At 55.2% G+C, this 43,673-nt stretch carries 34 protein-coding genes, 1 tRNA gene and 1 pseudogene; 26 read left to right on the forward strand and 10 right to left on the reverse strand.

Going from position 1 to position 43,673, the window contains the following annotated elements; translation table 11 throughout:
• Positions 1-403 (forward strand): annotated as a pseudogene (locus AUK29_07295) (hypothetical protein).
• Between the two features lie 184 nt (positions 404-587).
• On the opposite strand, the gene AUK29_07300 reads toward AUK29_07295, so the two are convergent.
• The 10 genes from AUK29_07300 to AUK29_07345 form a co-directional block, all read right to left on the reverse strand.
• A complete protein-coding gene (locus tag AUK29_07300) occupies positions 588-1,811 on the reverse strand; it encodes a sulfate adenylyltransferase (protein OIP62963.1) in 1,224 nt (407 codons plus the stop codon).
• Positions 1,812-1,957: 146 nt separating this feature from the next.
• A complete protein-coding gene (locus AUK29_07305) occupies positions 1,958-3,100 on the reverse strand; it encodes a hypothetical protein (GenBank protein OIP62964.1) in 1,143 nt (380 codons plus the stop codon).
• Between the two features lie 28 nt (positions 3,101-3,128).
• Positions 3,129-5,381 carry a heterodisulfide reductase subunit A gene (locus tag AUK29_07310; GenBank protein ID OIP62965.1) on the reverse strand — a complete coding sequence of 751 codons (2,253 nt, stop codon included), beginning with the start codon at positions 5,379-5,381 and terminating at the stop codon, positions 3,129-3,131.
• A gap of 4 nt (positions 5,382-5,385) precedes the next feature.
• Positions 5,386-6,636, reverse strand: a complete 1,251-nt coding sequence (locus AUK29_07315; protein ID OIP62966.1) for a heterodisulfide reductase subunit A — start codon at positions 6,634-6,636, stop codon at positions 5,386-5,388.
• Between the two features lie 45 nt (positions 6,637-6,681).
• The gene (locus AUK29_07320; protein ID OIP62967.1) at positions 6,682-7,482 is read right to left on the reverse strand and encodes a zinc/iron-chelating domain-containing protein; all 801 of its coding nucleotides are present in this window, start codon (positions 7,480-7,482) and stop codon (positions 6,682-6,684) included.
• 135 nt (positions 7,483-7,617) lie between these two features.
• Complete coding sequence (locus AUK29_07325; protein ID OIP62968.1) at positions 7,618-8,421, reverse strand: hypothetical protein; 804 nt, start codon at positions 8,419-8,421, stop codon at positions 7,618-7,620.
• 340 nt (positions 8,422-8,761) lie between these two features.
• On the reverse strand, positions 8,762-10,687 hold the full coding sequence (locus AUK29_07330) for an adenylyl-sulfate reductase subunit alpha (GenBank protein ID OIP62969.1): 1,926 nt from the start codon (positions 10,685-10,687) through the stop codon (positions 8,762-8,764).
• A gap of 19 nt (positions 10,688-10,706) precedes the next feature.
• Positions 10,707-11,150: an adenylyl-sulfate reductase subunit beta gene (locus AUK29_07335; protein ID OIP62970.1), complete on the reverse strand. Its 444-nt coding sequence runs from the start codon at positions 11,148-11,150 to the stop codon at positions 10,707-10,709.
• Positions 11,151-11,711: 561 nt separating this feature from the next.
• On the reverse strand, positions 11,712-12,056 hold the full coding sequence (locus tag AUK29_07340) for a histidine triad nucleotide-binding protein (protein OIP62971.1): 345 nt from the start codon (positions 12,054-12,056) through the stop codon (positions 11,712-11,714).
• Entirely contained in the window at positions 12,053-12,691 is a 639-nt protein-coding gene (locus AUK29_07345) for a hypothetical protein (protein OIP62972.1), read from the reverse strand. The genes AUK29_07340 and AUK29_07345 overlap by 4 nt, the downstream gene beginning before the upstream one ends.
• A 188-nt stretch (positions 12,692-12,879) precedes the next feature.
• On the opposite strand from AUK29_07345, the gene AUK29_07350 reads away from it, so the two are divergent.
• The 25 genes from AUK29_07350 (at position 12,880) to AUK29_07470 (ending at position 43,125) form a co-directional block, all read left to right on the forward strand.
• Positions 12,880-13,890 (forward strand): hypothetical protein, encoded by a 1,011-nt coding sequence (locus AUK29_07350; protein OIP62973.1) that lies wholly within the window; start codon positions 12,880-12,882, stop codon positions 13,888-13,890.
• A gap of 107 nt (positions 13,891-13,997) precedes the next feature.
• Positions 13,998-14,072, forward strand: a tRNA-Gly gene (locus tag AUK29_07355).
• Positions 14,073-14,351: 279 nt separating this feature from the next.
• Complete coding sequence (locus AUK29_07360) at positions 14,352-15,233, forward strand: hypothetical protein (protein ID OIP62974.1); 882 nt, start codon at positions 14,352-14,354, stop codon at positions 15,231-15,233.
• A 36-nt stretch (positions 15,234-15,269) separates the two neighbouring features.
• Positions 15,270-16,040, forward strand: a complete 771-nt coding sequence (locus AUK29_07365; protein ID OIP62992.1) for a hypothetical protein — start codon at positions 15,270-15,272, stop codon at positions 16,038-16,040.
• The gene (locus tag AUK29_07370; protein ID OIP62975.1) at positions 16,033-16,887 is read left to right on the forward strand and encodes an ABC transporter; all 855 of its coding nucleotides are present in this window, start codon (positions 16,033-16,035) and stop codon (positions 16,885-16,887) included. Before AUK29_07365 ends, AUK29_07370 begins: the two co-directional genes overlap by 8 nt.
• A gap of 522 nt (positions 16,888-17,409) precedes the next feature.
• Complete coding sequence (locus AUK29_07375) at positions 17,410-17,985, forward strand: GTP cyclohydrolase I FolE (GenBank protein OIP62976.1); 576 nt, start codon at positions 17,410-17,412, stop codon at positions 17,983-17,985.
• Between the two features lie 136 nt (positions 17,986-18,121).
• A complete protein-coding gene (locus tag AUK29_07380; GenBank protein ID OIP62977.1) occupies positions 18,122-18,832 on the forward strand; it encodes a hypothetical protein in 711 nt (236 codons plus the stop codon).
• A gap of 339 nt (positions 18,833-19,171) precedes the next feature.
• On the forward strand, positions 19,172-20,059 hold the full coding sequence (locus AUK29_07385) for a 5,10-methylenetetrahydrofolate reductase (GenBank protein OIP62978.1): 888 nt from the start codon (positions 19,172-19,174) through the stop codon (positions 20,057-20,059).
• A 207-nt stretch (positions 20,060-20,266) separates the two neighbouring features.
• A complete protein-coding gene (locus tag AUK29_07390) occupies positions 20,267-21,064 on the forward strand; it encodes a 3-methyl-2-oxobutanoate hydroxymethyltransferase (protein OIP62993.1) in 798 nt (265 codons plus the stop codon).
• Positions 21,065-21,117: 53 nt separating this feature from the next.
• Positions 21,118-21,852, forward strand: a complete 735-nt coding sequence (locus AUK29_07395; protein OIP62994.1) for an FAD-dependent thymidylate synthase — start codon at positions 21,118-21,120, stop codon at positions 21,850-21,852.
• 102 nt (positions 21,853-21,954) lie between these two features.
• Positions 21,955-22,713 (forward strand): carbon monoxide dehydrogenase, encoded by a 759-nt coding sequence (locus tag AUK29_07400; GenBank protein OIP62979.1) that lies wholly within the window; start codon positions 21,955-21,957, stop codon positions 22,711-22,713.
• An 87-nt stretch (positions 22,714-22,800) separates the two neighbouring features.
• Positions 22,801-23,676, forward strand: a complete 876-nt coding sequence (locus tag AUK29_07405) for a hypothetical protein (GenBank protein ID OIP62980.1) — start codon at positions 22,801-22,803, stop codon at positions 23,674-23,676.
• Between the two features lie 97 nt (positions 23,677-23,773).
• Positions 23,774-24,610, forward strand: a complete 837-nt coding sequence (locus AUK29_07410) for a hypothetical protein (GenBank protein ID OIP62981.1) — start codon at positions 23,774-23,776, stop codon at positions 24,608-24,610.
• 237 nt (positions 24,611-24,847) lie between these two features.
• Positions 24,848-25,792, forward strand: a complete 945-nt coding sequence (locus AUK29_07415; protein OIP62982.1) for an acetyl-CoA decarbonylase/synthase complex subunit delta — start codon at positions 24,848-24,850, stop codon at positions 25,790-25,792.
• Between the two features lie 164 nt (positions 25,793-25,956).
• Positions 25,957-27,297 (forward strand): hypothetical protein, encoded by a 1,341-nt coding sequence (locus tag AUK29_07420; GenBank protein OIP62983.1) that lies wholly within the window; start codon positions 25,957-25,959, stop codon positions 27,295-27,297.
• A 160-nt stretch (positions 27,298-27,457) separates the two neighbouring features.
• Positions 27,458-29,659: a CO dehydrogenase/CO-methylating acetyl-CoA synthase complex subunit beta gene (locus tag AUK29_07425; GenBank protein OIP62984.1), complete on the forward strand. Its 2,202-nt coding sequence runs from the start codon at positions 27,458-27,460 to the stop codon at positions 29,657-29,659.
• Between the two features lie 111 nt (positions 29,660-29,770).
• Positions 29,771-31,765 carry a carbon-monoxide dehydrogenase catalytic subunit gene (locus AUK29_07430; protein ID OIP62985.1) on the forward strand — a complete coding sequence of 665 codons (1,995 nt, stop codon included), beginning with the start codon at positions 29,771-29,773 and terminating at the stop codon, positions 31,763-31,765.
• A 62-nt stretch (positions 31,766-31,827) separates the two neighbouring features.
• Positions 31,828-32,313, forward strand: a complete 486-nt coding sequence (locus AUK29_07435; protein ID OIP62995.1) for an NAD(P)H-dependent oxidoreductase subunit E — start codon at positions 31,828-31,830, stop codon at positions 32,311-32,313.
• 215 nt (positions 32,314-32,528) lie between these two features.
• On the forward strand, positions 32,529-35,621 hold the full coding sequence (locus AUK29_07440) for a hydrogenase (protein ID OIP62996.1): 3,093 nt from the start codon (positions 32,529-32,531) through the stop codon (positions 35,619-35,621).
• 37 nt (positions 35,622-35,658) lie between these two features.
• Positions 35,659-36,708 carry an NADH dehydrogenase gene (locus AUK29_07445; GenBank protein ID OIP62986.1) on the forward strand — a complete coding sequence of 350 codons (1,050 nt, stop codon included), beginning with the start codon at positions 35,659-35,661 and terminating at the stop codon, positions 36,706-36,708.
• Positions 36,709-36,756: 48 nt separating this feature from the next.
• Positions 36,757-38,361, forward strand: coding sequence for a formate dehydrogenase (locus AUK29_07450; GenBank protein OIP62987.1), 1,605 nt, complete (start codon positions 36,757-36,759; stop codon positions 38,359-38,361).
• A gap of 15 nt (positions 38,362-38,376) precedes the next feature.
• Positions 38,377-38,835 (forward strand): hypothetical protein, encoded by a 459-nt coding sequence (locus AUK29_07455; protein ID OIP62988.1) that lies wholly within the window; start codon positions 38,377-38,379, stop codon positions 38,833-38,835.
• A 184-nt stretch (positions 38,836-39,019) separates the two neighbouring features.
• Positions 39,020-40,783: a formate--tetrahydrofolate ligase gene (locus tag AUK29_07460; GenBank protein OIP62989.1), complete on the forward strand. Its 1,764-nt coding sequence runs from the start codon at positions 39,020-39,022 to the stop codon at positions 40,781-40,783.
• A 70-nt stretch (positions 40,784-40,853) separates the two neighbouring features.
• Positions 40,854-41,132: a hypothetical protein gene (locus AUK29_07465; protein ID OIP62990.1), complete on the forward strand. Its 279-nt coding sequence runs from the start codon at positions 40,854-40,856 to the stop codon at positions 41,130-41,132.
• Positions 41,133-41,205: 73 nt separating this feature from the next.
• Positions 41,206-43,125, forward strand: coding sequence for a hypothetical protein (locus tag AUK29_07470; GenBank protein ID OIP62991.1), 1,920 nt, complete (start codon positions 41,206-41,208; stop codon positions 43,123-43,125).
• Positions 43,126-43,673: the final 548 nt, after the last annotated feature.

The following is a 43,673-nucleotide window of genomic DNA, read 5'->3' on the forward strand; positions in this document are numbered from 1 at the left end:
CTTTAACCGCATCATCGGGGACAGCCGGTTTGAACTGCTGTTCGCCCGCTTCCTGGAAGACTGCGCCGACGACGATGTGATTTCTTATGCCAAAAACTACCTGGCGGTGCATTTCAAGTTGGATTACGTGAACGCGGACGGCGACATTTCCAACTACTATCCGGATTTTATGGTCAAGCTGTCCGATAAGCGGCTTGTCATTGTCGAAACGAAGGGGCAGGAAGACCTGGATGTGCCGCTGAAGATGGCACGGCTGCGGCAATGGTGCGAGGACATCAACCGGGTGCAGTCGAATGTGACCTATGACTTTGTTTACGTGGACGAAGAGAGCTTTGAGAAATACAAACCCACCTCTTTCCGGCAATTGGTTGCCGGCTTCAGGGAATACAAAGAGAAAATATAACCAAACGGTTTATCTGACCCCCAACGAGTTGGGACGCCCAACAGTTTTGAAAAATACCTTTGAAGATATGAGGAAAGAACTTGAGCTATAAGATAGTCATCGCCGAGAATCCTATAGACTCCCCATTAAAAAAGGGATGCGGTAAGAACCGCATCCCTTTTTTATTCATTAAAACCAGGATTCGTTATTCGCCCGTGGCCGCCTTATGCAGCTTGATCTCGACCTTATCAGTCAGGCCGGCATAGTACTCTCGGAGGATTTTAAGAACCTCGGGCCGGCTGAAATGATCCGGGACCTCTTCACCTTCGGAAAGCATCTTCCGGAGCTTGGTGCCGGAAAGGAGCATGCGGTCTTCCTTGCCGTGGCAGCAGGTTCTCATGGAGGCCATGCCGTCGCACTTCTTGCAGTAGAAGGTCCAGTCGATTTTCAAGGGTTTGGTCTCCAGCGCATCCTTGGGGATCTCGTCAAAGATATGATGGGCATCGAAGGGGCCGTAGTAGTCGCCCACGCCGGCATGGTCACGTCCGACGATCAGGTGGCTGCATCCGTAATTCTGACGGAACAGGGCATGGAGAAGCGCCTCACGCGGCCCTGCATACCGCATATCCAGCGGATACCCGGCCTGGATGACCGTGTCCTTGACAAAATATTTTTCAATCAAGGTTCCGATGGCCTTGCTCCGGACATCGGCGGGAATATCACCGGCTTTCAGTTTGCCGAGCAGTTGATGGATGAGAACCCCGTCGCAGACTTCGATGGCGATCTTGGCCAGGTATTCGTGGGACCGGTGCATGGGATTCCGGGTCTGAAATGCCGCTACCGTGCTCCATCCCTTATCCTCGAAGATCTTTCGGGTCTCGGCCGGGGACATGTAGATGCCCGGATATTTTTTTGGGAATTCGCCTTCACTGAAGACCTTGACCGGGCCGGCCAGATTGACGTCTCCCTGTTCCATGACCTTGGCCACGCCCGGATGCTCCATGTCCGTGGTTTTAAAGACGTGCTTGCATTCGAACTCCTTGTCCTTCTTGGTCATCTCATATTTTTCTTTCACGACCATGGAGCCCATGAGTTCCCCGGACTCTTCATCCACCAGGGCGATCTCTTCTCCCTCTTTGATGGAATCGGCTTGACCTTTGTTGGTGGAAAGGGTGATGGGAATGGGCCAGAAGAGGCCGTTTGCCATCTTGTAATTTTCGCAGACCCCTTTCCAATCGGCCTTGGTCATGAATCCGTCGAGCGGGGTGAAGCCGCCGATGCCGAGCATGATGAGATCTCCGGTCTCCCGGGAGACCGTCCGGACCTGTGTCAGCGATTTGGCCTTTTTCTTGGCCTCATCGAGCTCTTTACCCTTGATCAGAAGGGGTTTTAAACCTTTCCCGCCATGCGGTTGAACCAATTTGGACATGTTTTACCTCCTCTAAGACGATGTGCTTTCAAAACACTCTTGGCCGCCGGATTGGTTCAGCCAACCCCGGCAGTCAGAATTTTGTTATCCAAAAGGCGGCCGTTATCTAAACGTCCGCCGGTTATCATCATTTTCCAAGGTGCCTGCTACCTGCCGCTCATCTTTGCAAAGACCAGCGCCGTGGTTCTGTAAAAGAGATGGGCGAACTTGGAATAAGGGGCATAGGCAAACAGATAAAACACGCAAACCAGATGAACAAAATAAACGGCCTTGGCCGGTAGATTCGGGTTGTGGATGTCGGCGCCCACGTAACGGAGAATCTGTGCCAGGAGTCCCGTGAGTCCGACCAGCAGTACGATGTTGAGAAACAACCAGTCGAAATAGCTCCCCCGTCCGGATTTCTCATCCTTGGCGCGGCGGTTCATGATCAGAAGCCCCGCTCCTGCAAGGAGGACGACAGCGCTGATGTTGCCGATGAATTTCATCATAATGAAGAGCATCCGGCCCGGGACCGATTCTTCCCCGGTAAAATACATGACGATGAAACCAATGGTGGTGGTGACGGCCAGGCCGATGAATGCGTAGAACGTGAGCATATGCGCTGTCGCCCGAGCTTTGTTGACCCCGCATTCTTTGAATTTGGAGTGTGCCAGGATTTCTTTGACCACAGCCGTGATGCCTGCCCCGATACTTCCTGCAGCGGGGGGCAAGGAACCGGCCTTCATGTCGGCCCACATGCCGGTGATCCCCTTGTAGGCGGACCAGACAGCGAAGAGCGCCGCGGAGGTGAAGGTCAGATCGACCAGCCAGGTGTTGATAAAGTTCCCAAAAGCCCCGACGTGCATGAGCGATTCGGGAAGGGCCCTGTTGAGGGCCGGAGTGATGAGCATGGCAACAGTTAGGATGACCACGGGGATGGCGAGGACCGTCAAAAGCGAATCCTTGTTGTTGACCGCTTTGGCGAGAAATTGCACCGGGGCATAATGCTGGATCGCCTGCTTGCGGATCGCGCCCAAAACCTCGCCGGGCTTGGCGCCTCGAGGGCAGTAGGAGGTGCAGTCTCCGCAGTGGTGGCAGAGCCAGATGTCGGGATCGGAGACGAGCCTGTCTTTGAGGCCCCACCCTGCCCAGATCATCTCTTTACGCGGGAAGGGTTTGTTGTCGGGTGATTGCGGACAGACCACCGAGCAGGTCGCGCACTGATAGCACTGCTTCAAGGTGTCACCGCCAGCCGCTTTAAGCTCCCTGATAAAACTCAGGTCCGGTTTGACCACGGTCGTATCTGCCATTGTCTTCGCGCCTCCTGATGTTATTCTTTTAGAATCCCTTGAAGGGATTGAATCCCACTTTGTCAATGGTCTCCATCATGGAGTTGACGATCTCCGGGATCTTGTCGTATTCATTGATGGAGAGCTGATGGACCTGGATCCTGTCGGATTCGAGATGAAGCCGGTCCAGCGTCTCCTGGACCTTCTCGAGCCTGTAATTCGCCAGCTCGCTCCCCTTGATGAAGTGGCATTGGTAGTCATCCCCGTGCTTGCAGCCGATCAGGATGATCCCGTCCATGCCTCTCGAAAGCGAATCCGCGATCCAGACCAGGTTGGTGCTCCCGAGGCACCGCAGAGGGATGAACCGGACCGAGGAATTGTACTGAAGCCTCTTCAGCCCGGCCATATCCACAGCCGGGAAGGCGTCGTTCTCGCAGATGAAGCAGAGGACGCGCGGCTTTTCATCATCCGGTTCCGGAACCTCGACGGCCTTGATCATGGAGGAGATGATATCCACACTATAGTCCTTGAAGGAGATGAGCCTCTCCGGGCAGGCCCCCATGCAAACGCCGCAGCGCCGGCAGCGGTACGGGTTGGGTTTGGGCGTTCCCTTTTCGTCCTCATCGAGGACGCCGAAGGGGCATTCTTCGGTACAGCGCTTGCACTGAGTGCAGCGCTGGAGGAAGAATTCGGGGAAGGTCTGATCTCCGGCTCTCGGGTGGACCGCCTTGCCCTGGGAGGTCAACTCCAGGCACTGGATGGCCTTGAGCACGGCGCCGGTTGCATCGGTCTGACAGGCCTCCGTGTCCAGCGGGGCGCGTACCGTTCCCGCCGCATAGATGCCGGTCCGTTGGGTCTCGTAGGGAAAACAAATATAGTGGGAATCCGGGAAGCCGTAAATCAGATGGGGGAGTTCTCCGCCGCGCCGATAGTTTAGATTCAGGATCGAAGGTTTCCCCACGTCCTCTTCCCGGAACGGCTTTCCCAGCGTGCCGGACTCCTGGGCCTTTTTCGCTTCCTGGACGGCCTGGGCCACCTCTTCCGGATTCATGGTTAGCGCCGTGGCGGGCTTCATCCCCGTGGCAAGCACCAGGAGGTCGGCCTCCACGGTGATCTTCCGGCCGAGCAGGGTATTGTCCACCTCGACGGTAAGATTCCCGCCCTGGCCGCTTCCGACCGAGACCACCTCTCCCTTGGTCAGGAAAATCCCGTCGTCGGCTTGGGCCTTTTTGTAGTAATGTTCGTACTGGCCCGGGGTCCGCATATCCTTGTAGAGGATCGTGGCCGTGGCATGGGGATCGCTCAGACGGACGTACTCGGCCTGTTTCAGGGAGGTCATGCAGCAGACCGAAGAGCAGTAGGGGAGATGATCGGGATCCCGGGATCCGGCGCATTGGATGAAAACCACGTTTCTGGCCGTCTTTCCGTCCGACGGCCGCAGGATCTTTCCGTTGTTCTTGGAAGCGATCTCCTCCATCTGGACGTTGGTGATGACGTTGGGGCTCAGACCGTAACCGAGGCGGCCGAGTTTTTCGGCCTCATACGGGCGGAAGCCCGCGGCTAGGATAATGGCCCCGATTTTCCTTTCCAAGGTTTCGCCGCTTTGTTTCTTAATGGCGGCCGTGTAGAGCCCGGGCTGCCCGGAGATGTTCTCCATGGTGGAGGAAAGGATCACCTCGATATTCTTATCCGCCTCTATCTGTTGAATCAGCGAGCTGTACTCCGGATCCTGAAGTTTGTCAAAGGCGCCGGATTTGGGGAACTGCTTGTACAGCTTTCTTGCGAAGCCGCCGAGACGCTCGGTCTTCTCCACGAGCACGACCTTATGGTTGGTCCATGAGGCCTCCAGGGCGGCCTTCATGCCGGTGATTCCGCCGCCGACGACCAGGATGGTCCGGTCAATGGGTTCGATGTGCGGCTCTGCAAGCTCCATCTTTTTGGCCTTGGCGATCCCCATCCGGATATAGTCCTCGGCCATCATCTGGGTATCTTCATGATTGGCCGGCTGAGACCAGACCACCTGTTCGCGAAGATTGACCCTCTCCTGAATCAGCCCCGGCCCGAAATCGAAGACATCGGTCATCATCCTGGGCGAGCAGGCCGCGATGACCACGGTGTTCACCCCTTCCTTCTCGATGTCATCCTTGATGATTTGCGCCCCTTCGTCGCTGCAGAATGCCGCGTGATTCCTGCATACCGGCGCCTTGTGCTCTTGGGTCGCGACCTTGTTCATCGCCTCGATATTGAGGGATGACCCGATCTCACAGCCGGTGCAGATGTAAACCCCAAGTTTCTTCTCCATCTCGTTATCTCCTTACGATGCTTTGAATCGCCTTGAGCGCGGCCCCGGTGGCGTCCTGTGTGCAGGAGGCCACGTCCGTGGGCTTCCTGGCGACGCCCGTAGAAATGATCCCCGTCCCGTTAGAGACGATAAAACCGCTTATGTCCTGTTCGACTGCAACGGGAAGTCTCCCTTCTCTTGCCGTCGGATCCATGCCCGTGGCGAGAACGACCAGGTCCACGGTCTGGTGCACCTTCTCCCCGGTCACGGCGTTCTCGGCCGTCACCGTAAGCTTGCCGGTTGCCGGGTCTTCTGTGATCTTTGCGACCTTGCCTTTGATCAGCGTGGTGTTCGGCTGGGCGGACACGGTCTGCACGAACTTTTCGTACTTTCCTTGGGCCCGAAGATCGATATAGAACATATAAGCCTGTGCGTTCGGATTGAGTTCGTGGAGGTAGGCGATATGCTTGAAGGTCGCGAGGCAGCAGATTGAAGAGCAGTGGGCCATGTGGTTCTCATCCCTGGAACCCGCGCACTGGACAAAGGCGATGGATTCGGGCGCTTTGCCGTCCGAAGGTCTCTGGATCTTGCCGCCGGTCGGACCGTTGGGAGCGGCCAGACGCTCCATCATCACGTTGGTGACGACGTTTTTGTATTTGCCGAATTCGAGATTGTCGATCTTCGCGGCATCATAAGGGTTCCATCCGGTGGCGAGGACCATGGCCCCGACATTCAGGTCCACGGTCTCGGGTTTCATCTCCAGGTCAATGGCGTTGTAGGCGCAGGCTGCGACGCATTTTGCGCAGGCCTTTCCCTTGCAAACGCTCATATCGATCACGTACCGCATGGGGAAGGCCATCTCGTGGGGGAGGTAGATCGCCTTGGTCTTGTCCATGCCGAGGTTGAAGTCGTTGAGACGCTCCACCGGGCAGGCCTCTACGCACTTGCCGCAGGCCGTGCACTTGGCGTTCACATAACGGGGCTGAACCTTGACGCTCACCTGATAGCTGCCGTCACCGCCGGTCACCTTGTCCACCTGTGCCAGCGTGTAATATCTGATGTTTCGATTGGGGCGGATCCGCCGGAAGTTGATCTCCATGCCGCAGTAAGGCGGGCAGAGCTTGGGGAAGTATTTGTTCATCTGGGCCACCCGTCCGCCCAGATAGGGGTTTTTCTCGACAATGACTGTCTTGTAGCCGGCTTCGGCCGCTTCAATGGCCGTGGTCATCCCGCTGATTCCTCCGCCCACGACCAGTATTCTTTTTTCCTCTGCCATACTACTCCTCCATCAATAATGATAGGTTCTTCTCCCCTTGAACCCTTATGATTTTACAAACTTTTTGGGAAATGATTCATTCTTTTTTACCTTTAATGTCTCCTCAAGCATCAGGATATATTTCAGGTATTTGAATCCGAATTTCATCAGCGCGATCTCGTCGGTTTTCATCTTCTCGACCTCTTCTTTATCCATATCAAAAGAATCGAGAAACCTGCTCTCAAAGATAAATTTCTTGAATCTGTCTATATCATAACTTGCCATGTAAAGCATGCCCTGTTTCTTCGAGTCGAGTTGGGGCTGCCCGGAGGCATTTCTCCTTAACTGGATCTCTTTCCATTCCCTGTTCATCTCATCATAGAGCTCAACCCCCTGGTCGATCCTCCAGGTCTCGATGGTCCACTCCTTTTCCTCCTGATAACCGAGGCAATTAGGGTCTCTTACAAAAAAGTAGAATTCTTCATTTGCCGGCCCTTCCTTTGAGCCGCTTATCATCATAAGCCCCTGGCCAACCGGATAATATCGGCAGTTGGAAGGACGGTCTTCATAGATACTACAGCCTTCATCCGTAACAAAGGGACATTTCCCTTCATCATCCGTCATCTTAAGCACTGCGTAAGGATGTGAGGTCTTTTCATCAGTATGGGTGTATGTGTATCTATCCAGGAACTCTCCTGATGAAATTCCCAATCTATTTTTCATCCTTACGATGTCATAAGGCGTAAGAAGCACATCCGCACGGCTGCAGCATTTGCTGAAACAGGCGATACTTTTATAACACCCGAATTTGAATTTGGAATTCAGTGTGCGCTTAATAGGTTCTACAAGCCTTCTACTCAAAAACATGGTTTAATCCTTTGTCCCGAAAATGTCATTCTCTGGCTTGACCAGAGAATCCAGTTCCGCTTTTTTCTGGATTCCCCGATCAAGCATGCCCTCGAATGTCTTAATCGGGGGTCGGGGAATGACAGATGTGCCGACTTATCGGCATGTGGGTTTTGACTTCAATAGCTTATCCATTTCCTTATCTTTGAGTTTAAAGATTTCCTCGTTAAACAGAGTAAATCTTACCCATCTATAACCAAAATTCAAGAGTTCTTCCTCATCTTCCTTGATCTTTTCGATAACCTCTTTCTCTACATCATATATATCAAAAAACCTGGTTCCAAAAAGGAATCTCTTGAATTCACCAAGGTCATAACAGGCCCTATAAAGCAGCTTTGCCTTTCCTGAATCAAGCTTATTATTCTGGAAATAATCATGAAAGGTAATCTCTCGATAGGCTTCATTCATTTTGTCATAGATGCCGATCCCCTGAGCCTTCTTCCACTCCCCTGCTGTCCATTGTCTTTCATCTTCTCCTCCAGAGGCTGAACTGCCTTTGGCGGAAAATCCAAGACATGAGGGCTTCTCCTCTATTAAAAATTCTTCTTCTTTAGAAGAAGCAGGGAAGACAGGATACATCCTGCAGGACCATGGCCTGTCCTGATAAATACTACAACCATCCTCGGTAACAAAAGGACAACTCTTATTCTCATCCTCCATCATCTTAAGCACAACAAGAGGCAGCCCCTCATCTCCTAAGAGCGCAACCGTATATCTTTTTAAGAATTCTCCAGAGGACAGCCAGACCATCTTTCTCATCCTCAGGACATCATAGGGTGTAAGAAAGATATTGACATCATTACAGCAGGTGTTAAAACAAGAAAGCCCTTTATGACATGAAAATTTGAATCTGTCATTTAGAGAGAGCTTTCGTTGATTTTCAGTATATTTTTTATTCATAAACTATTCTCTATAAATTAACGCCTTAAATAATGAGATGCTGAAACAAGTTCAGCATGACAAGACAAAAGGTGTCATTCCGAACTTGTTTCGGAATCTCAAGACCCTGAAGTCCAGGGTGACAATTATCTTATGTCATTCCCCGATTAAATCGGGGGACGGCGTCTGGATTGTCCGATCAAGTCGGACAATGACGGCATTGGAATTGATAATAATATACTTTCGTTTTCCTTATGTGCCGACTTATCGGCACGATTGTTCCGTTCTAAATTTTTGGAGGGGCGGCCTGAAAGGTCGCCCCTCCATACATCATCTCATGGTCTACTATTTAATTAAACGATTAAACGATAGGAATCATCGGTCTTTCGATGGTCTTCCATTCCTTTTTAGCTGCATCATACTTCACATTGATAAAGTGTTTCTTGCTTTCATCCAAGTCCGGGAAGTCCAACTTGTGGTAATATCCGGGCCATCTTGACTCTTTTCTGGCAAGCCTTGTTTTCACGCATGCCAGGCCGACATACATCCTGTGGACAGCCTCCCAGGCCCTCATCAGCTCATGATTGTTCTTCGCAGTATTAACACCAAGCTTCTCTACGTCTTCTTCCAGGAAACCCAATTTCCAGACGGCTGTCTCAAGCATCTTGTCGGTTGTCTCATAACTGGTCTCCCAGCTCCCTGCATATTCACCCATGATCTTCTGCAGCCTGAATAAGAAACTGTGCGCTGAGATATAGTTTGGATTCACTTCTGCGCTTGTTGTGTATCCCTTCTTCTCCTCATAGAGGGCAACCGGCTTAAATACGATTTCCTTGAGTTTCTTTATCGTGTCATCAGATACAGTAGGCGTGTAGCCCTTATGGTCATAGGCGTACTTCACTGCTGACTTTGCTGCAATCCTTCCCTGCGCATGTGAACCGCTTGAGAACTTATGCGCAGATGCGCCTACGCCGCAGCCTGCTGTAAATAGACCCTTGACCGTAGTCATTAGGTTATACTGCTCAGGGAATGCATCAGCGTATTCCTTGGGCATCAGGTCATCAGCGCCGCGGACCCAGGCGCCGCAAGAGGCGGCATGTGAACCGATAAAGCAGGGGTCTCCCAACTGAAGCTCCGAAGGTTTTTCCAATGGGTCAATATTCAGCGAAGCCCAGAGGGTTGCGCCTGCAATCGTCATATCCAGGAAGTCCTCCCAGGATTCCTGTTCATACTTTTTAAGCTCTTTTTTCTGCGCCTTCGGGTCTGTGACCTCCTTTTTTATCCTCTCCGTTACCTTTTCCGTATGCATGAGCAAGGGCGACTTACCGGCCTTGGTTGCGAGGATCATCTCATAGTTTCTCACAGGAGTCGGACAGGGCTTTACCTTTGAATATGGCGCCCACTTATCTGTCTCTGATTTGTATGCAAAAACATATGGATCCCCATAAACATCCGTTGCAGGCGTCTTAAAGAGAAGGAAGAAGGTCCCGACGGGTCCATAGGCATCCTTGAACCTTGGAGGGATAAACGGCACATCCATCTGTGTAAGCTCACCGCCTGCCTGTAAAATGAGTGAATAAGTTGAACCTCCAAGCCACGGCGGCATCCAGGACCTCCCGAAGCCTTCACCCTGAGACCTGGGCCTGAATACATGGACCGCGCCGCCCAAACCGCAGTAAACCGCTTTTGCCTTAAACACGTAGAATTTGTCTTCCCTGACGCTGAAGCCCACCGCGCCGCAGACCTTGTCGGTCTCTTTCTCATCATTAAGCAGGTGCGTAATATAGACCCTCTCAATGAGCTGACCCTTATCACCGAGGGCGCCTAATGCGTTCTTTGCCGCCTCTGCCACGATGATCTTGTAGCTCTCGCCTGATATTGCTATCTGCCATGCGCCTGATTTAGCATAATTCCCTGCCTCATCCTTCCATATGGGAAGACCCCATTTATCAAAACTCTTGACAGAGGAATCCACGTGCCTTGCGACATCATAGACGATGTCCTGCCTTGTTAACCCCATCTGGTCATTCGTCACATATTTCACAAAATCTTCGGGTGTGTGCTGATCATGTGTGACCTTTCCATCCAATCCCATATAGGTATTAATGGCAGAAAGTCCCATGGCAACAGGACCGCTCCTGTCCACAGCGGCCTTATCTACCCAGGTTACCTTTAACCCCGCTGCCTTCGCCCAGTAGGAAGCCTCTACTACAGCGCCGCAGCCTCCCATCCCTCCACCGAGTATCAATATATCGGTATTAACAACCTCTGTTGCAAATTCTTTCATGTTTTCTCTCCTTTTTTATTTATTTTTTTGTCGGGAGCTCTTTTACTCCCAGCATATCCGGCTCTGAAAACAGCAATTGACTGTTTAAGTCCGCCACCTTTGCCTCAGGATACCCCTCAAGCGCCTTTATGGAACCCTCTGGTGTAGTCCTTATCGGATACTTGAATCTCTTGATCCTTCCATCCCTGTAGGTGATCGTCCACATGATGTCCTCTGTCCCTCTCAGGGGAGTTGATGAGGCGCCGAGGGGCATAAAGTCTGCATAACCCCTTACATCCATAGCCTGCTGGGGACATATCTTTACACAACAGTAGCACTCCCAGCAATAAGTAGGCTCCTGATTGTAGGCCTTCATCCTTTCCTTGTCCAGGAACATCAGGTCATTCGGGCAAATATACATACATGCAGTCTTATCCTGCCCTTTACAACCGTCGCATTTTTCTGTCATTACGTAACTTGGCATCTTTAATCCCTCCTTAAAAACGTTAAATTAGGATGACTAAATCCTTTCCTTATTAAACATTAAACAGAAGCGTTCTCTTTCTCCTCTTTGTTTGTCGTTCCACCTCCCTTCACGGTTTGATCGGTCTGTTGCATAGTTGTGAGCCGTTCCTGTGCAGGAACAGAGTTTGAATGAGCGATTTGAGGTAAGCGAGAGCGTCATAAAAATCCGAAAGAGAAAAATAGTTTCTAAAATTAGAATATTAATATCTTCTAATAACTATAGAAAGTAAAATTAATAGTTCTTATCCAATCTTTAGAAAATATTATAGGGACCTCTCGTCTACCCGGAACGAGACAATTTTATAAGAGATCCCGGATAGGAATTAAAATACTAATACGATCAAAAACAGGAATCAAGATAAAACATTAAAACCATACATTTGTAATTCTTATAAACGTATTAAGATATATAATTATTAATAATCATTATTGAACAAACAAGAGTAGAACGCTGTTTGATGACTGCTTCAATGATGGAACCTTTGGGGGATGCGGCTTTTGATGACCGTCAATCTTCATATTACCCGGGCGGCCAATGCATGGGCCGCCCGCCCAGCAGATGGATATGAAGGTGGAACACGGTCTGCCCGCCGTGAGGGCCGGTGTTGATCACGAGCCGGTAGCCTTTCTGATCCAGCTTGAGCCGTTTGGCGATCTCATGTGCGGCCCTCATCAGGTGGTGTAACAGTCCATCCGGCGCAGCATCAATCTCGTTTAAGGATTTAAGATGGACCCTGGGAATGATCAGGAGATGTACGGGGGCCTGTGGATTGACGTCCCGAAAGGCCAGGCAATGCTCATCTTCATAAACACGTTCCGCCTGCCGGTTACCGGAGACGATTTCGCAAAAGAGGCAGCCGTTCATTCTTTTCCCCTGTTTTTCCCCGATCTGCCGGCCAGCTCTCGATTGAATTCGTTGATGTATTTCTGAAATTGTTTGAAGCCCCGGGGGCCGACCTCGTGTTCGATTTTCTCCATGAACTCCCTGGAACGCCGGCCGTAGGACTCTCCAAGCTCTCGGGTAAAACGCTTGACCACCGCATCCGTATCCCGTAACTCATGACGGTCTTCACCGGGGATGTAAAAGAGAAGATTGTCCACGTAGCAGACGATCCGTTCCTCCAAGGTATTGGGGATAAAATCCCGGTGCGGAAGACCCAGGGCCGCTGTTTCTTCCTTGGCGATGCCCACGCCTATATGGGTCTCGCCGATTCTGGCCGCGGCCTCGGGAAAGCCATGCTCACGGATGATCTCTCCGCTCTTGACTCCGTGCTCCACAATACGGGATGCCCGGCTCCGTCCCACGTCGTGGAGGATGGCGCCTAATGTTAGGATGTCGAAGTCCACATGGGCCGTCCCAGGGAAAAGACGGGCCAGGAACAAAGAGGCATCGTGGACGATTCTTGCGTGCTCCAGGATCCCATCCTTCCATTCGGGTTTGTATTCGGCGGCCGTCTTCTTTAGAAGATCCCAGGCCCTTTCGGCTTCCTTTTCTTTCATAGCATATTCCGTCCTCATGGATTCATCAATGGATGGATAATCTATTTACATAAAAATGGGGGCCGTTGTCAATCAAGAAGCAGCAGATGACATAAAAATGAGCAAGTGCTATACTCCGATAAAAAGAAAATCGTGACGTAAGAAGATTAGGTGGACAATCAGGCGTTTTCCTTATTTTGGAGCATCTTATGACCCCATCCGGATTCAACCCTGCGGAAAGAATCAAAGAGATCAGCACCGCCTACTGGAGATCCCAGGCCCTGTTTGTCGCCCTGCGGCTGAACGTGTTCAAGGAGATCGGAGATCGGACCGTTCCGCTGCAGGTTCTATGCCCCAGGCTGGGCGTGACTCCTGACGCACTGGAGCGGCTCCTGCTGCCGCTCATCGCACTCGGGCTGCTGAGAAAGACCGAACAGGGATACGCCGTTCCTGAAGCGTTCAGGCCCTGCCTGACTTCTGAAGGGGAGAAAGACCTGAGTGCATCCATAGCGCACATGGAACACCTTCAGGCCAAGTGGATGAGACTGGAAACGTCCGTGCGTACCGGGAAGCCCCTGGCGCCGGATTCCGATCTTACCGACGCAGAGATAAAAGAGAATACCGGGAATTTTATGGCGGCCATGGAGTCCCTGGCCTCGACCGTGGCCGAAGAACTGGTGAGGCGCTTTCCGCTGCAGGGGAATGAAGAGATCCTCGATCTCGGGTGCGGCCCCGGAACCTATTTCAGAAAATTTCTTCAAACCTATCCCGGCGTTCAGGCCACAGCCGTGGATGCAGAAGATGTCATTCCGATCACCCGGCGGCTTGCCGGGAAGCAGGGCCTTCTCGACCGGGTGACCTTCATCCCCGGAGATTTTCTTGAGCTCTCGTTCAAAAAGGATCATTACCATCCGGCGCTGCTTTCCAATGTCATCCATATCTATCCTCCGGAGGTCGTTTTAGATCTCTTAAGGAAGGTCTATGTCCTTCTCAGGCCCGGCGGGACCCTCCTCATCAACGATTTTTTCACGGATGAAACCGGCACGCATCCCCTTTGGGGAGCGCTCTTCTCCCTGAACATGCTGCTCAACACAGAGGGAGGGAGGAACTACCGTCTCGATCAAGGGGAGGCCTTTCTCAAGGAAGCAGGCTTTTCGGGTATCCGTGCCCAAACCCTCTGTATGGATTCCACGCTCCTGATCGGGAAGAAATCGGTGTGAGGAATGGGTATCGATCCGGACTTCCGCCGATCTGAAAGATCATGTAGACCGGTGAGAAATCGCTTGACTTTGCCATGAGGGTCAATACAATATAACAAAATATAAGAGCGGGAATAACTCAGTGGTAGAGTGTCAGCTTCCCAAGCTGAAGGTCGCGGGTTCGAATCCCGTTTCCCGCTCCAGGATGATCAGGAGCTGGTGAACGTCCATTCACCACTCCTTTTTTATTTTTTCTCAGAGCTCCCCTTGGTTGGTGAAAAGTATTTTATTTTCAGGTGGAATTGTGTACACTGATCCCCCATGGATGGAGGTTGCCTTGATCAACTCGTTCCGGAGCCGCTTTCCCGCGGCGGCAGCCGGCCGCCTTGCCGTCCATGATGCATTGCTCTTTTCCAGACGGACACGGCCGGGGAGAGACAGCCATGAATAGATCTCTGAATATCCGATCCATGCTTTGTAGTTTGGCGCTGATCTCCCTCTGCCTGACCGGATGTGAGGAACCCGATAGGGTCTCCGGCCCCCATGACCGGATCAAGGTGGTGGCCAGCATTTTTCCCCTCTCGGATTTCGTCCGGAACGTGGGCGGAGAGAGGGTCGAGGTCCTGACCCTTCTCCCTCCGGCTGCAAGCCCTCATGTCTATTCCCCGGCGCCCAGAGACCTTGCCCGGCTGCAGGATGCCCGGCTCTTCGTCAAGATCGGTCTCGGGTTTGAGTTCTGGGCAGGTAACCTGGCTCATGCCGGCGCCGCCCCCGGCCTTGCCGAGGTTGATACATCCCAAGGAATGGAGGTCATTGAGGAGACCGAAACCGGGCATGGGCGCCCGGCCGGGAATCCTCATATCTGGCTGGACCCGGTTCTGGCCATGGAACAGGTGAAAAGGATCAAAGAGGCCCTGGTGAAGATAGATCCGGCGCACCAGGCCGAATATGAAAAAAATACTGAAACCTATCTCAATCAGCTCAAGGTCCTCAATCTTGAGATCAGGAACCGGGTCAAAAGCTTCAGGGTCAATGCCTTCATTTCCTTCCACCCCTCCTGGACCTACTTTGCAAAACGGTATGGCCTGGTCGAGGCCGGCGTGATCGAAACCTCCCCGGGGAGGGAGCCGGCGCCCGGCGAACTCATGAAGATCGTGCAGGGTGTCAAGGCGTCAGGCGTGAAGGTGATATTCGCCGAACCGCAGTTGAACCCCAAGACGGCTGATGTGGTCGCCTCCGAGGTCGGGGGCCGGGTCTTTCTGCTGGATCCGATCGGATCCCCTGAACACGAGGACCGGTCCACCTATCTCAAGCTGATGCGCTATAACCTTGCAATCATGCAGCAGGCTTTCGGGGGGCCGTGATTGGAGGATTTTTTAATGGGAACAGACCGGCAGGTCATGGTAGAGACCCGGAACCTGGATGTGGAGATCAATGGTTACCCGGTGCTTCAGGGGGTGAACCTGAAGGTCGAGGAGCAGTCCTTCACCGGACTGATCGGGCCCAACGGCGGGGGAAAGACCACGCTCTTGAGGGCGATCCTCGGACTCATCCGTCCGGATCGGGGAGAGGTCTTGATCCAGGGGGTCCCTCTCGGGACCGGAGAAAGCCGCTCCTGGATCATGGGGTATGTCCCCCAGCAGATCAACATAGACAGGCGTTTTCCGGTCTCGGTCCTGGACACGGTGATCATGGGGAGGTACGGGAAGATCGGGATCGGGCGCCGTCCGAAAAAATATGACCGTGACATGGCCATGGCCTGCCTCGATAAGGTAGGGATGATTCATCTATCAGGCCAGCAGATCGGGAGCCTTTCCGGAGGGGAGAAACAGCGTGTCTTTATCGCGCGGTCGCTTTGCGCCGAACCCAGGGTCCTGATCCTGGACGAGCCTGTGGCCGCGGTTGATCTCGCCGCACAGGACAGTTTCTACCGGCTTCTGCAGCAGCTCCGCAAGGAGTACGCCCTGACCGTCATCATGACTACCCACGATATCGGGGTGGTCCCCATCCACTGCGATGCCGTGGCCTGCCTGAACCGGACGTTGCATCTCCACGGAAGGCCGGAGGATATCCTGAAAAGCGAGGTATTCAAGAAGCTCTACGGGACTGAGGTCGAAGCGGTCATGCACGGCAGGATCCCCCACCGGATGATCGGAGGGCATCGTGACTGAAATCCTTGCCTACGGTTTCATGCAGAAGGCTCTCGCAGCCGGGATCCTGGTCAGCATCACCTGCTCGGTGATCTCCTTTTTTGTCCTGGTCAACCGGCTCTCCTTCATCGGCGTGGGGATCTCGCATGCAGCCTTCGGGGGCGTGGCCATCGGGATCCTCTTCGGCATCGACCCGACCCTTTCGGCCGTGATCTTCTCCGTGCTGACCGCTTGGATGATCGGGATCGTGAGCCGCAGGGGGAGGCTTAACGAGGATACGACCATCGGAATCTTTTATGCCGCGGCCATGGCATTGGGGATCGTGATCATCGGGCTTTCCAGAGGGTATACCGTAGACCTTTTCGGCTATCTCTTCGGGAATATCCTCGCGGTCACCTCAACGGACCTCTGGATCGTGGCGGCCCTCAGCCTGTTTGTCCTCGGGACCGTATTTTACTTCTTCAAAGAACTGCTGTACATCAGTTTTGACGAAGAATCGGCACAGGTGAACGGTGTGCCGGTGGCCTTCCTCTATTATTATCTCCTCACGCTCATGGCCGTGACCATCGTGATCTCCATGAAGGTGGTCGGCATCATCCTGGTTTCGGCCCTTCTGGTGATCCCGGCCGCGGCGGCCTACGAGGTGAGTTCCCATTACAAGTCGGTTCTCATCGTCTCAGTCATCGTCGGGCTTGTCTCGGCCCTGGGCGGGCTCCTTGTCTCCTACCGGTTCAATACCGCCTCCGGGGCCACCATTGTCCTTCTGGCGGCTGCGGTTTTTCTCCTCCTCTTTACCATCCGCTCACTGAGGACCGGTCCTAAGAAGGACCGGGTTCCGGTCCATGGCCCTTCGGATCCCCAGGGTTAAATCCCACCTTAGTGGTCCTGTTCGTAAATAGGGTGACGTACCGAGAGGGTTGTAGGGCGGGCGCATCAAGGCACGCGACTCAGCGCGTACCCCTCTGGTACACCGCAAGGTGCGGAACTTTGACTCGACCGCCCTACGGCACTCGAATGCCACCGTATTTACGAATAGGGCCACTTAGTCTGTCACGGCCTTTCCTCTGATGCGCCGGAACTATCGAAGTCTGGGGCAGGGGTTGGGTAGGGGCATTGTTTCTTAATTATTTATGGAGTTATAAGATTTATATATTCGCAATTGAATATTTATTTTCTTGACAAGGATGGCCTGAATTGATACTTTTAATTGCTCATAGGTTGAAAGAATAAAACAGTGTTTTACTGAAATTGTCCTGCACGAAACAGCCAACGGCGAGATCTTCTCGGCATACTGAAAAGATCCATCGTCAGGATCGTTTTAAATAAATTTGTATTCAGAAACCATGGATCTGCCGGGTAGGATCAATCCCTCGGTGACGATCAGCCATGGGTGAGCGGGATGGATAAGGCGAAGATCTCAAAAGGGGTAAGGCTGATTCTCGAAGGCGTGGGCGAGGACCCGGACCGTCCCGGTTTGAAGGATACGCCGAGGCGGGTGGCTGATCTGTACGAAGAGATCCTGGAAGGGCTCTCGGCGGATCTTTCCAAGATCATCAGGCCTATTGACGGTGAGGCGCACAAGGAGATGGTGATGATCAAGGATATCCCGTTTTATTCGATCTGTGAGCACCATCTTCTCCCATTTTACGGCAAGGCCCATATCGCCTATATCCCCGGAGAGGGGAAGATCGTGGGCTTTTCGGCCTTGGCCCGGGCGCTTGAACTCCTGGCCCGGAGACTCCAGATGCAGGAGAGGCTGACCACCCAGCTTGCGGATCTGATTGTGGAGAGCCTGGAACCCAGAGGGGCCATGGTGGTGATTGAGGCGGAACAGCTCTGTGTCTCCATGAGGGGGGTGAAGAAGGCCGGGGCAAAGACCGTGACCTCGGCGGTCCGAGGGATTTTTGAGGCCAATGAGCGAACCCGGGTGGAGATGCTGGAACTGATGAAGAGCGGCAATCTATAAGAAGAAAAAACCCCCGTTAGAGAACATGGTGTTCCCTAACAACCGGTGATGGTGATTTTCTACCACCATCTTCAAGGGATGGTGTAGACTCCGTTTGAGATACGGTTTCTCTAACGGGGCAAAGGAGCAGCGGCTTATGATAGTACAAGAGACAAAATCCAAAGAGCTCATTCTTGAAATGCTCAAGGGGATAAAGAAAATCTTCCTCGTCGGATGCGGGGACTGTGCGACGGTCTGCGAAGCCGGCGGGGAGATTGACCTGAACCGTATGAAGGAGATGCTGGCGGCCGAGGGGATTGAGGTGACGGGTATGACGATTCCGGACACGAGCTGTCACATCCCGGATATGAAAAGCCATTTGAAAGAGCACGCCAAGGAGATCGAGGAAGCGGACGGAATCGGCGTTATGTCCTGCGGGGCCGGCGTCCAGTCCGTGGGAACGGTCTATGAAGACAAGATCGTATTCCCCCTGAACAATTCCCTGTTTCTGGGTAATACCGAGCGGTTCGGCCAGCACGTGGAGTTTTGCTCCGCCTGCGGCGAGTGCCGCATCGACAAGTTCGGGGCCGTCTGCCCGATCACACGCTGCTATAAGGGGATCCTGAACGGGCCCTGCGGCGGGGTGAACAACGGCATGTGCGAGATCGGAAACGACACGCCATGCGCCTGGGTTCTGGCCTATGAGCGGCTCGAAAAACAGAACCGTCTGGATAACCTGAAAGAACCGTTGAAGGCCAAGAAGTGGTCGGCGCACCTGAAGCCGATGACACACCTGAACCCCACGAATAAGAAAAAGATGGAAGAGAAAGAGGCCAAACGCAAGGCCAAAGAAGAGGCGAAGGGATAATTTGTGGATAAGTTTCTATCCCTGGAAATGAGAGGCTGAAACAAAATCTGGTTCATCTCCAAAAGAGTGGGTGAAAACATCAGGGGTCAAGGGGTCAAGGATTCCAGGGGTCAAGTGAAGTGATTTTCAAGACTTGAGGGTCCGAGGGGCCAAGGATTCAAGGGGTCGAGTGAAGTGCTAAAAACATCATGGGTCAAGGGTTCCAGTGTTTTCCTCTGGAGATTTTGCTTGCATTTAAGTATTTCACTTGAATCCTTGAACCCTGGAATCCTCGAACCCTTTTTACCCACTATATGGGAGAAGAACCCAAAATATTAATATTATAGAGGAGGAGAGCCATTGGGCAAGAAGAAAACCGTCAGAGCGGCGTTCGAAGCTGGAGAGTTTGTCGTGACCGGTGAATGCGGCCCCCCAAAAGGCACGGACATCTCCGAGATGCTTCATCATGCCGAGGGCATGCTCGGCTATGTCAACGGCATCAACGTCACCGACAACCAGAGTTCAGTCATGCGGATCGGGTCCCTTCCGGTCTGCAAGCTCCTGGTCGACATGGGGCACGATCCGGTTTTCCAAATTACGGGCCGTGATCGGAACCGCCTGGCCATCCAAAGCGATCTCCTGGGCGCCCATATCCTCGGCATCCGGAACGTCCTCTGCCTGACCGGTGACGGGGTCCAGGCCGGGGACCACAAGGACGCCAAACCGGTTTTCGATCTGGAGTCCGTGCAGATTCTTCAGGCCGTGGAGGCCCTGAATAACGGAAAGGACATGGCGGGCAATGACCTGAAAGGCGCAACGTCATTGTTTCCCGGAGCGGTGGTCACCCCCGAGTCCAGACCCATTGAGCCGCAGCTTATGAAGTTTGAAAAAAAGATACGGGCCGGGGCGAAATTCTTTCAGACCCAGGCGGTCTACGATATCGAGAACTTTCTTGACTTCATGAAGTTCGCACGGCAATTCGACACCAAGATCATGGCCGGGTTGGTGCTTCTGACCTCCGCCGGGATGGCCAATTACATGAACAAGTTTGTGCCCGGCGTTTCCGTGCCTCAGAACCTGATCGACCGGATGAAGGCGGCCGGCAAGGAAAAGGCCATCGATACCGGGATCGACATCATGTGCGAATTCATCAAGGCAGTGAGGGACCAGTGCGACGGCGTCCATATCATGGCCATCGGCAAGGAACATCTCGTGCCGGAGATCGTGAAGAGGGCGGGGCTGGCATAGGAATAAATCAAAAATTAAGGTTCATCTCCAAAAGAGTGGGTGAAAACATCAGGGGTCAAGGGGTCAAGGATTCCAGGGGTCAAGTGAAGTGCTGAAACACTACATTGATAAAATCACTGAAAAACAAACACTTGACCCCTTGAACCCTGGAATCCTCGAACCCTTTTTACCCACTATATGGGAGAAGAACCAAAATTAAATAAAGGAATGAATAGGATGCCTCGAATCACCATCACGGATCTCAAAAAGAAGAAGGCCGAGGGGAAGAAAATCACCATGCTGACGGCCTATGACTTCCCCTTTGCCGCTCTGGTGGACCAGGCCGGGATCGACATGATCCTGGTCGGTGATTCCCTGGGCGTGGTGGTGCAGGGCAAAGAGAACACCCTGCCCGTGACCATGGACCAGATGGTCTACCATACGGAGATGGTCGTCCGGGCGACCCGGAATGCATTGGTGGTGGGGGACATGCCGTTTATGTCCTATCAGGTGAGCTGTGAGGAAGCGGTTTCCAATGCGGGCCGGTTTCTCAAGGAGGCGGGGGCGCAGGCCGTGAAACTTGAAGGAGGCGCCTCGGTCCGGAAGACCATCGAGGCCATTTCAGCCGCGGATATACCGGTCATGGCCCATATCGGGCTGACCCCGCAGTCCGTGCACAAAATGGGCGGGTTCAAGGTTCAAAAAGAGATGGACCGGCTCTTGAAAGACGCAGCATCCGTGGAAGAAGCCGGAGCTTTTTCCGTGGTCCTGGAGTGTATCCCCGGTGAGATTGCAAAAAAGATTACCCAGGAGATTTCCATTCCGACCATTGGGATCGGCGCAGGGGTCCACTGTGACGGACAGGTGCTTGTCCTGCATGACCTTCTCGGACTCTTTGAGCGTTTTGTACCCAAGTTCATCAAGCGGTATGCCCATCTCGGAGAGGAAGCCTTGTCGGCCATCCGGCAGTACAAGGAGGAAGTGGAGAGCGGGGGGTTCCCCGGAGAGGAACATACGTTTAAATGATTCCGCCGCAAATACCCCATCTGCGGTGTTTCAAAATTATTTTCGAGGGAAACATGGCCCAGACCAGATTGCATGTTGAGTTGCTGCGATATACCCCAAGACCCGAAGAGGTCGTGGCCATGGGCGCCAAGCTCTGTTATTCCCCTTCCAACATTGATGATCTGAAACAGGGGATCGAGAGCAAGGACCAGGCGGGGTTTGTGGACAAGCTGGTGACCATGGGGCATATGTCCCCTGTGGAGCATGTCTCGTTCACCTTCGGTGTGGAAGGGATATCCAGGGCCTGCTCCCATCAGATCGTGCGCCATCGAGTGGCCTCGTATTCACAGCAGAGTCAGCGGTATGTGGGCGAGCAGACGGAGAAACATCAAGGGAAGGTTTTCGACTATGTGGTCCCCCCGTCCGTGGCGGCTGCCGGCAAGTCCGCATGGTTCGAAGAGAAGATGAAGATCATCCAGGGCTGGTACGACGAACTCAACGCCGCTCTGGGGAACAGGGGGGAAAAATCCCAGGAGGATGCCCGGTTCATCCTGCCCAATGCCGCGGAGACCAAGATCATCATCACCATGAATGCCAGGGAGCTTCTCCATTTCTTCCGTGTGCGGTGCTGCAACCGGGCCCAGTGGGAGATCAGGGACATGGCCGATGAGATGCTGAGGAAGGTCAAGGAGGCGGCGCCCAAACTTTTCAAGGAAGCCGGCCCGGGGTGCCTCAAGGGAAAATGTCCCGAAGGGAAGATGACCTGCGGCAAGACCGAAGAGGTCAGAGAAAAGTTTAAGAACATGTAAAAAGAAAAGATTTACCGCAGAGCACGCAGAGTAAATACTATAGATAATAAAAAGCTTTTCTCTGCGATCTCCGCGTCCTCTGCGGTGAGGAATGGGTCTTATATGTCGTTTAATATCGCCCTATCCGGGAAGGGCGGAACCGGCAAAACCAGTCTGGCCGGGCTTCTCATCCGGTATCTGATCCGTCATGGGAAGAGCCCGATTATGGTTATCGATGCCGATGCCAATGCCAACCTTAACGAGGTCCTCGGCGTAAAAGTCGAAAACACCATCGGCGAACTCAGGGAAGGGCTCCTGGGGCGTGAGGGTCAGCAGCCGGGAGGCATGTCCAAGGATGCGTATTTCGAGATGATGCTCCACCAGGTGGTCGCGGAGCATGAAGGGTTTGATCTTCTGGTCATGGGCCGGCCCGAAGGACCGGGCTGTTATTGTTTTGTCAACAACCTGATTCGGAAATATTCGGACGAGTTGTCTGAGAAGTATCCCTATATTGTGACGGACAATGAGGCGGGTCTGGAGCACCTGAGCCGTAGGACGACTCAGAATACGGATCTTCTCCTGGTGATCAGCGACCCGTCACAGCGCGGGATCAGGACCGCAAAGAGGGTCTTGGATCTGGCGGATGAGCTCAAGCTCAATATCAAGAGGACGGCCCTGATCGTCAATCGGGTGGCGGGAGAGCTTGATCCCGCTTTGTCGGATCTGATTGAAGAGCAAGGGATGAAACTTGCCGGCTGGGTGCCGACCGATCAGAATATTACAGAATACGATCTCCGGGGTGAGGCAATGATCAATCTGCCGGACGACTCCCGGGCCGTGATCGCCTTTGAAAAAATTCTGGACGGCATGGAGATTGCCTGAAGGTTTTCTCGAGTCCTTATGATTTTCTTCGTGCCTTCGTCTCTTTGTGGCGGATGGGTTCCGGCTTGTCCGGGTTAGGAAGCAACCATGAAGAAGTCCAGGGTTGTCATCATCGGGGCCGGTGTGGTGGGAACGGCGGTCGGCGCGCTCCTTCATCAGGAGAGCTATGAGATTGCGGCCGTGGCTTCCCGGAGCATGGGATCGGCTGAGCGGGCGGTCCAATATATCGGCGCAGGAGCTGCCACAACCGATGTCGTGAAGGCCGCCAGGCAGGGTGATCTGATCTTCATCACCACGCCGGACGGGGCCATCGCTTCGGTCTGCGAGAAGATCGCGAAGAAAAAAGGGTTTCCCCCGGAGAGTACGGTCATCCATTGTTGCGGGGCCCTTTCGGCTGAGATCCTATCTCCGGCGCGTGCCTGCGGGGCGCGGATCCTTTCGATCCACCCCTTGCAGACTCTGGCGGACACGGATCAGGCCGTGGCCAATCTTCCCGGCTCCTTTTTCGCCCTGGACGGCGGCCCGGATGCGATCAAGACCGGCAAGGAGATCATCCGGGATCTGGGGGGGACCGTGATGGTGATCCCCTCCGAGGGGAAGATGCTCTACCATGCGGCCGCGGTGGTGGCGTGCAATTATTTCGTAGCCCTTGTGTTTCAGGCGCTCCGCATGCTGGAGGCCGTGGGGATCCCCAGGACGTCGGGACTTCCGGCGCTGATGCCGCTGATCAAGGGGACGGTCGGGAATCTGGAGAAGGTAGGAATCCCCAAGGCATTGACCGGACCGATCGCCCGGGGGGATCTCAAGACCATCGAAGGGCATCTTGCGGCCTTCGATCGGCTGATGCCCGAAGCAAAGAGAATCTACTGCGAAATGGGGAGGGTCGCTGCCGATGCGGCCGAGGCCAAGGGGAGTATAAATGAGGAAACCCGGAGAAAGTTGTTGGAACTGTTTTCCGCGTAGCGGCGTCCTCGGGCAGCCTGCCCGGGTCGTGCTGCTGAATTTGAGATTTGAAATTTGAAATTTCCAATTTCAAATCTTTTTGCTGAGGAGGCAGATCATGTTACTGATCGGCGAGCGTATCAATGTCATTACCAAGGTGCAGCGGGAGGCCATGAAGAACCGGGACCCCAAACCGATTCAGGAGATGGCCAAGGCCCAGGTTGCGGCCGGGGCCAACGTGCTCGACGTGAACATCGGTCCTGCCGAGGACGACGGGCCCGAACTCATGGACTGGATTGTGAAGACCGTCCAGAAGGCGGCGCAGGTCCCGATCTGCCTCGATACCACGAATCTCAACGCGATCAAGGCAGGCCTCAAGGCCCACAACAATACCTGGGGCCGGCCCATGATCAATTCCACCTCGGGTGAGACCCAACGGCTGAACACGTTTATGCCTGTAGCCGCGGAGTTTCAGTGCGATATCATCGGGCTCTGCCTTTCGGGATCCGGGCTTCCCGCCGATGCCAACGACCGCTGTGCCATTGCCGTGGACATCATGGCCAAGGCCGATGAGGTGGGGCTTCCCCTGGACCATATCTATCTGGATCCCCTGGTCCTGATGCTGAACGGGAACCAGGAGCATGCCCTGCACTGCATTCAATCTGTGGAGATGTTCCAGACCTTAAACGATCCGCCCATGAAGTCCGTGGTGGGGCTTTCAAATATCGCTAACACGGCGCCGGCCTCCATGAAGGGGATCCTGACCGCGGTCTTTTTCCAGATGCTGAGAGACGCGGGCCTGACCGCCGCCATCATTGATCCTTTGGAGAAGGAATTCATGCAAGTGGTTAAGAGCGGGAACCCGAGAGCAGTCTATCCGGCGCATCAAGTGGACAAGACCGAGAAGGTCATGCGCGGGGAGATCCTGTATGCCCATTCATTTTTGGAGGTATAGGATTAGGTAAAACACAGGGGCCAAGGGGTCCAGGGGCCGAGGGTTCAAGTGAAGTGCTGGAAAACAAAAGGGGTCAAGGGATCGAGGGTTACGCTCCGCGTGCCCCGCTTTTCTTTGATCTTTGCCGTCTGCGACGGCTACTACACTAAGGCATCTTGGGGTCAAGTGTTTGAGCATTTCACTTGAATCCTGGAACCCTGGAACCCTTGAACCCTTCTTGAAGAAGAGGAGAATGCGATGGCAGTTGAGATCCTGAAAGAGAAGTATACAGGCAAAGTGAATACCGTCACCATCGGGACCGGCGACAAGGCCGTGACCGTGGGCGGGGCGACCGCGCTTCCCTTTCATCTCTTTGAAGGAGAGGCCGGGAACCGTCCTTTAATCGCCTATGAGGTGCTGGATCTGCCGCCTGAGGACGCGCCTTTAGCCCAGAAAGAGGCATGGGGTGCGTTATGGAGCGATCCGGTTCAGTGGGCCAGGTACTGTCAGAATGAACTCTCGGCAAGGGCCGTGGCCTTGCGGCTGATCAGCACGGACCCGGACGGCAAGAACGCCGGTCCCGAAGAAGCGGCTGATACCGTCAAGAAGGTTCTGGCCGCCATTGATATCCCGCTCATCATCCTCGGCTCTTTCAAGGAGGCCAAGGACGGCCAGGTTCTGAAGGTGGTCGCCGACGCGGCCAGAGGGCGGAACTGCCTGATCGGTAAGGCCCAGGAGGAGAACTACAAGACCATCGCCGCTGCGGCCATCTCCAACGGCCATAAACTGATCGCCTTCTCCAATCTGGACTTCAACCTGTCCAAACAGATTAATATCCTTCTGACCCAGACCGGGTTCAACATCAACGATATCGTCATTGACCCCACGGCCAGCGCCCTCGGGTATGGTCTGGAATACACCTATTCCGTGATCGAAAGGATCCGGGCCTCCGCCCTCATACAGAACGATGCGATGATGCAGCCTCCCATGCTCTTGGATCTGGCCTCCGTGGTCTGGAAGGTCAAAGAGGTGAAGGCCGGCGAGGACCAGATGCCGGGATGGGGGGATGTCGGGGAGCGGGGAACGCACTGGGAGGCTTCCACGGCTGTCAGCATGCTCATGGCCGGTACGGAGATCCTGGTTATGTCATCACCCAAGGCGGTTCAGACCGTGGAGAAGACGATTGATCAGTTGATGGCGTAAAATCTAAGGGTTCGAGGGTTCCAGGGGTCGAGGGGTCGAGTGTTTGTTTCCGATGAAATTCTCTTTGCACTTCACTTTGCCCCTTGAACCCTGGACCCCTTTTGGTCACAAAATGAGAAGGATCTGAAAAGGATAATATTAAAAGATAATATTAGGAGACAACAATGGCCCTGACCGGTATAGAAATCTTCAAACACCTGCCCAAGACCAACTGTAAGGACTGCGGGTTCCCGACCTGCCTGGCCTTTGCCATGAAGCTTGCGGCCAAGCAGGTCTCATTGGATGCCTGCCCGCATGCATCAGAAGAAGCCAAGGCCTTTTTGGGCGCGGCGTCGGCGCCTCCTGTGCGCAAGGTCGTGATCGGCGCCGGAGATGCGGCCTGGCCCCTCGGGGAGGAGACCGTCCTCTTCAGGCATGAAAAGAAATTCGTCAATCCCTGCGCGTACGCCGTCCAGGTCGGAGACAACGATCCGGAACTTGCGGCCAAGATCAAACAGATCGCGGACTTCAAGGTCGACCGGGTGGGGGTGAACTACGGTGTGAACATGATCGCGGTTCAGGACAGATCCGGCGGCGGGGCGGCCTTTTCAGCGGCCGTGAAAAAGGTTGTGGATGCAGCGCCCGGCCTGGGGGTCCTCCTCATGAGCCGGGACGCTCAAAGAATCGGTGCGGCCCTTTCGTCATGTGAAGGGAAGAAGCCGCTGGTCTACGGAGCGGACAAAGAGAATCTGGAGCAGCTCCTCCCCCTGGTCAAAGGCAAGGCATCCCTGGTTCTCAGCGCCGGGAATCTGGACGAACTCTCGGCCATGGCCGAAAAAGCCGCCGGCGCCGGCGTGGAAGACCTGATCCTGGACCCCATGCCGGGGAACGCCAGGGAGGCCCTGGAGAGATTCACGATGATGCGCCGCCTTGCCGTCAAGAAGAACTACAAACCCTTCGGGTATCCTCTTTTCATGAACGCCGTTCATGAGGATGCCCAGGTTGAGGGGGCGCTGGCCGCCCTCGGGACCATGAAATACGCCTCGGTCATCCTGCTCGGGGCGCTCCGGTCGTGGGAGATGCTGGGCCTTCTCACGGGCAGGCTCAACATCTATACGGACCCGCAGAAACCCATGCAGGTTGATCAGAAGATTTATGAAATGGGGACGGTCAACGGGAACTCTCCTTTGATTGTGACCACGAACTTCGCCCTGACTTATTTCATTGTGGCCGGTGAGATCGAGAACAGCAAGGTGCCGGCCAGGCTTGCCGTTCAGGACGTGGAAGGGTTATCCGTGCTCACGGCCTGGGCCGCCGGCAAGTTTACGGCAGGTTCCATTGCGAATTTTATCAAGGAATCCGGTGTGGAAAATCAGCTCGCGAAAAAGGAAGTCATCCTTCCTGGCTATGTCGCAGTCCTCTCCGGGTCACTGGAAGACAAACTGGGCAACGGCTGGAAGGTGGTGGTCGGCCCCCGGGAAGCGAATCAAATCCCGCAATTCCTGAAAGCCCGGGCAAATGGATGAGATCCTTGATCCGTTTGCGTATTTCCTGAAGGATCGTGTAAAATGGCAGATGAAAGGACCCCTGTTTCTGAACAGAGGCCTGAAAAGGATTTTCTTTGCGCAAAAAGTCATAAGAAGAGAAGATTTTTTATATGAATTGTGAAGTGAGGAGATATGGATTATGTCAAAGCTGATTGCCTCGGCGGCCATACGCGCCTCTCATGAGATTCTTGAGAAAGTGGACAGCCTGTTGACGGAGGTTACGGCCGAGAAGGGCGAGGATTTCCAGTTTGAATTCATGGACACGGGATATTTTCTGCCCCAGATCTATGCCATGACCGGTTTTGCCGTCAAAACGCTCAAGGATATGCGCACGGCCCTTGAGGCCTATGCCCGCCCCCTTCTGAAACCGGTTCCCGAAGAAAAGGTCTATAAGCCTTATCTGGGTGAGGCCCTGGATGCAGGGATGGCCACCCTCTTTGCCCAGGAGATCCTGATGGCCCTGCGGTATATCAAGGGTCTGGAGCCGGTCACGGATCCGGAGATGAATCTGACCTACAATGGATTCATTACCGATTCGATCCTCCGGGACCTGGGTTTCCAGTTGGTGGACGGGTCCATGCCGGGCTACGTAGTCATCCTCGGCGCGGCCGAGAGCGACGAGCGGGCCGAGCAGATCGTGCGGGATCTCCAGCAGAAAAACATCCTGATCTTCCTGGCCGGCCATGTCAAGGGGAACAGTGTGACCAAGCAGCTTCACCGGAGAGGCGTGGAAATGGGCTGGCCGACCCGGATTGTCCCCCTGGGTCCGGATACCGAGCATACGATCTATGCCTTGGACTGGGCGGCGCGGGCCGGGCTCACCTTCGGCGGGCTCAAGGCCGGGGATTATGCGCTCAATCTGAAATATTCCCTGAACCGGGTCTTTGCCTTTGCCATGGTCCTGGGGGATCTGGACGATATGAAATGGGCGACCGGCGCCGGGGCCATCAATCAGGGATTCCCTGCGGTTTGCGACACCGATGTCCCGGAGATCCGGCCGAGAGGCGTGTGCACCTACGAGCACGTGGTCCGCGAACTGGATCAGGACAAGATCGTCCAGACCGCGATCGAGACCCGGGGCCTCAAGATCATCGTGGAAAAGCCGCCCATCCCCGTGGCGTATGGTCCGGCCTTCGAAGGAGAGCGGATCCGCAAGGAGGATACCTTCCTGGAGTTCGGGGGGAACCAGTCTCCTTCCTTCGAGCTGGTGAGGATGCTGAATCTGGATGAGGTTGAGGACGGCAAGGTTGAGCTCATCGGCACCGAAAACGTGGAGAAGTACGAAGCCGGCGGGGTCGTTCCCCTCGGGGTGGTGATTGAAGTGGCCGGCCGGAAGATGCAGAAGGATTTCGAGCCGGTCCTCGAGAGGAAGACCCATGACTTCGTCAACATGGCCCAGGGGGTCTGGCACATGGGACAGCGGGACATCTGCTGGTCCAGGATCAGCAAAAGCGCCTTCAGCGAGGGTTTTCGGATTCACCACTTCGGAGAGATTCACGTGGCCATGATGAAGTCCAAGTTTCCGGCCATCGTGGACAAGGTTCAGGTCAAGATCTACACGGACGAGAAAGACGTGGTTCGGCTCAGGGACGAGGCGCGGAAGGTCTACCATGAACGCGATATCCGTGTCGCCAACATGACCGACGAGTCCGTAGATACCTATTATTCCTGCCTCCTCTGCCAGTCCTTCGCGCCCAACCACGTCTGCGTGGTTTCACCCGAGAGACTCGGCCTCTGCGGCGCAGTCAACTGGATGGACGCCAAAGCCGCCTTCGAGATCAACCCCACAGGCGGGAACCAGCCCGTGAAGAAGGGAGAGACCCTCGATGCGGTCAAGGGCCGTTGGACGGGTGTGGAAGAATACGTGAAGAAGGAGTCCCACGGCGCGCTCGATGGGTTCTCGGCCTATTCCCTGATGGATGCGCCCATGACCTCCTGCGGATGCTTTGAGGCCATTGTGTCCGTGGTCCCTGAGGCCAACGGAATCATGATCGTGGACAGGGGATATCCGGGCATGACGCCGATCGGGATGAAGTTCTCCACCCTGGCGGGCACCGTGGGCGGAGGGACCCAGACGCCGGGTTTTACGGGAATCGGAAAGTATTTCATCACGAGCAGAAAGTTTTTAACGGCGGATGGAGGATTCAAGCGGATCGTCTGGCTCACGACGAGTATCAAAAATCAGTTGGGCGAGGCGCTGAAGAAGCGGGCCGAGGAGATCGGGGAACCGGATCTCCTAAACAAGATCGCCGACGAGACCGTGGCGGTCGACGCCGAGCAGCTGGTCGCTTTTCTGACCGAGAAGGGGCATCCGGCCCTGACCATGGAGTCTATGTTCTGATCACAGGCCTCCGGAGGATAATCCCTCGGTTCCTTTTTCGGGTATACGGAGCCGGCGAATATCAAAAGGAAAATTTCAACCTGCAGAGGGGGAAGTAAAGGAGCAGCCCTGATGAGCAAAGAAATCAGTACGCAAGATCTGATCAACATGACCATTGACGAGACGGCCAAGGATCTCCTGAAGGTGGCGGAAAGAGAGGGGATCTCCACCGCCTTCAAGCGAGCGATTGAGGTCAAGCCCTGCCCCATCGGCAGGGATGGGATGTGCTGCAAGCACTGCTTCATGGGCCCCTGCCGGATCACGCCCAAAACGCCGAACGGCGTTTGCGGGGCCGATGTGGATACGATCGCAGCCCGGAACTTCGGACGGATGGTCGCCGCGGGCGCGGCAGCCCATGCCGACCACGGGAGAGACATGGCCTTCATCCTCCTCGCCGCTTCCCGGGGAGAGACCGAGGGAATCAAGATCAAGGACGTAAAAAAGCTCCATGCCGTGGCCGGGCATCTGAAGATCGATATCCAGGGAAAGACCACGGAGAAGATCGGTGAGGAAGCGGCGCTGAAGTTCCTCGAAGACTTCGGGCGCCAGAAGGGGGATATCAACTATATCCGGAGGGCGCCGAAGAAAAGGCAGGAACTCTGGAAGCAGAAGAATCTCCTCCCGAGGGGGCTCGACCGTGAGATTGTGGAGATGATGCACCGGACCCACATGGGCGTGGACCAGGACCCCAAGAGCCTGCTCCACCATACGCTTAGGACCTCTCTGACCGACGGCTGGGGCGGGGCCATGATAGCCACGGACGTGTCCGACATCCTGTACGGGACACCCACGCCGGTTAAGGCCAAGATGAGCGTCGGCCTCCTCAAGGAGGACGAGGTGAACATCATCGTGCACGGCCATGAGCCGTCTTTGTCCGAGATGATGGTCGTGGCATCGCAGGAGCCGGAGATGCTCACATACGCCAAGAGCAAAGGGGCCAACGGGATCAACCTGGCAGGCATCTGCTGCACCGCGAACGAGGTGCTCATGCGCCAGGGGATCGGCTCCGCCGGGAACTTCCTGAACCAGGAGCTCACGATCCTCACCGGCGCCGTGGAGGCCATGGTCGTGGATGTGCAGTGCATCATGGAATCCCTGGCAGACGTGGCTAAGCATTATCACACCAAGCTGATCACGAGTTCACCCAAGGCCCATATTCCCGGGGCCATTCATATCGAATTCGACGAGGAGCATGCCATGACCGTGGCCCGCAAGGTCCTGAGGACGGCCATTGATAATTTCCCCAACCGCAAGAAGGGCGCCATCACCCTTCCGGACTACGTGAGCGAGGCCATCGGCGGTTTCTCTCATGAGTATATCAAATATATGCAGGGCGGGACCTACCGGGGTTCGTTCAGACCTTTAAATGACGCCATCATGGACGGACGGATCCAGGGCGTGGTCGGGATCGTGGGATGCAACAACCCGCGCAACGTTCATGACTCCGAAATCGTGGAGCTGGCCAAGGAGTTCATCAGCCGGGATATCCTGGTGGTGACCACGGGGTGCGGCGGGATCGCCTGCGGGAAGCAGGGGATGCTCGCTCCCGAGACCATGGCGGCCGCCGGCCCGGGTCTCAGAGAGGTCTGTGAGGCCATCGGGATCTCTCCGGTCCTCCATGTGGGATCCTGCGTGGACAACACCCGGATTCTCACCATCGCGACCGACATGGTCAAGGAAGGCGGCCTGGGAGACGATATCAGCGATCTTCCCGCGGTCGGTCTCTGTCCGGAATGGATGTCGGAGAAGGCCCTGGCCATCGGCTGTTACTTCGTAGCCTCCGGGGTCTATACGATCTTCGGCGTAGGCTCTCCGGTCTCGGGGAGCGAAAACGTCACCCGGATGATGAGCGAAGGCTGGGAGCAGGAGGTCGGCGGCAGGCTCGAATTTATCCCCGATCGGCAGAAGGTCATCGAGAAGACCATTGAGCACATCACCAGGAAGAGAAAGGCCCTCGGGATCACCGAATATGCGAAAGGGAAGTTCGGGGCGCAGAAGGTCCTGATGGATATGACAGACCGCCGGAAACTCGAAGACGAACAGAAGAAAGCGATGGCAGGCAAATGAAGAAGAAGAGTCAACCTTCCTCTGTAAAAAAGGGTGAGGAAGAAAAGAAACGGGCAAGAAAAATGCCGAAGGACAAGACGGTCGTGGATGAAGGGATTGATCTGACTCCTGTGGACGAAATCGTCGCGCGTTTTCATGGGGTAAAAGGCGCTCTGATCCCTGTGCTCCAGGAGGTTCAAGGTCATTACGGCTACATCCCCGAGGAGGCGGTCAAATTGATCGCAGAGGGGCTGCGCCTCTTTGCAAGCAGTATTTATGGGGTGATGACCTTTTACACCCAGTTTCACCTCAAGCCCCGCGGCAAGAACATTATCCGGGTCTGCTGCGGCACGGCCTGCCACGTCAGGGGCGGAGAGAGGGTGAGAAGCAAGTTCCAGGAGATCCTCAAGGTTTCCATGGGAGAAACCACCGATGACCGTCTCTTCACCCTGGAGCAGGTGGCCTGTATCGGCGCCTGTTCCCTGGCGCCGTCCATGATGGTCAACGATGAGGTGCACGGCCACGTCACCCCCGATGAGGCAGTGAAGATCCTGGATCAGTATAAATAACCGTTCAAGCCGTTCAAATGGTTTAAACGGCTTGAATCATTTGAATCGATTGAACCGGACAGCTATTTAAGGTAATACCCATGGCCACACAGAAGAAGAAAAGCGCCTCCAAAACCAAGCCGGAGAAGACCTCGGCGCCCAAGGGCAAGAGTGCGGGGAGGGAAGGCGTATCCAAGACCCGGACGTCGAACCGGAAGACCCGCATCCTGGTGGGGATGGGGACATGCGGCCGGGCGGCTGGGGCGCTGAAGGTCTATGATCTCCTGTCGGATCTGATCAAACGGAACAAGGTGGATGCCGAGGTGACACAGACGGGCTGCATCGGGATGTGTTCTCAGGAAGTTCTGATAGACGTGCAGCTCCAGGGCAGGACGCGTGTTCTCTACGGGAACCTCAGCCCGGTCAAGGATGGGTATCGTCAGGTCATAGAGAAGATTGTGGAAGATCATCTCATGAACGGCCGGGTCTGCAAAGAGCACGCCTTCGCTCAGATCAAGCCGGTCAACGGGGAGCAGCCTTATGATGGGATCCCCTTTTATGAGGATCTATCGTTTAATTCCGCTCAGGAACGGATCGTCCTTAGAAATTGCGGATCCATGGACCCGGAGAGCATTGATGAGTATATCACTCGAGACGGATACCGGGCATTGACCCGCGTCCTGAAAGAGATGACTCCCGAAGGGGTGGTGGATGAGGTCAAACGTTCCGGGCTTCGGGGCAGAGGCGGCGCCGGATTTCCCACGGGCTTGAAATGGGGTTTCGCCGCTATGGCCAAAGGCGACGTGAAGTACATGATCTGTAATGCCGATGAGGGAGACCCCGGCGCCTTCATGGACCGATCGGTCCTGGAGGGGGATCCCCATTCCGTACTGGAAGGGATGGTGATCGGCGGATACGCGATGGGCGCCCATACCGGGTATATTTACGTCCGCGCCGAATATCCCCTGGCCGTGAAACGCCTGAAGATCGCCATTGCCCAGGCCGAGGAGCGGGGCTTCCTCGGCAGGAATATCCTGGGGTCCGGATTTGACTTTGAGATCCATATCAAGCAGGGGGCCGGCGCCTTTGTCTGCGGTGAGGAGACGGCCCTGATCGCCTCCATCGAAGGGAAGAGGGGGATGCCCCGGCCCAAGCCGCCCTTTCCTGCCAACCAGGGTCTCTGGGGGAAACCTACCAATATCAACAATGTGGAGACCCTGGCCAACATCGCCCCCATTATCCTCCGCGGCGGAGAGTGGTATGCGGGATTCGGCGCCGAGAAGAGCAAGGGGACCAAGGTCTTCGCCCTGGCCGGCAAGATCAATAAGCCGGGCCTGATCGAGGTCCCTATGGGGACGTCTCTACGCAGCATCATCTACGATATCGGCGGCGGATGCCCCCAGGGGAAAAAATTCAAGGCCGTGCAGACCGGCGGGCCTTCGGGCGGGTGTATCCCCGCCTCCCTGATTGATACGTCGGTCGATTACGAATCTCTGGTCAAGCTGGGAACCATTATGGGATCCGGCGGCATGGTGATCATGGATGAGGGGACCTGCATGGTGGAGATGGCGCGGTATTTCCTGCACTTCACCCAGGATGAATCCTGCGGCAAGTGCGTCCCCTGCCGCATCGGGACCAAGAGGATGCTGGAGATCCTGGAGAGGATCGTCAACGGCAAGGGGGAGGCGGGCGACGTGGATCTCCTGAAGGACCTGGGAGAAGATATCAAGGCGGCTTCCCTCTGCGGTCTCGGCCGGACTGCGCCCAACCCCGTTCTCAGCACCATCCGGTATTTTCAGGATGAGTATGAAGCTCACATCAAGTATAAACGATGTCCTTCATTCGTCTGCAAGGAAATCATATCTTCCGCCTGCCAGCATACCTGCCCGATCGGCACAGAGGCATCGGTCTATACGGCCTTAATCGCCCATGGACGTTTTGAGGAGGCCGTTCAGATCATCAGGAAAGACAATCCGTTGGCGAGCGTCTGTGCGAGGGTTTGCCATCATCCTTGTGAACTCACGTGCAAGGCGGGTGAAGGAGGAGGAAAACCCATCGCCATCAGGGCCTTGAAACGCTTTGCCATGGACTATGCCCGCAAAAAAAAGATAAAAGCCCAAATTCCAAGGAAGGAATTAAAGAATCAGAAGGCTGCCGTGATCGGCTCCGGGCCGGCCGGGTTGACGGCGGGTTACTTCCTTGCCCTGAAAGGCTATGACGTCACGATTTTTGAGGCCAAGACTGTTGTGGGCGGCATGCTCAGAATTGCCATACCTGAATACCGCTTGCCCAAAGAAGTTTTTGGCCTCGATCTTGCTTTCATGGAAGATGCGGGGGTAAAATTCAAAACGGGCGCCGCATTGGGAAAAGATATTTCTATTGACAGCCTCTTTGAGGAAGGCTATAAGGCGATATTTATTGCGATCGGTTCCCACCAGTCGATGAAACTGGGTATTCCCGGCGAAGAGACCCAGGGCATGATTCCTTCCCTGAGGTTTCTTGAAGCAGCCAATACCGGCCGGAAGATCGAGATCGGGAAGAGGGTCGTGGTTCTCGGCGGCGGCAACTCCGCTGTGGATTCGGCCAGGACTGCACACCGCATCAAAGGGACAGAGAAGATCGCCCTCCTTTACAGAAGGACAAGGTCGGAGATGCCTGCCTATACCGAGGAGATAGAGGCGGCCCTGGAAGAAGGCGTTGAAATGCAATTTCTGACCGCACCGGTCAAGGCGCTCAGTCGGAACGGAAAGGTATGCGGTTTGGAATGCGTCCGCATGAAATTGGGGGAGCTTGATAAAAGCGGAAGGGCAAGGCCTGTTCCTATTGAAGGTTCTGAGTTCGTGGTTGATGCGGACACCGTGATCGTGGCGATCGGTGAACAACCCGACACGTCCTCCATTCATGAAAGGGACGGGCTTGAGGTCTCTCAAAGGAACACGCTCGTGGCGGATCCGGAGACCCTGGCGACGTCACGGGAAGGTGTTTTTGCCGGCGGAGACGTGGTGACAGGTTCCAATACCGTCATCCATGCCATGCAGGCCGGCAGGAAGGCGGCTGAATCCATGGATCAATATCTCAAAGGTGAGAGTCTGGAAAAAAGATATGATGTGACCAGGCCCTCTCGATATATCGAACCGGTCTCGCTTACCGTTGAGGAAATCATGGAAGCAGACCGTCCTCCGATGCCCCTGCTCCCGGTTGAGAAGAGGAAGAACAATTTCAGAGAAGTGGAGCTTGGGTTTGCCGAAGAAACGGCGGTTAAAGAGGCCAAGCGATGTCTCAGGTGCGAATTGAGCACGCTGGACGGGCAAAAGCCGTTCAGGAAATAGCCGTGAGGAAAAGAAACCATTCATAAGAAGGTTTGAGATGGATAGAATGAATTTAACCATCAACAATAAAAAAATAGCCGTACCCGCAGGGAGCACCATCCTGGAGGCGGCGCAGAGCGCCGGAATTCATATCCCCACGCTCTGTTATTATAAGCGGCTTTCCCCTTACGGAGGGTGCCGGGTTTGTATTGTCCAAGTCGAGGGGATCCCGAGGCTCGTGGCATCCTGTACCACGCCTGCGTCCGAAGGGATGGTGGTCCGCACGGATTCCGAGCAGATTCGGAAGATCCGCAAGACCGTGGTGGAACTGATGCTCTCCAATCATCCGAACGAATGTATGCTCTGTGAGCAGAACGGCCGCTGCGAGCTGCAGGATCTGGCCTATGAGTTCGGTCTCAAGGAGATCCGTTTCCAGGGAGAGAGGAGCCGTTACGAGATCGAAAACCGGAACCCCATGATCGAGCGGGACTACAACAAGTGCATCCTCTGCGGCCGGTGCGTGCGCGTGTGCGACGAGGTCCAGGCGGTCGGCGCCGTAGACTTTTCCAAGCGCGGCTTTCATGCCAAGATCGCCTCGGAGTTCGACGGGGTGCTGAATTGCGAATTCTGCGGGAATTGTGTGGAGGCCTGTCCGGTAGGCGCGCTGACGGGCAAGATCTCCCGCTTCAAAGGGAGACCCTGGGAGGCCAAAAAGGTCAAAACCGTCTGCAACTACTGCGGGTGCGGCTGCAGCCTGATCCTGCATGCCCAGGAAGGGAAGGTCATCCGGGTCACCCACGCGGAGGGCGAGTGCGTCAATGAAGGGTTCATGTGCGTCAAGGGGAAGTTCGGGTTCGAGTATATCAGCCATCAAGACCGTCTCAAGACGCCTTTGATCAAAAAGAACGGGAGCTTCGTGGAGGCAAGCTGGGACGAGGCCCTGAAGACCGTGGCGGATAACCTGTCGAGGGTCAAGAAGGAGTACGGCAATAACAGCATCGGCGGTCTCTGTTCGGCCAAATGCACCAACGAGGAGAACTACCTCTTCCAAAAATTTATGCGCACGGCGATCGGCACCAACAATGTCGATCACTGCGCACGGTATTGACACAGCTCCACGGTCACCGGTCTGGTGACCTCCTTCGGAAGCGGGGCCATGACCAACTCGATCTCCGAGTTTGAGCATTCCGATGCGTACTTCGTCATCGGGTCCAACATGACCGAGGCCCATCCGATCATTGCGCTGAAGCTGAAACGAGGCGCCCGGTACAACGGGGCCAAGCTCATTGTAGCCGATCCTCGGGAGATCACCCTTACGAAATATGCCGCCCTTTGGCTCCGGCATAAGCCGGGCACCGATGCCGCGCTGATCAACGGCCTCATGCACGTGATCCTTGATGAGGGCCTGGAGGATAAGGAGTTCATCGAGGCCAGGACGGAGAACATCACGGCCTTGAAAAAGGTCTTGAAAAAATACACCCCGGCTTTCACCGAGAAGGTCACCGGCGTGCCCCAGGAGAAGATCATCGAGGCGGCCCGGATCATCGGGGAGAGCGGCACGGTCGCCTTTTTCTATGCCATGGGGATCACCCAGCATATCATGGGGACCGAGAACGTGATGTCCGTGGCCAACCTCGCCATGCTCACGGGAAATGTGGGGAGACCCGGAACAGGCGTGAACCCCCTTCGCGGCCAGAGCAATGTTCAAGGCGCCTGTGACATGGGCGGGCTTTTCGATTATTATCCCGGGTACCAGCGGGTGGACCTGGAAGAGAACCGGAAGAAGTTCTCTGAGGCCTGGGAGTGTAATACGCTGAGCCGTGATGCCGGTCTTCCGGCCACGGCCATGATCAACGCGGCCGTGGAGGGAAAGCTCAAGGCCCTCTATGTCATGGGGGAAAACCCCCTGCTTTCGGATCCGGATATCGGGCATACGGAGAAGGGATTCAAGAACCTCGACTTTCTGGTGGTCCAGGATATCTTCATGACCGAGACCGCGGCCATGGCCGATGTGGTCCTCCCTGCCGCAAGTTATGCGGAAAAGGACGGGACCTTCACCAATACGGAACGCAGGGTGCAGCTCCTGCGCCAGGTCATCGAGCCGATCGGGGGGAGCCGGATCGACTGGAAGATCATCATGGAGATCTCCACCCGGATGGGAAGGCCCATGACCTATAAGAACACGGCGGAGATCATGGACGAGATCGCCTCGCTCACTCCCATCTACGGCGGGATTTCCCACGAACGCCTGCAGAAGGGAGGGCTCCAGTGGCCCTGCCCGGACAAGAATCATCCGGGGACGCCTTATCTGCACAAGGATAAATTCAGCCGGGGCAAGGGCTTCTTCTACCCCGTGGATTATCACCCCCCATCCGAACTTCCGGACCCGGAGTATCCCTTCCTGCTGACCACGGGCCGGATGCTTTCGCACTACCATACCGGGAGCATGACCCGCAGGGTCAAAGGGCTGAACGAGATCTGCCCCGAGGGGTTTATGGAAATCCACCCCAAGGACGCGCGCAGTCTGGATATCGCCGACGGGGAAATGGTCCGTGTCTCTTCCCGAAGGGGGGCCATCACGGTCCGGGCCAAGGTGACCCGGAAAGTTCCGCCCCAGGTGGTCTATATGAATTTCCATTTTTCGGAATCGCCGGCCAACCGGCTGACCATCGCGGCCCTGGATCCCATGTCCGGGATCGCCGAGGCCAAGGTCTGCGCCGTCCGGATTGAGAAGCGGAAGCTTCAAGAGACGGCGGTGTAACAAAAGGAGGGCGCCATGCTGCAGAAAGATATACTCCGAGTCAATCCGCTTTTCGAGGATCTGACCGATGACGACCTGGACAAGGTCATTGAGGTGATCCAGCAAAAGGAGTTTTCCGCCGGATGCGAGATCTTTGACGAATCCATGCCGGGACGGGAACTCTATATCATTCTCAAAGGAAAAGTCCGCATCATGAAGGCGACGCGGGAAGGAGAACGCCAGACCCTGAGTGTACTGAAGCCCGGGAATTTCTTTGGCGAGCTCTCCCTGCTGGACGGCCGCAAACATTCTGCGATGGCAGAGGCCGATGAAGCATCCACACTTCTCGTGATCACGAGGCAGGCCCTGGCCCAGATCGAGAAAAACCATCCCGCGGTGGCCCTGAAGGTGATCAAGAACATGGCCTTGAAGATCAGCGGCATCCTCCGCGAGATGAACGAAAAGTTTATGGAGATGGTGAATTATATGTGGTAGAGGGCGTGAGGAAGGGTCCAAGGGGCCGAGGGTTCAAGGGGTCAAGTGAACCACTCGAACCACTTGAACCCTTGAACCCTGGACCCCTCGACCCCTTGAATCCTTTTTAAGGGTTGTTAATGCTCTGTAACGGGCTTTGTAGTCTATAGGATTTCATCAACATAATATTGAGGAGGAAATATTTATGGCATTGGATCCCAAGAAGCACGCGGACTGGCAGATCGCCGAGGATGCGGAAACAAGAATGAAGACGGTCTATCAGCTGGCGGATGAGCTGGGCCTGGAGAAGGAGGAACTGCTTCCCCATGGCCACTATGTGGCCAAGGTGGATTTTTCAAAGTTATTAAAGCGGATTGCCGACCGGCCGGACGGCAAATATATCGATGTCACGGCCATTACGCCGACACCGCTGGGGGAAGGGAAGTCCACCTCGACCATGGGGTTGACCCAGGGACTCGGCATGAGGGGAAAGAAGGTCACGGCGGCGATCCGGCAGCCATCGGGCGGTCCGACCATGAACATCAAGGGATCGGCCGCGGGCGGCGGTCTCTCCCAGTGTATCCCGCTCACCCCCTTCTCCCTGGGTCTGACAGGCGACATCAATGCCATCATGAATGCCCACAACCTGGCCATGGTCGCCCTCACCTCGAGGATGCAGCATGAGTTCAACTACGGCGACAAGGAACTGACCAAGCGTAAGCTGACGCGTCTGAACATCGATCCGAACAACGTGGAGATGGGATGGATCATGGATTTCTGCGCCCAGTCCCTCCGCAATATCATCATCGGGATCGGCGGCAAGATGGACGGCTTCATGATGCGCTCCAAGTTCGGGATCGCCGTCTCGTCCGAGATCATGGCGATCCTGGCCGTGTCCACGGATCTCAAGGACATGCGGGAGAGGATGGGCCGGATCGTGGTCGCCTACAACAAGAAGGGAGATCCCGTGACCACGACGGACCTGGAGGTGGCCGGCGCCATGACCGCCTGGATGGTGGAAGCGCTGAATCCTAACCTGCTTCAGACCATCGAAGGGCAGCCCGTTTTCGTTCATGCCGGGCCCTTTGCCAACATCGCCATCGGTCAGTCCTCGATCATTGCCGACCGGATCGGTCTGAAACTGAGTGAATACCACGTGACGGAATCGGGTTTCGGCGCCGACATCGGTTTCGAGAAGTTCTGGAACCTCAAGTGCCGCTTCTCCGGACTCAAACCCCACACGGCCGTGATCGTGGCCACCATCCGGGCCCTGAAATGCCACGGCGGCGCGCCCATCCCCGTGCCCGGGAGGCCCATGCCGGAGGAATATAAAGGGGAAAACGTGGAATGGGTGGAGAAAGGGTGCGAAAATCTCATTCATCATATTAAAACCGTGAAGAAGGCGGGGATCAACCCCGTGGTCTGCATCAACGCCTTCAAGACCGATACCAAGAACGAGATCAAGGTCGTCCGCCGCCTGGCCGAATCAGCCGGCGCCCGAGTGGCCGTCTCCAATCATTGGGAGAAGGGGGGCGAGGGCGCCCTTGAGTTTGCGGATGCGGTGATTGATGCCTGCAATGAACCGAACAAGTTCAAATATCTCTATGAGCTCAAGACCCCGCTCCGCAGCCGAATCGAGATGATTGCGGAACAGGTCTACGGCGCAGACGGTGTCGAGTATTCCCAGGAGGCTCTGGACAAGGCCAAGCGGATTGAAGAGGACAAGGAGCTTTCAAAGCTTGGGACCTGCATGGTCAAGACGCACCTCAGCCTGGCGGATAATCCCATGATCAAAGGGGTTCCCAAGGCATGGAAGCTCCGTATCCGGGACATTCTCATGTATAAGGGGGCCGGCTTTGTGGTCCCCGTAGCCGGGACCATCAGCCTGATGCCGGGCACGGCCTCGGATCCGGCGTTCCGCCGTGTGGACGTGGACGTCAAGACAGGAAAGGTCAAAGGCGTATTCTAAGGGACTCATGAGGCCCGCTGTTTCCGATGCCGTCAAGCTTGATGGTCGTGGGCGCTTTAGGAGATGACGCATGTTCGATATGAACCGTGGATCCCGGCATACCCTTCTCCCCATCGGATTGATGATCCTGGCCGGTATCCTGGGGAACCTCATGGCAAGCGGACTTGCCCTGGTCGTTCCACGCGGGCCCGCACACGAAATCCTGACCTTCGGCTATGGTTTCGGGATCAATCCGCCGTGGGTCCTGGACCTTTCGGTGATGACGCTGACGTTCGGCTTCAGCCTGAAGGTGACCATCGTGGGCGCGCTCTTCATGATTGTTGTTCTGCTTCTGTACAAAAAAATCTGAGAGGAGAGGGAACCGCCCTGCGATCTTCAAATGCCGTCCTATTCATGAATAGGACCACTAAGTCATAGCCGCTATGAAACTTTGCAAGGTAACCTTTCTGCCTGAGACCCGAAGCGTGTCGGTTCATAGCGGGTCCACGCTCCTCAAAGCGGCCTCCATGGCCGGGGTGCATATCAATGCCTCCTGCGGGGGGGCGGGAACCTGCGGGAAATGCCGGGCCGTGGTGCAGGGCGGGAATTTCCGGACCGAGCCGAGCATCCACCTCACGCCATCGGAGATGAAGAAGGGGTATGTGCTCTCCTGCCTGACCGTGGTCCAGGGCGACCTTACGGTCGAAATCCCCAAGGAAGCGCGGAAAGGAGTCGGCGTCCGGATCGACACAGGGAGACGGCCCGGCGGTGATCTCCTGAAGATCGGGGACCGGAAGATCCGTCCCCGCACCAAAAAGGTCCACCTCCAAATCCCTCCCCCCACGTTGAGCGACAATATTTCGGATCTGGACCGCATCAAGAGGGAATTGAAAAAGGCCGGCTATAAGGATTTGGACATCACCTGCAGCCTTCCTGTGCTCCAAAAACTGGGACGGACACTTCGGGAAAGCCACTGGGACGTGACCGTCACCGTCTTCTGGAACCGGTGTGAGATCGAGATCATGGACATCGAGCCCGGCGACGTGACCCTCTCCCGGTACGGGCTGGCCGTGGACGTGGGGACCACGACCGTGGTGGCCTACCTGGTGCATCTCAACACCGGGAAGATCGTGGACGTGGAGTCGGACCTGAACGCACAGATCCGGTGCGGAGAAGACGTGATCTCCCGCATTGTTTACGCCACGGAGATCGGGACGGTGGAAGAGGTGCATAGCCTCGTGATCGAAACCATCAACGGTCTGGTCAAGCGCCTCGCGGAGAGAAACGGCATCCTTCCCGAAAGCATAGACTCCGTGGTTTCCGCGGGGAATACCACCATGACCCATCTCCTCTACGGGATTGATCCCCGGTACATCCGGGAGGAGCCGTACATTCCCACGGTGAATCTCTTTCCGGTGATCAAGGCCCGTGAGATCGGGATCCAGGTCAACCAGAATGCCAGCATCTATTCGGTGCCGGGCACGGCCAGCTACGTGGGGGGGGACATCTCGGCCGGTATTCTCGCATCCGGAGTCTACAAGAGCGATGCGCTGACCATTTTCATAGACATCGGGACCAACGGCGAACTCGTGCTCGGGAACAAGGACTGGATGGTGGCCGCCTCCTGTTCAGCCGGTCCCGCCTTTGAAGGCGGAGGCGTGAAGTTCGGGATGAGGGCCTCCCGCGGGGCCATCGAAGGGGTGAGGATAGACCGCGAGACCCTGGAGCCTGTCTGCCACGTGATCGGAGACGCGGAGCCGCAGGGGATCTGCGGATCCGGGATGATTGATGTCCTGGCCGAGATGTACCTCGCGGGGATCATCGACCGGAAAGGGAGGTTTGTCGAAGGTCTCCCGACCGACCGGATCCGGCAAGGGGATACGGGCCTGGAGTATGTCCTGGTCCGTCAAGACGGGGACAAGGGGGAATCCGATATCGTCCTCACCTCTTCGGATATCGACAATATCATCCGGACCAAGGGCGCCATCTATGCCGCCTTCAAGACGCTGATCGGCGAGATGAACCTGACGTTCCAGGATGTCGAACGGTTTATCATCGCCGGCGGGTTCGGAAACTATATCGAGATTGAAAAGGCAGTCATTATCGGACTTCTCCCGGATCTCCCGGAGGATCGCTTCCACTTCATCGGGAATTCCTCCATCATCGGGGCCTATCTGGTCCTGCTGTCCAAGGAGATGCGGCTGGATGCCGAGGAGATTGCCGGCAGGATGACCTATATAGAACTCTCGGTCTCCCGCTCTTTCATGGACGAGTACATGTCCGCCCTGTTCCTGCCCCATACCAATATGGATGACTTCCCTTCGGTCAAGGAGATCATCCGGAAAAGAAAAATATCAGGCTAAGTCCTTCGATTCATAAGTGCGATTACGAGCCTATGAACTCAGGACTTAAATTCATTTCTTGTGCTACCACCTTGACTCTTCGGTCTATCTCTGCTAAGAATCTATTCGATCTCCAAGCTTTTTATAAAGCTATCCGCTTAAAATCCTATCTTCTCGCCCTGACCTTTCTAAATTCGGATTTTTGGAACAAATAGGGACAGCGCCCATTTTTACTTGTGGAACAAATAGGGACAGCGCCCATTTTTACTTGACTTCACAGGTGAACAAATAGGGACAGCGCCCATTTTTACTTGACTTCACATTCTGCATTGTTTACCATTGGCCCATGCCGAGAATCTCCAGAGCCGTAGCTGTAGGCTTTCCTCATCACATCACCCAAAGGGGCAATTACCGGCAGAGCGTCTTTGAAAGAAAAGACGATTACCTGTTTTATCTTGAATGGCTCAAGACATACAGCAGCAAATATTCACTCAAAATATGGGCCTACTGCCTGATGAAGAACCACGTTCACTTCATCGCAGTGCCCATGGAGTCCGATTCCATGGCAA

Source organism: Nitrospirae bacterium CG2_30_53_67 (assembly GCA_001873285.1).
Taxonomy (GTDB): domain Bacteria; phylum CG2-30-53-67; class CG2-30-53-67; order CG2-30-53-67; family CG2-30-53-67; genus CG2-30-53-67.

Excerpts from the sequence above, each read along its gene's own strand:
- AUK29_07405 (OIP62980.1), top strand. The coding sequence starts at position 22,801 with ATGAAGAAGTCCAGGGTTGTCATCATCGGGGCCGGTGTGGTGGGAACG.
- AUK29_07435 (OIP62995.1), top strand. The coding sequence starts at position 31,828 with ATGCCGAAGGACAAGACGGTCGTGGATGAAGGGATTGATCTGACTCCT.
- AUK29_07300 (OIP62963.1), bottom strand. The coding sequence starts at position 1,811 with ATGTCCAAATTGGTTCAACCGCATGGCGGGAAAGGTTTAAAACCCCTT.
- AUK29_07425 (OIP62984.1), top strand. The coding sequence starts at position 27,458 with ATGTCAAAGCTGATTGCCTCGGCGGCCATACGCGCCTCTCATGAGATT.
- AUK29_07380 (OIP62977.1), top strand. The coding sequence starts at position 18,122 with ATGATAGTACAAGAGACAAAATCCAAAGAGCTCATTCTTGAAATGCTC.
- AUK29_07415 (OIP62982.1), top strand. The coding sequence starts at position 24,848 with ATGGCAGTTGAGATCCTGAAAGAGAAGTATACAGGCAAAGTGAATACC.
- AUK29_07440 (OIP62996.1), top strand. The coding sequence starts at position 32,529 with ATGGGGACATGCGGCCGGGCGGCTGGGGCGCTGAAGGTCTATGATCTC.
- AUK29_07410 (OIP62981.1), top strand. The coding sequence starts at position 23,774 with ATGTTACTGATCGGCGAGCGTATCAATGTCATTACCAAGGTGCAGCGG.
- AUK29_07330 (OIP62969.1), bottom strand. The coding sequence starts at position 10,687 with ATGAAAGAATTTGCAACAGAGGTTGTTAATACCGATATATTGATACTC.
- AUK29_07430 (OIP62985.1), top strand. The coding sequence starts at position 29,771 with ATGAGCAAAGAAATCAGTACGCAAGATCTGATCAACATGACCATTGAC.
- AUK29_07390 (OIP62993.1), top strand. The coding sequence starts at position 20,267 with ATGAATAGGATGCCTCGAATCACCATCACGGATCTCAAAAAGAAGAAG.
- AUK29_07320 (OIP62967.1), bottom strand. The coding sequence starts at position 7,482 with ATGTTTTTGAGTAGAAGGCTTGTAGAACCTATTAAGCGCACACTGAAT.
- AUK29_07325 (OIP62968.1), bottom strand. The coding sequence starts at position 8,421 with ATGAATAAAAAATATACTGAAAATCAACGAAAGCTCTCTCTAAATGAC.
- AUK29_07305 (OIP62964.1), bottom strand. The coding sequence starts at position 3,100 with ATGGCAGATACGACCGTGGTCAAACCGGACCTGAGTTTTATCAGGGAG.
- AUK29_07335 (OIP62970.1), bottom strand. The coding sequence starts at position 11,150 with ATGCCAAGTTACGTAATGACAGAAAAATGCGACGGTTGTAAAGGGCAG.
- AUK29_07345 (OIP62972.1), bottom strand. The coding sequence starts at position 12,691 with ATGAAAGAAAAGGAAGCCGAAAGGGCCTGGGATCTTCTAAAGAAGACG.
- AUK29_07315 (OIP62966.1), bottom strand. The coding sequence starts at position 6,636 with ATGGCAGAGGAAAAAAGAATACTGGTCGTGGGCGGAGGAATCAGCGGG.
- AUK29_07420 (OIP62983.1), top strand. The coding sequence starts at position 25,957 with ATGGCCCTGACCGGTATAGAAATCTTCAAACACCTGCCCAAGACCAAC.
- AUK29_07395 (OIP62994.1), top strand. The coding sequence starts at position 21,118 with ATGGCCCAGACCAGATTGCATGTTGAGTTGCTGCGATATACCCCAAGA.
- AUK29_07400 (OIP62979.1), top strand. The coding sequence starts at position 21,955 with ATGTCGTTTAATATCGCCCTATCCGGGAAGGGCGGAACCGGCAAAACC.
- AUK29_07340 (OIP62971.1), bottom strand. The coding sequence starts at position 12,056 with ATGAACGGCTGCCTCTTTTGCGAAATCGTCTCCGGTAACCGGCAGGCG.
- AUK29_07310 (OIP62965.1), bottom strand. The coding sequence starts at position 5,381 with ATGGAGAAGAAACTTGGGGTTTACATCTGCACCGGCTGTGAGATCGGG.
- AUK29_07365 (OIP62992.1), top strand. The coding sequence starts at position 15,270 with ATGGTAGAGACCCGGAACCTGGATGTGGAGATCAATGGTTACCCGGTG.
- AUK29_07350 (OIP62973.1), top strand. The coding sequence starts at position 12,880 with ATGACCCCATCCGGATTCAACCCTGCGGAAAGAATCAAAGAGATCAGC.
- AUK29_07445 (OIP62986.1), top strand. The coding sequence starts at position 35,659 with ATGGATAGAATGAATTTAACCATCAACAATAAAAAAATAGCCGTACCC.
- AUK29_07465 (OIP62990.1), top strand. The coding sequence starts at position 40,854 with ATGTTCGATATGAACCGTGGATCCCGGCATACCCTTCTCCCCATCGGA.
- AUK29_07460 (OIP62989.1), top strand. The coding sequence starts at position 39,020 with ATGGCATTGGATCCCAAGAAGCACGCGGACTGGCAGATCGCCGAGGAT.
- AUK29_07450 (OIP62987.1), top strand. The coding sequence starts at position 36,757 with ATGACCAACTCGATCTCCGAGTTTGAGCATTCCGATGCGTACTTCGTC.
- AUK29_07470 (OIP62991.1), top strand. The coding sequence starts at position 41,206 with ATGAAACTTTGCAAGGTAACCTTTCTGCCTGAGACCCGAAGCGTGTCG.
- AUK29_07455 (OIP62988.1), top strand. The coding sequence starts at position 38,377 with ATGCTGCAGAAAGATATACTCCGAGTCAATCCGCTTTTCGAGGATCTG.